52 protein-coding genes, 1 tRNA gene and 2 pseudogenes (1 of these 55 running past the window's edge) are annotated in these 56,069 nt (G+C 69.3%); 20 read left to right on the top strand and 35 right to left on the bottom strand.

Features of this window, described 5'->3' with window-relative positions:
- The 4 genes from AC5RV6_RS07510 to AC5RV6_RS07495 form a co-directional block, all read right to left on the bottom strand.
- A protein-coding gene (locus tag AC5RV6_RS07510) for a class I SAM-dependent methyltransferase (protein WP_494006692.1) crosses the window boundary here: on the bottom strand, positions 1-408 show its 5' portion. Its footprint begins 294 nt before the window's first position; the window shows 408 of its 702 coding nt (coding positions 1-408); the start codon lies at positions 406-408; its stop codon lies beyond the left edge, outside the window.
- A gap of 49 nt (positions 409-457) precedes the next feature.
- Positions 458-838 carry a VOC family protein gene (locus tag AC5RV6_RS07505; RefSeq protein ID WP_494006691.1) on the bottom strand — a complete coding sequence of 127 codons (381 nt, stop codon included), beginning with the start codon at positions 836-838 and terminating at the stop codon, positions 458-460.
- Positions 839-967: 129 nt separating this feature from the next.
- Positions 968-1,720 (bottom strand): MerR family transcriptional regulator, encoded by a 753-nt coding sequence (locus tag AC5RV6_RS07500; protein ID WP_494006690.1) that lies wholly within the window; start codon positions 1,718-1,720, stop codon positions 968-970.
- An 80-nt stretch (positions 1,721-1,800) separates the two neighbouring features.
- Complete coding sequence (locus AC5RV6_RS07495) at positions 1,801-2,562, bottom strand: hypothetical protein (protein ID WP_494006689.1); 762 nt, start codon at positions 2,560-2,562, stop codon at positions 1,801-1,803.
- A 151-nt stretch (positions 2,563-2,713) separates the two neighbouring features.
- Between AC5RV6_RS07495 and AC5RV6_RS07490 the strand changes: the two genes are divergently transcribed.
- Positions 2,714-3,235, top strand: a complete 522-nt coding sequence (locus tag AC5RV6_RS07490; RefSeq protein ID WP_494006688.1) for an alpha/beta fold hydrolase — start codon at positions 2,714-2,716, stop codon at positions 3,233-3,235.
- Between the two features lie 108 nt (positions 3,236-3,343).
- On the opposite strand, the gene AC5RV6_RS07485 is transcribed toward AC5RV6_RS07490, so the two are convergent.
- Genes AC5RV6_RS07485 through AC5RV6_RS07475 form a run of 3 tightly spaced genes read right to left on the bottom strand, consistent with a single transcriptional unit; the run spans position 3,344 to position 5,487 of the window.
- Positions 3,344-4,093, bottom strand: a complete 750-nt coding sequence (locus tag AC5RV6_RS07485) for a cation efflux transmembrane domain-containing protein (protein ID WP_494006687.1) — start codon at positions 4,091-4,093, stop codon at positions 3,344-3,346.
- The gene (locus AC5RV6_RS07480) at positions 4,093-4,437 is read right to left on the bottom strand and encodes an ArsR/SmtB family transcription factor (RefSeq protein ID WP_494006686.1); all 345 of its coding nucleotides are present in this window, start codon (positions 4,435-4,437) and stop codon (positions 4,093-4,095) included. The genes AC5RV6_RS07485 and AC5RV6_RS07480 overlap by 1 nt, the downstream gene beginning before the upstream one ends.
- Positions 4,438-4,485: 48 nt before the next feature.
- The gene (locus AC5RV6_RS07475; protein ID WP_494006685.1) at positions 4,486-5,487 is read right to left on the bottom strand and encodes an FAD-dependent oxidoreductase; all 1,002 of its coding nucleotides are present in this window, start codon (positions 5,485-5,487) and stop codon (positions 4,486-4,488) included.
- Between the two features lie 150 nt (positions 5,488-5,637).
- Here AC5RV6_RS07475 and AC5RV6_RS07470 point away from each other — a divergent pair, with 150 nt between their 5' ends.
- The 4 genes from AC5RV6_RS07470 (at position 5,638) to AC5RV6_RS07455 (ending at position 7,869) form a co-directional block, all read left to right on the top strand.
- Positions 5,638-6,261, top strand: coding sequence for a TetR/AcrR family transcriptional regulator (locus tag AC5RV6_RS07470; protein ID WP_494006684.1), 624 nt, complete (start codon positions 5,638-5,640; stop codon positions 6,259-6,261).
- Positions 6,261-7,055: an NAD(P)H-dependent oxidoreductase gene (locus AC5RV6_RS07465; RefSeq protein WP_494006683.1), complete on the top strand. Its 795-nt coding sequence runs from the start codon at positions 6,261-6,263 to the stop codon at positions 7,053-7,055. Before AC5RV6_RS07470 ends, AC5RV6_RS07465 begins: the two co-directional genes overlap by 1 nt.
- Before the next feature lie 75 nt (positions 7,056-7,130).
- The gene (locus tag AC5RV6_RS07460; RefSeq protein ID WP_494006682.1) at positions 7,131-7,346 is read left to right on the top strand and encodes a hypothetical protein; all 216 of its coding nucleotides are present in this window, start codon (positions 7,131-7,133) and stop codon (positions 7,344-7,346) included.
- Positions 7,339-7,869 (top strand): TetR/AcrR family transcriptional regulator, encoded by a 531-nt coding sequence (locus AC5RV6_RS07455; RefSeq protein WP_494006681.1) that lies wholly within the window; start codon positions 7,339-7,341, stop codon positions 7,867-7,869. The genes AC5RV6_RS07460 and AC5RV6_RS07455 overlap by 8 nt, the downstream gene beginning before the upstream one ends.
- 24 nt (positions 7,870-7,893) lie before the next feature.
- Here AC5RV6_RS07455 and AC5RV6_RS07450 read toward each other — a convergent pair whose 3' ends face one another.
- A complete protein-coding gene (locus tag AC5RV6_RS07450; protein ID WP_494006680.1) occupies positions 7,894-9,450 on the bottom strand; it encodes an FAD-dependent monooxygenase in 1,557 nt (518 codons plus the stop codon).
- Between the two features lie 502 nt (positions 9,451-9,952).
- Between AC5RV6_RS07450 and bsh the strand changes: the two genes are divergently transcribed.
- The 5 genes from bsh to AC5RV6_RS07425 all read left to right on the top strand — a co-directional run bounded on the left by bsh (position 9,953) and on the right by AC5RV6_RS07425 (position 12,974).
- Entirely contained in the window at positions 9,953-10,900 is a 948-nt protein-coding gene (bsh, locus tag AC5RV6_RS07445) for a choloylglycine hydrolase (protein WP_494006679.1), read from the top strand.
- A 434-nt stretch (positions 10,901-11,334) separates the two neighbouring features.
- Positions 11,335-11,697, top strand: coding sequence for a DUF1801 domain-containing protein (locus AC5RV6_RS07440; protein ID WP_494006678.1), 363 nt, complete (start codon positions 11,335-11,337; stop codon positions 11,695-11,697).
- A gap of 169 nt (positions 11,698-11,866) precedes the next feature.
- Complete coding sequence (locus AC5RV6_RS07435; RefSeq protein WP_494006677.1) at positions 11,867-12,145, top strand: ArsR/SmtB family transcription factor; 279 nt, start codon at positions 11,867-11,869, stop codon at positions 12,143-12,145.
- A gap of 2 nt (positions 12,146-12,147) precedes the next feature.
- The gene (locus AC5RV6_RS07430) at positions 12,148-12,540 is read left to right on the top strand and encodes a VOC family protein (protein ID WP_494006676.1); all 393 of its coding nucleotides are present in this window, start codon (positions 12,148-12,150) and stop codon (positions 12,538-12,540) included.
- Entirely contained in the window at positions 12,537-12,974 is a 438-nt protein-coding gene (locus AC5RV6_RS07425; protein ID WP_494006675.1) for a toxin-antitoxin system YwqK family antitoxin, read from the top strand. Before AC5RV6_RS07430 ends, AC5RV6_RS07425 begins: the two co-directional genes overlap by 4 nt.
- 78 nt (positions 12,975-13,052) lie before the next feature.
- On the opposite strand, the gene AC5RV6_RS07420 is transcribed toward AC5RV6_RS07425, so the two are convergent.
- Complete coding sequence (locus AC5RV6_RS07420) at positions 13,053-14,255, bottom strand: low temperature requirement protein A (RefSeq protein WP_494006674.1); 1,203 nt, start codon at positions 14,253-14,255, stop codon at positions 13,053-13,055.
- Positions 14,256-15,162: 907 nt separating this feature from the next.
- Between AC5RV6_RS07420 and AC5RV6_RS07415 the strand changes: the two are divergent.
- Positions 15,163-15,915, top strand: a pseudogene (locus tag AC5RV6_RS07415) (IS481 family transposase); the annotation flags it as partial.
- Positions 15,916-16,358: 443 nt separating this feature from the next.
- Here AC5RV6_RS07415 and AC5RV6_RS07410 read toward each other — a convergent pair.
- The 12 genes and pseudogenes from AC5RV6_RS07410 to AC5RV6_RS07355 all read right to left on the bottom strand — a co-directional run.
- A pseudogene (locus AC5RV6_RS07410) lies at positions 16,359-16,643 on the bottom strand (helix-turn-helix domain-containing protein); the annotation flags it as partial.
- A gap of 204 nt (positions 16,644-16,847) precedes the next feature.
- A complete protein-coding gene (locus AC5RV6_RS07405) occupies positions 16,848-17,546 on the bottom strand; it encodes an MT-A70 family methyltransferase (RefSeq protein ID WP_494006673.1) in 699 nt (232 codons plus the stop codon).
- Positions 17,547-17,558: 12 nt separating this feature from the next.
- Positions 17,559-18,392, bottom strand: coding sequence for a BglII/BstYI family type II restriction endonuclease (locus tag AC5RV6_RS07400; RefSeq protein ID WP_494006672.1), 834 nt, complete (start codon positions 18,390-18,392; stop codon positions 17,559-17,561).
- A 159-nt stretch (positions 18,393-18,551) separates the two neighbouring features.
- A tRNA-Pro gene (locus tag AC5RV6_RS07395) sits at positions 18,552-18,625 on the bottom strand.
- 213 nt (positions 18,626-18,838) lie between these two features.
- Positions 18,839-20,380, bottom strand: coding sequence for a ribosome biogenesis GTPase Der (gene der, locus AC5RV6_RS07390; RefSeq protein WP_494006671.1), 1,542 nt, complete (start codon positions 20,378-20,380; stop codon positions 18,839-18,841).
- A gap of 108 nt (positions 20,381-20,488) precedes the next feature.
- On the bottom strand, positions 20,489-21,190 hold the full coding sequence (cmk, locus tag AC5RV6_RS07385; RefSeq protein ID WP_494006670.1) for a (d)CMP kinase: 702 nt from the start codon (positions 21,188-21,190) through the stop codon (positions 20,489-20,491).
- Entirely contained in the window at positions 21,190-22,296 is a 1,107-nt protein-coding gene (locus AC5RV6_RS07380) for a prephenate dehydrogenase (RefSeq protein ID WP_494006669.1), read from the bottom strand. The genes cmk and AC5RV6_RS07380 overlap by 1 nt, the downstream gene beginning before the upstream one ends.
- A 4-nt stretch (positions 22,297-22,300) precedes the next feature.
- The gene (locus tag AC5RV6_RS07375; RefSeq protein WP_494006668.1) at positions 22,301-23,608 is read right to left on the bottom strand and encodes a pseudouridine synthase; all 1,308 of its coding nucleotides are present in this window, start codon (positions 23,606-23,608) and stop codon (positions 22,301-22,303) included.
- 26 nt (positions 23,609-23,634) lie between these two features.
- A complete protein-coding gene (scpB, locus tag AC5RV6_RS07370; protein WP_494006667.1) occupies positions 23,635-24,294 on the bottom strand; it encodes an SMC-Scp complex subunit ScpB in 660 nt (219 codons plus the stop codon).
- Positions 24,278-25,192, bottom strand: coding sequence for a segregation and condensation protein A (locus AC5RV6_RS07365; RefSeq protein ID WP_494006666.1), 915 nt, complete (start codon positions 25,190-25,192; stop codon positions 24,278-24,280). Before AC5RV6_RS07365 ends, scpB begins: the two co-directional genes overlap by 17 nt.
- A 31-nt stretch (positions 25,193-25,223) precedes the next feature.
- Positions 25,224-26,117: a ParA family protein gene (locus tag AC5RV6_RS07360; protein WP_494006665.1), complete on the bottom strand. Its 894-nt coding sequence runs from the start codon at positions 26,115-26,117 to the stop codon at positions 25,224-25,226.
- 503 nt (positions 26,118-26,620) lie between these two features.
- Positions 26,621-28,045, bottom strand: coding sequence for a cation:dicarboxylate symporter family transporter (locus AC5RV6_RS07355; RefSeq protein WP_494006664.1), 1,425 nt, complete (start codon positions 28,043-28,045; stop codon positions 26,621-26,623).
- A gap of 135 nt (positions 28,046-28,180) precedes the next feature.
- On the opposite strand from AC5RV6_RS07355, the gene AC5RV6_RS07350 reads away from it, so the two are divergent.
- From AC5RV6_RS07350 to AC5RV6_RS07340, 3 genes are all read left to right on the top strand, one after another.
- Positions 28,181-29,782: an ATP-binding protein gene (locus AC5RV6_RS07350; protein ID WP_494006663.1), complete on the top strand. Its 1,602-nt coding sequence runs from the start codon at positions 28,181-28,183 to the stop codon at positions 29,780-29,782.
- Positions 29,783-29,880: 98 nt separating this feature from the next.
- Positions 29,881-30,579 carry a response regulator gene (locus AC5RV6_RS07345; protein ID WP_494007372.1) on the top strand — a complete coding sequence of 233 codons (699 nt, stop codon included), beginning with the start codon at positions 29,881-29,883 and terminating at the stop codon, positions 30,577-30,579.
- Between the two features lie 148 nt (positions 30,580-30,727).
- Entirely contained in the window at positions 30,728-31,825 is a 1,098-nt protein-coding gene (locus AC5RV6_RS07340) for a nucleoside/nucleotide kinase family protein (RefSeq protein ID WP_494006662.1), read from the top strand.
- Positions 31,826-32,463: 638 nt separating this feature from the next.
- Here AC5RV6_RS07340 and AC5RV6_RS07335 read toward each other — a convergent pair.
- The 4 genes from AC5RV6_RS07335 to AC5RV6_RS07320 are packed head-to-tail and all read right to left on the bottom strand — an operon-like array spanning position 32,464 to position 36,771.
- Complete coding sequence (locus AC5RV6_RS07335) at positions 32,464-34,380, bottom strand: acetate--CoA ligase (protein WP_494006661.1); 1,917 nt, start codon at positions 34,378-34,380, stop codon at positions 32,464-32,466.
- Between the two features lie 37 nt (positions 34,381-34,417).
- On the bottom strand, positions 34,418-35,218 hold the full coding sequence (locus AC5RV6_RS07330; protein ID WP_494006660.1) for a MerR family transcriptional regulator: 801 nt from the start codon (positions 35,216-35,218) through the stop codon (positions 34,418-34,420).
- A 15-nt stretch (positions 35,219-35,233) separates the two neighbouring features.
- A complete protein-coding gene (locus tag AC5RV6_RS07325) occupies positions 35,234-35,989 on the bottom strand; it encodes an ABC transporter permease (RefSeq protein ID WP_494006659.1) in 756 nt (251 codons plus the stop codon).
- Positions 35,990-35,994: 5 nt separating this feature from the next.
- A complete protein-coding gene (locus AC5RV6_RS07320; RefSeq protein ID WP_494006658.1) occupies positions 35,995-36,771 on the bottom strand; it encodes an ABC transporter ATP-binding protein in 777 nt (258 codons plus the stop codon).
- A gap of 320 nt (positions 36,772-37,091) precedes the next feature.
- Between AC5RV6_RS07320 and AC5RV6_RS07315 the strand changes: the two genes are divergently transcribed.
- From AC5RV6_RS07315 to AC5RV6_RS07300, 4 genes are read left to right on the top strand one after another with little or no spacing between them, the layout of a single operon-like run.
- Positions 37,092-37,757 carry a GntR family transcriptional regulator gene (locus tag AC5RV6_RS07315; protein ID WP_494006657.1) on the top strand — a complete coding sequence of 222 codons (666 nt, stop codon included), beginning with the start codon at positions 37,092-37,094 and terminating at the stop codon, positions 37,755-37,757.
- Positions 37,754-39,271 (top strand): MmgE/PrpD family protein, encoded by a 1,518-nt coding sequence (locus AC5RV6_RS07310; protein WP_494006656.1) that lies wholly within the window; start codon positions 37,754-37,756, stop codon positions 39,269-39,271. The genes AC5RV6_RS07315 and AC5RV6_RS07310 overlap by 4 nt, the downstream gene beginning before the upstream one ends.
- A complete protein-coding gene (gene prpB / locus AC5RV6_RS07305; protein ID WP_494006655.1) occupies positions 39,272-40,177 on the top strand; it encodes a methylisocitrate lyase in 906 nt (301 codons plus the stop codon).
- A gap of 30 nt (positions 40,178-40,207) precedes the next feature.
- Positions 40,208-41,341: a bifunctional 2-methylcitrate synthase/citrate synthase gene (locus tag AC5RV6_RS07300; RefSeq protein ID WP_494006654.1), complete on the top strand. Its 1,134-nt coding sequence runs from the start codon at positions 40,208-40,210 to the stop codon at positions 41,339-41,341.
- 62 nt (positions 41,342-41,403) lie between these two features.
- Here AC5RV6_RS07300 and AC5RV6_RS07295 read toward each other — a convergent pair whose 3' ends face one another.
- On the bottom strand, positions 41,404-41,895 hold the full coding sequence (locus tag AC5RV6_RS07295; protein WP_494006653.1) for an 8-oxo-dGTP diphosphatase: 492 nt from the start codon (positions 41,893-41,895) through the stop codon (positions 41,404-41,406).
- A gap of 345 nt (positions 41,896-42,240) precedes the next feature.
- Between AC5RV6_RS07295 and AC5RV6_RS07290 the strand changes: the two genes are divergently transcribed.
- Complete coding sequence (locus AC5RV6_RS07290) at positions 42,241-42,525, top strand: hypothetical protein (RefSeq protein ID WP_494006652.1); 285 nt, start codon at positions 42,241-42,243, stop codon at positions 42,523-42,525.
- 282 nt (positions 42,526-42,807) lie between these two features.
- Here the strand turns inward: AC5RV6_RS07290 and xerD are convergent, their stop codons facing one another.
- From xerD to AC5RV6_RS07250, 8 genes are all read right to left on the bottom strand, one after another.
- A complete protein-coding gene (xerD, locus tag AC5RV6_RS07285) occupies positions 42,808-43,776 on the bottom strand; it encodes a site-specific tyrosine recombinase XerD (protein ID WP_494007371.1) in 969 nt (322 codons plus the stop codon).
- A 299-nt stretch (positions 43,777-44,075) separates the two neighbouring features.
- Positions 44,076-44,744: an NUDIX domain-containing protein gene (locus tag AC5RV6_RS07280; RefSeq protein WP_494006651.1), complete on the bottom strand. Its 669-nt coding sequence runs from the start codon at positions 44,742-44,744 to the stop codon at positions 44,076-44,078.
- A 3-nt stretch (positions 44,745-44,747) separates the two neighbouring features.
- Entirely contained in the window at positions 44,748-46,433 is a 1,686-nt protein-coding gene (pyrG, locus tag AC5RV6_RS07275; RefSeq protein WP_494006650.1) for a CTP synthase, read from the bottom strand.
- Positions 46,430-48,187, bottom strand: a complete 1,758-nt coding sequence (recN, locus tag AC5RV6_RS07270; RefSeq protein WP_494006649.1) for a DNA repair protein RecN — start codon at positions 48,185-48,187, stop codon at positions 46,430-46,432. The genes pyrG and recN overlap by 4 nt, the downstream gene beginning before the upstream one ends.
- A complete protein-coding gene (locus AC5RV6_RS07265) occupies positions 48,184-49,110 on the bottom strand; it encodes an NAD kinase (protein ID WP_494006648.1) in 927 nt (308 codons plus the stop codon). The genes recN and AC5RV6_RS07265 overlap by 4 nt, the downstream gene beginning before the upstream one ends.
- Entirely contained in the window at positions 49,107-50,003 is an 897-nt protein-coding gene (locus AC5RV6_RS07260; RefSeq protein ID WP_494006647.1) for a TlyA family RNA methyltransferase, read from the bottom strand. The genes AC5RV6_RS07265 and AC5RV6_RS07260 overlap by 4 nt, the downstream gene beginning before the upstream one ends.
- 300 nt (positions 50,004-50,303) lie before the next feature.
- Positions 50,304-51,302 carry an HAD-IIA family hydrolase gene (locus AC5RV6_RS07255; protein ID WP_494006646.1) on the bottom strand — a complete coding sequence of 333 codons (999 nt, stop codon included), beginning with the start codon at positions 51,300-51,302 and terminating at the stop codon, positions 50,304-50,306.
- Positions 51,295-52,098, bottom strand: coding sequence for a hypothetical protein (locus AC5RV6_RS07250; protein ID WP_494006645.1), 804 nt, complete (start codon positions 52,096-52,098; stop codon positions 51,295-51,297). Before AC5RV6_RS07250 ends, AC5RV6_RS07255 begins: the two co-directional genes overlap by 8 nt.
- Between AC5RV6_RS07250 and AC5RV6_RS07245 the strand changes: the two genes are divergently transcribed.
- Positions 52,051-53,622 carry a hypothetical protein gene (locus tag AC5RV6_RS07245; RefSeq protein ID WP_494006644.1) on the top strand — a complete coding sequence of 524 codons (1,572 nt, stop codon included), beginning with the start codon at positions 52,051-52,053 and terminating at the stop codon, positions 53,620-53,622. The genes AC5RV6_RS07250 and AC5RV6_RS07245 overlap by 48 nt on opposite strands.
- A 406-nt stretch (positions 53,623-54,028) precedes the next feature.
- Here the strand turns inward: AC5RV6_RS07245 and AC5RV6_RS07240 are convergent, their stop codons facing one another.
- Positions 54,029-55,711, bottom strand: coding sequence for a thioester domain-containing protein (locus tag AC5RV6_RS07240; protein ID WP_494006643.1), 1,683 nt, complete (start codon positions 55,709-55,711; stop codon positions 54,029-54,031).
- Between the last annotated feature and the right edge of the window lie 358 nt (positions 55,712-56,069).

The raw sequence follows: 56,069 nt of genomic DNA, 5'->3' as shown, positions 1-56,069 counted from the left end.
GATCCGCTCGTAGAAGGCCAGCTGCGGAATGGTCGGATGGGCGTAGAAGGTGGCCACCAGGTCGAACGTGTCCTCCGGCTCCCACGCGGTCAGGTCCGCTTCGATCCAGGTGATGCCGGCCCCGGGCGCGCGGGCGGCGGCGCGTGCCAACGCTTCGGCGGACAGGTCGACGGCGGTCACCGACCAGCCGTGCTCTGCCAGCCACGCCGCCTCGGCACCTTCGCCGCTGCCGGCGTCGAGCGCCGTTCCCGGCGTCAGGCCCGCGATCTCCTCGTCGAGCGCCGGATGGGCGGGCACGACGGCGGCGTCCCCGCCGGGTTCGGTCCAGTGTGCCTCCCAGTAGTCCTTGCCGAACTGCTCGTGGCCGGCATGCTCTTCGCCCTGATGCGAGTGGTGTTCATGTCTCATGGGGTGCCTTCCTGCGGCGGTGGATCTTCCCTCCCAGCCTAGACGCGGATCAGACCCATTCGACCAGCTGCACGATCAGCCCGTTCGGGTCCCGGTACTGGCAGTACCGTTCGCCCCAGGGTTCGGTTTCCGGTGCGGTGACGACGTCGACGCCGGCCGCCGCCAGCTGCTCATGCCAGCGGTCGATGCCCTCCACCACATGCACCAGCAGCAGCCCGTCGCGGGCGCGGCCGGCGGCCTCGGCGGGCTTGAAGGTCGGCAGCCCGGTGCGCAGGAAGATGAGGTTGGAGCCGCCGTCGGGATGTTTCAGCGAAACCATGCCGTCCTGCTCCATTTCCACGGCGTAGCCCAGATGTGTGGTGAGGAAGTCGGCGGAGGCCTGCGGATCGGGAACGTTCAGGGAGACGGCGAAACCGGTGGGCTGCGGCATGTCGGTTCCTCTCGGGGCTCGGGCGGGATGGCCGGGCGGAAGGCGCCCGGTCGATAGTGCCCCCCATGGTGCCGCTCCGGTCAAGGGAGGCGGCGTGTATCCGCAGCGGCCGGTTCAGCCGATCACCCGTCAGCCGGGTTCCTCGCCGTCTCCGGGCTGTGCGCGCACCTGCTCCGCGGCGGCCTGGACCATGCGCAACAGCACGTCGAGCTGGGCCGAGTTGTACATCGCCAGCACGGCTTCGGAGAACACCTGAATGTCACCACGGTTCCTGACGGACATGCGCGGGATCGGATCCAGCAGCCACGGATAGGCTTGAAAGTCGCGGACCATGCCCGGAACCATCCGATCCGCCAGGCTTTGCTTCGTCTCCTCGTCGGCGTCCTCCGGAAGCTGCTCCAGCTCTGCGCTCAGCGAATCGGTGTCCTCCTCAACCATCCTGCGCAGGTCCTTGAGCGACTCGTTGTCCAACATCTGTCCGGAAAGATGGAGCACCGAGCTGTCCATCTCCGTGAGCCGCGACGCGAGATGCTCGAAGCCGGGCGGGCCGTCGGCCGGAGCGCCTTCGGTCAGGATCGCCGCTATGTCGCCCCGCGCCTTCTGCAGGCGCAGGATGTTCGCTTCCAGCTCCGCATCGAGCTCCACCAAGGTTGCCGTCGTATCGGCGGACGACGCCGCCATCGCGCCGATCCGTCCCAGCGGAACGCCCAGCTCCACCAGGCGGCGGATGCGCAGCAGGCGCACCAGGTGGCGCACCCCGTACTGTTTGTATCCGTTGTATCTGCGTTCGGGTTCATCGAGCAGGCCGAGCCGGTGGTAATGCCGGATCGTGTTGACCGTTGTACCTGTCAGTTCGGCAAGCTCACGCGTGCTCCACGCCATCCCGGTCCCCTTCCGCGGCTGCAGCGCCTGTTGTCCAGTGGTGACTCGTGCCGAAGCCCACCGCGCGTGGCGCCCCCCGGCTATTCGGCACCGGACCAGAACGCGTCGAAATCGACCAGCCGATGGCTCCGAAGGGTGAGCGCCCGTTCGATGCCGGCGAGAATCGTGGCGACGGACAGGACCGAGTTCGCCCACAGGGGCAGCCGCACCGGCGCCGAGACGCTGCCGAAGAGGTCCGACACCAGGCCGACCCGGGTCAGCAGCTCCGCCGCCTGCGGCAGGGCCACCACTATACCCGCGAAGATCACCAGCACAGCGACGGTGCCGATCGTCCTGCTGGCCCGGGGAAACCGCCGGTCGAAGGCAGCCCGCAGTCCTTCGGCCGATGCCGGATGCGGCCGAAGGAGGCGCACCTTTCCGTCGTCACCGACGAAGTGCATCCGCCGCAGCCCGTACACGGACACCGCCACCTGGATGACACCGCCCGGAACCGGGAAGACGGCAGGCAGGTCCGAGCGCAGGACCTGCTCGCCGTCACGGTAAAGCGCCGCGGGAGAGTCGGCCCGGTCACCGCCGCCCTCGCCCGCCTCCGCTTCAATTTCGTCCAGTTCTCCCGCCAGATGATGCACGTCCACCGCGTAGACGTGGCCACCCCGCGTGTCTCCGGGCGGTTCAAGGAAGAACACCGACCGCGAGAACAGATCCCGCAGCCGGAACCTTCCCAGCGGGCTTCCGTCTCCCCTTCGAAGGTTCCCGGCGGGCAGGTGCTGCTGGTCCATGGCGAATACCCCTCTCGTTGCCACGCCGAGAGAGTCCTGGCCTCCGGCGTTTGGTGTGCTCATGCAACACCGTGTTCCGGGAACAGGGTCAAGACCGCCAACCCGCCGAAGCATGCACCCGCCGGACGAAAAGCTTTTCGCGCCCCGGGGCCGGTGAGGCGGGCCCGGGGTTACGGTGGCTGAGGCAGGCGAACCGGGCAGGCGGGAGCAGAGCATGCACCTTCTTTTCCTTCACGGCGCGGGCGGCTGGGAGGATGACCAGCCGCTGGCTCGGGACCTGGCCGTCAGGCTTGATGCGCCGGTGACCATGCCGCGCTTTCCGGACGAGGACATGTCCTCCGCCGGCTGGCTCCGGGGCATTACCGACGCCTGGGCCTGCCTCGGCTCCGACGCGGTGGTCGTCGGGCATTCCTTCGGTGCGTCCATGGCCCTGATGCAGTTCGCGGACGGCTGGCCGGAGCCGGCCCCGCGGGCCCTGGTCCTGCTCGCCACGCCATTCTGGGGCGAGGAGGGCTGGCAGGCGGACTACGCGCTGCCCGCGGACTTCGACCCGCCGGCCGGGCTGCCGATCGTGTTCCACCACTGCGCCGACGACGACACCGTTCCGGTTGACCATCTGGACCGGTTCGAGGCCCTGCTCCCCCACGCCGTCATCCGCCGGCACGCGACGGGCGGCCACCAGTTCCAGGGTCGGATGGCGGCGGTGGCCGACGACGTCGCGCGCCTGACCACGTAGGCGGGAAACCCGGGGAAGGCGCAGCACCAGGAGCGGGCAACGGAAGCGGCAATGGACCGGGCCCCCGCCACCGCTCACCGTCGGCCCGGACGCCCCCTGCTGAACCTGTCAGGCGGACCGGGACGGCGTGGTGTCGGTGCTGCAGCACGGCTCAGAAGTGCCGTCCCGTCCGCTCCCGCAGGCGTCTTCGCCGACGCCGGCGTCGACGCCTTTGAACGACGGCGCGCAGCAGGAGTCACCCTTCCACGCTTCCAGGCCTTCCTTGACGGCGACGACGGCGATGACCAGGGCAGCGAGCGGATCCGCCCAGGACCAGCCCAGTGTGCTGTTCAGCAGCAGACCGGCCAGCAGCACCCCGGACAGATATGTGCACAGCAGCGTCTGTTTGGAATCCGCCACCGCGCTGCGGGACCCCAGCTCGCGCCCCGCCCGACGCTGGGCCCAGGACAGGAAGGGCATGACCGCCAGGCTGACCGCTGCCAGGACGATTCCCACGGGTGAATGCTGGGCTTCCGCTGCGCCGAACAGGCTGCGAAGCGCCTCGAAGGTCACGAACGCGGCGAGGCCGAAGAAGGAGAAGGCGATCAGCCGCAGGGCGGTCTTCTCCCGCGTTTCCGGATCCCGGCCCGCGAACTGCCAGGCCACGGCCGCCGCCGAGAGGACTTCGACCATGGAGTCCAGTCCAAACCCGATCAGGGCGCTGGAAGATGCGGCCGTTCCGGCGCTGATCGCGACGACTGCTTCAATGACGTTGTAGGTTATGGTGGCGCCAACGAAGAACCGGATCCGACGGGACAGCACGGCCCGCCGCTGCGCGTCCGGTGTCGACGCCGGTGCCGGGCCACCGGAGGCGGCCATCAGCAGCAGCCCCCTTCGCTGCCAGGGTTCGGCCCTGTGGTGCAGCAGCACTCCGGCTGGGCGATCACGGCGGCGCCGAGCAGGGCATCCAGTGCCTCGCCCAGTTTGCTGTCAGCCAGTTCGTAGCGGACCTTGCGCCCCTGCGGGACGGTAACGACCAGCCCGCAGCTCCGGAGGCAACTGAGGTGGTTGGAAAGACGCTGCTTGCTCACCCCCGCGAGCTCGGCCAGGTCGCCGGGGTACGACGGCCCCCGGCGCAGGGCCAGCAGCACCTGCGCGCGGATCGGGTCGGACAGGGCATATCCAAATCTGGCCAGCACGGAGTGATCGGTCAGCGTTTCCATGGCCCTTATAGTACATAGATCGCTGTACCGTTCACGGGGCTGGGCCCGTCAGGCTCCCGGCAGCTCCTCCTCGATCAGGTCCGCGGCGTCGAAGGCGGCACCCCAGGACGTCGTCACGCCCACGCTGCCGTGCCCGTAGTGGTGCAGCAGCGGGGCCGGGGACGCGTCGTCCCATTCCAGCCGCGCCGTCTCCCGCATCGGCCGGGCGCCCACGCGGATCTCGAGCGGTTCGAGGCCCTGCAGCCGGGGTTCGACGGCGGCGCAGCGGGCGATGATTTCCGCCGCGGCGGCCTCCGGGTCGGCCGGCGGCTGGAGCAGCGCGTCCCCGCCGAGGCTTAGCCGGTCGCCGTGGCAGAACCAGGAGACCCATTCGGAGGCGGCGGCTTCATAGAAGAAGGTGTCCAGGCCGGGGTTCGGCACGATCACGCTCAGCCCGTAGACCGGGGTCAGCTGGTCGTCGGCGGCGAGTTTTCCCGCGGCGGCGCCGGCGCTGTTGACCACGACGGTCTCCGGCGGCCAGCCGTCGCGCAGGTCGGTCACGGTCCGTTCGGTGACAGTGCCGCCGGCCAGCCGCAGCCGCTGTTCGAGGTAATCGAGGTAGGGGGGCATGTCCACGATGGGCAGTTCAGCCCAGAAGGCCACCGGGAAACCCGCCCGCTCCTCGGGGCTGCAGGGGCCGTAGCCTGGAATCCGGTAGGCCCACTCCGGCGTCTCGTCGGTGGTGGCGGTGGCCAGCCGGCCGTCCTGAAGCCGCACGCCGCGTCCGCCGTCGCGGGCGAGCCGGGTGAACTCCCGGATCCCGGTCTCCGTCCAGGCCAGCATCTGTTCGCCGAACAGGGGCACCGCGGGCCCGATCAGGGCAGCGGCGGCATGCGAGGCGGTGGCCCGGCCGCGGCCCGCGGACACCAGTTCCACCGGGTAGCCGCGTTCGGCCAGTACGACCGCGGTCGTCAGACCGATCACCCCCGCCCCCACCACCGCGATCCCGGGTTTGCCGGGGGTCGCCGTTCCGGCGTCGGGCTGCGGAGAAGAGGAGGGAATCGGCTGCATGCGCAGCAGTGTACGCAGCAGCCAAATGGCCGGGAAGACGTCGGGGCCCGACCCGGCAAAGTCCCGCCCCGGGGGGTCTGTCCATCCGAACCTACCCGGAGTAACTTACTGCGAGTAAGTTAGCGATGGTTTCCAGCACCTGGAGGAACGATGACGGGTCTCTCCCACGCGGCAGCGCGCCGCCGGCTGTCCCGGCCGGAGCGGCGCGCCCAGCTGCTCGATGCGGCCCGGGAACTGATCCGCGACGCCGGAACCGACGGCTTCACCCTCGGCCGGCTCGCCGACCGGGCCGGGGTGACCAAACCCCTGGTGTATGACCACTTCGGCGACCGCGCCGGCGTCTTCGCCGAGCTGTACCGCGAGTTCGAGGCCCGCCAGCGCCGGGCGCTCGCGGCCGCTCTGGCCGAGGCCGAAACACGGCTGCCCGCCGTCGCCGGCCTGGTCGCCGGCGCGTACGTCGACTGCTGCCTCGCCGAGGGCCGGGAACTGGCCGACGTCGTCGCCGCCCTCTCCGGCTCCCCTGCCCTCGCCGCGGTGCGCCGGGAAGCCGAGGACGCGTATCTGGGCATGTGCCGGGACGCGTTGGAACCGTTCACCGGGCCGATCGATGCGGCCGGGCTGCAGGCGGTCATCGGTGCCGGTGACGCCCTGGCCCGGGCCGCGCTCGCCGGCCGGATCAGCGCCGGCCAGGCCCGCGGCACGCTCACCTGCGTTCTCCTCGCCGTCACCGGCGACGCCGACCCAATGTCCGTAGCAGCCACAGAGGAGTCCTGATGCCGATCCTCCATCCGCCCACGCCGGGCACCGCCCTCTGGGTTACCGCCCATCCCCGGGCCAGCTCCCTGAACGGCCGTCTGTTCCGGGAAGGCGTCGAGGCGCTGTCCGCGCGGTACGAGGTGGCGACGTCGGACCTGTATGCGCAGGGATTTGATCCCGTGTTCGGCAGCCGCGACCTCGGAGACCTGGCCGGCGCGCCCGGAAACCTCGCCGAACAGGCCGGAGACGCCTACGCGGCCGGCCGGCTGGCCGCCGACGTGCAGGCGGAACAGGCCAAGCTCGCCGCCGCCGAGCTGCTGGTCCTGCAGTTCCCGCTCTGGTGGTACGGCCCGCCGGCCATCCTGAAGGGCTGGTTCGACCGGGTCCTCACCGACCGGTTCGCCTACGGGGACATGGATCCCGAGCTCGGCGTGCCGCGCCGGTACGGCGACGGCGGCCTGGCCGGACGGCGGGCGCTCGTCGTCGTCACCGCTGGAGAGGACGAACGCTCCATCGGCCCGCGCGGCATCAGCGGCGATCTGGAGTCACTGCTGTTCCCCATCACCCACGGCGTGCTCTGGTACGTGGGCATCGAGCCGCTGGCCCTGCACGCGGTGTACGACGCCGACTCGCTGGAGCCGGCCGACGTGGACCGGGAGACCAAGCGGCTGCGGGAGCGCCTGGTGTCGCTGGACGCGGAGCCGGCACGCCGGTTCCGCACGCTGCGCGACGGCGACTACCGCGGCACCCGGGCGCTGCGGGCCGACATCCTGCCCGGCCGCACGGACCTCGGAATCCATCTGGCTTCCTGAGCGCGCTCTGGTCGAAGCGGCCATACGTATGTACAGTACGACCGTATAGCCAGCTTCCCAACGTCAGGAGTCGTCATGAGCAAGCATCGTAAGAGCATCGCTGCCGGAACCGGGATGCTCGTGGCGGGGGCAGCCATGTATGTGGTCTTCGGCTTCCTCATCGACATCGAGATCCCGTTCCTAGGGCTGCGGCAGATCGGCGCCGTCGTTGCGGTCCTGGGTGTGATTGAGTTGGTAGCGACGTGGTGGACTGCCCGCCGTGAGAAGGAGAAGACACCATCCGATGGCTGAAGAAAGCATCCTCGGCGCAGTCTTGGACGTACTGGCCGAGCAGGGCGTCGACAAACTCAGCATCCGAACCGTGGCACAGACGGCAGGGGTCTCCCCGGCGCAGGTCCAGTACTACTTCCGGACCAAGCGCGATCTGATCCGGGCGGGTTTCGCGTACTCCAGCAACCAGTTTCTCGCCGCTGTTGCGGCGGCGGAACCCCGGACGCTCAGCGAGCTGGTCCTGCACTGGCTGCCCCTCGACGAGGCCAGGGAACGCCGGGCCCGGGTGTGGCTGGCGTATACGGAAATGGCCGCCCGGGATGCCCAGCTGGCCGGCGAGGCGGCACGCACCGACGCGGAACTGAGGCAATGGTTTGCCGGAGCGGGAGTTCCTGAAATCCAGGCAGACCAGCTGCTGGCCCTCATCGATGGCACCGCCGCCCAGTGTCTCGTCCTCCCCCTTCCCCGGCGCCAGGAGCTCGTCGAGCGCACCGTCCTGGCGTTCCTGGACGTCCACAACCTCAATCTGCGTCTGCAGGCCTGACCAGCCGCTCAGCCTCATCGCCGGTCACGGCCGCGGTGCACCGAACCAGCGGAACAGCGCCGCCTGGAGGCCCTGCCGGCCTCGTCCTTCCGGCTCGTCCGCCTTGTCCTCTTCTCCATCGGTTTCCCCGCCAGCCCAGCCGCCGGCCCAGGCGACGTGTCCGTCCGGACGGAGCAGGACCGCCGTGACGGCGTCGTCCTCCGACGTGTCGGCCACGCCCGTGTCGGCGCCAACGCGGAAGCCGGGATCCGTGACGGTATCCACCCGGTCCGCCCAGCCGTCCGCAGTGTAGGTGCCGGTGGCATCGAGCAGCAGACCGCGGCCGGTGCGCAGCAGCTCGAACACGCTGGCCTCCTTCAGCGGGCGGTCCGGCAGCCGACGGCCCAGCAGCTCCAGGGCCGGCTCCGGGATGTCAATGGCAGCATCGTCGCCGTAGCCGACGTCGTACCGGACGCCGAGGGCGGTGACCTTCTCGATCAGGTGCCGGTGCACCTCAGGGAACTCCATCAGTTCGGCGAGCAGCCGGCGCACCGCCTGGGCACCGGGCTCCTGCGAGGCGAGCTCGGAGGAAGCGCGGGTGTTGTCCAGCACCGCCGCGGCCACCGGACGGCGTTCCGCCTCATAGCTGTCCAGCAGGCCCCGCGGCGCCCAGCCCTGCACGACGGCGGCGAGTTTCCAGCCGAGGTTGAACGCGTCCTGCAGGCCCAGGTTCAGGCCCTGCCCGCCGAACGGCGGATGCACATGCGCGGCGTCGCCGGCCAGCAGCACCCGGCCGCTTCGATACCGCTCGGCCAGCCGGGTCGCGTCACCGAAGCGGGAGAGCCAGCGCGGGGAATGCACGCCGAAGTCGGTGCCGGCATAGCGGCGCAGCTGCTCACGCAGCTCGGCCAGGATGGGCGGGCTGGTGCGGTCCTCGGCCACGCCGTCGGCGGGCACCACGATGCCGTATCCGCCGTCTGCCCCGGCCATCAGCCCGAAGTCGCGGTGGGTGTCGCGGACGCGGGCGACGACGGCGGCCACCTCCTCCGGGTCGGCGGTGACTTCCGCGTCGGCGCGGATCCATTCCCGTTTCGGCGGTTCGCCGGGGAACCCGATGCCGGCGGCGCGGCGCACGGTGCTGCGCCCGCCGTCGGCGCCGACCAGCCAGCGGGCCCGCAGCTCGGTGCCGTCGGCCAGGACGGCGGTGACGGCGTCGTCGTCCTGGGTAAACCCGGTGACCTCGGCGCCGCGGCGGATTTCGATGCCCCGAACGAGGGCGTGCTCGGTGAGCAGGCGTTCGGTGACGGTCTGCGGAATGCCCAGGACGTAGGGGTGGGTGCTGTCCAGCTGCACGCGGCGGGCCGGGGTGATGCCGGCGAAGAAGCCGTCCGCCGGGTACCGGGTGCCGGCGTCCAGGAGCGGGCCGGCGAGGCCGCGGCTGTCCAGGATTTCGATGCTGCGCGCGTGCAGGCCCTGGGCGCGGTCCACCGTGGTGGGTTCCGGGTCTTTGTCCAGGACCAGCGGGGCCAGGCCCTGCAGCCGCAGCTCGGCGGCGAGGAAGACTCCGGTGGGGCCGGCGCCGGCAATGAGGACGTCGAACATTTCGGGTGCCTCGATTCGTTCATCGCGGCCGGGCAGAGGACGGGTAGGGGTGCTGGGTGCGTTGCCGGGAATCCGGCGTCGTTTCGGGCCGCGGCTGATCATTTTCCACCCCTGCCCCGGCCTTGCCGCAAGCCCGGGGTCCGGGCCTAAACTGAAAAGGGCAGGCAGCGTGGACTGCTTTTCTCTGGCCTCTCCCCCCTCCCCGGCACGGCGTTGTCTCTCCGCGCCCGCCTCGGGACACCCGGTGGTGGTGACGCCCACCGCTCTCCTCCTTCCGGACCTTCGTCTGAGCGGCGTCCCGGGCCCTGACGGCTGGCTTCCGGCGTCGTGGTCTTGCCGTTGGCCGGGACGCGAACCAGACTGAAACCGGCGGAAAAGGCGACCGGGTCAGCACGGTGCGGCACCGCGTCTACAGCCCTCCGCCCTGGCCCACCGGACAAGCGAGCCAACGACGGATGCCAGCTGCTCCGTCGAAGCTTCGCCCACAGCAGGGAGCATCCTTATGTGCACAGGCATCCGATTCTCTGACGGCAGCGGCAACCTCTATCTGGCCCGCAACCTCGACTGGACCTCCGGCTACGGTGAGCGGGTGGTGCTCACTCCCACCAGGTTCGCGATCAAGTCGCCGTTCGGCGCGGTGCCGGAGATCCGGCACGCGGTGATGGGCATGGGCATCGTGGAGGAGGACACCCCGCTGTACTTCGACTGCGGGAACGACGCCGGCCTGGCCGTCGCCGGACTCAACTTCCCCGGCTACGCCCAGTACGCGTCCCAGCCGTCCGACGGCGCGACCAACGTCGCCGCCTACGAGTTCCCGCTCTGGGTGGCGTCCCAGTTCGCCACGGTGGACGAGGTGGAGGCGGCGCTCGCCGACGTCGTGATCGTGGACAAGCCGATCAACGAGAAGTATCCGAGCTCGCTGCTGCACTGGATCATCGGTGACGCGCAGCGGGCCATCATCGTGGAGTACACGGCCGACGGCATGCATGTGTTCGACGACGACGTGGATGTCCTGGCGAACCAGCCCGGCTTCATGTGGCACCACGAGAACCTGCGCAACTACCTCAACGCCTCCCCCGAGTATCCGGAAAAGGTGGTGCTGAACCGGGCGGACCTGGTGCCGTTCGGCTCCGGCTCCCTGATGCGCGGCATTCCGGGCGACTACTACTCGCCGTCGCGGTTCGTACGGGCGGCCTATGTGCACGCGCACTATCCGGACAAGACCACGGAGAAGGAGAACGTCAGCCGCGCGTTCCACACCCTGCAGCAGGTCGCCATGGTGGAGGGCAGCGCGGCGATGGAGTCCGGCGAGTTCGAGAAGACCATCTACACCGGGCTCTTCTCCTCCCGGACCAAGACCTACTACTGGAACACCTACGACGACCCGTCGGTGCAGAGCGCGGCGATGGACGATTATGCGGCCGACGGCGCGGAGCTGGTGGTCGTCTAAGTCTGCGGGTTTGCGGGAGGCGGCGGATGATTCCTGCTCCCACTCCGATCAGCATCTGACGCTGCCTGCGCTTCAGCTCGGGATGATTTCCGCTGCGGTTCTCCGTCATGCGTGCATTCCTACCGGAGCCGGCCCGCCACCGGCAACCACAGGACAAGGCACGACGGCGGCTTCCGCAGCGAACGCCGTCGCCCTCGTCGTGGGCAGGCGCGGCGGAGGAAACTGCTGACTGTGACATACCTCCCTTGCTATCGTGGGTGCCGGCACCATGCGTGCCCTCGCGCAGTCGATGACGAAGTGCTCGTCTGACACATTCGCGGAGAGGACTGGCCAAGGGCCGGGACATGTCCGCGGTGGAGATTGCCCAGCCGGCCCCGCCCGGGGCGGTTGAGTTCACCCAAGCCGCGGATGCGGCGCGAGAGAAGGTGGGAATCATGTCCCTGACAACCACGGACAAGGCGACGAAGGACCAGCAGGCGGTCCTGGACAAAATCGCCGGCTGGTCGGAGCCCTACGCGGCGATCGGCAGGCAGCTGCACGAGGCCATCATGGCCGCCGGGCCGAAGCTGAAGCCGCGCATCTGGTACGGAGCGCCCGGCTACGCCGTCGGGCGCAGCGCACCGGTGCTGGTGTTCTTCCGTCTCGATGACGGGGTGATGTCGCTCGGCCTGTCGGAGAAGGCAAGGGTCGAACGTGAACCCGGCACCACGCTGCTGCCCTCGGCCTGGTTCCTCGAGGAGATTGACGACGCCACCCTCACCAAGGTCGCCGGCCTGGTGCGGACCGCGTTCTCCTGACCCGCAGGAGCTCCATCGTGGGTTACTGACCGGTGCGGCGTCGCGTCGGCGTCCGAGTGGGCGCCGGCGCGGCGTCCGACGGCGTTTGCGGGCTTCCCGCCTGTGGTCGGTTCATTAGGGTTTGCGCTACCCGTAGACAGGCAAGTCCTCGCTTGCCTATCCTGCGGGCATGGCGGATGTTTACCGGGCCCTCGCTGACGCGACCCGCCGGCAGATCCTGGATCTGCTGGTTGAGCGGCAGCGGATGAGCCTGTTTGAGATCTGCACGCGGCTGGCCGTGCTGGGCATCGGGTCGTCGCGGCAGGCCATCTCACAGCATCTGGCCGTGCTGGAGGAGTGTGGCCTGGTCCGTGCGGAGCGGGTGGGGCGGACCAAGTTCCACACCTTGGACACCGAGCCGCTGCGCGAGATCGTTCAGCGGTGGCCGCTTGCAGGAGAGGACAGATGAAAATGAAAGCGCGACTGCATGTGATGAGCGTGTTTGTGGATGACCAGGCGAAGGCGCTGGCGTTCTACACGGAGAACCTGGGCTTTGTGCCGAAGAACGATGTGCCGCTGGGTGAGTATCGCTGGCTGACGGTGACCGGGGCGGATGATCCGGACGGAATGGAACTGCTTCTCGAGCCGGACGAGAATCCTGCGGCCCAGGAGTACACCCGGGCACTGGCGGAGCAGGGCATTCCGGCGGCGTCGTTCGCGGTGGACGACGTGGATGCTGCCCACCGCGAACTCAGCGCGAAAGGCGTTGTCTTTGTGCAGCCGCCCGTGGACGGCGGTCCGGTGCGCACCGCGGTGCTGGACGACACGTGCGGCAACCTGATCCAGCTGGTCAGCCCGGCGTGAGCGGCGGGGATTTGAAGCCGGGGGCTCTTCCGCAGACACCGGATGACGTCGACGGCCGGGGGCTGAAGCAGGGGCCGTGGACCGACCCGGATCCCCACGGCGGGGTGATGGTCGGCGAGTACGTGGACGGCAAGCGGCAGGGCGTGTGGTGCCACTATGCCTCCGATGGTCGGCTTCGCTCCGAGGGCTCCTTTCGCGATGATGAGCTCGACGGCGACTGGACCTGGTACCGCGCGAACGGCGGCCTCATGCAGCGCGGCAGTTTCCGCAGCGGCGCCAAGCACGGGGTCTGGGAGCGCTGGAACGCCGCCGGACAGCGGCTGGACTCCGGAGCCTATGAAGAGGACCGCAAGGCCGGCGAATGGCGCACCTTCAACGCGGATGGCAGCGTCAAGCAGGTCAAGCGGCACAAAGGCCCGCTGATCCCTGACTGACGGAACTGGCCTTGCGGCTCTGCGGTTTTGCCGCCACGGCCCCTTTATCGCCTCGACGGTCAGGTATCACCCCGACGGTCAGGGCCGGCGGTGCTTCGGCGGGGACGGCACGGCCGGGCGGAGCCGTTCCCGTTCATCGGCCAGAACCACGGCGATGAGGACGGCGACCAGCAGCGAGGAGACCGCCAGAGCCGGCAGGTGCCCGCCCACCAGCCAGACGATGCCGCAGGCGCCGGCGCCGATGACCCGCCGGTAGCTGAGGGCGCGGGCCACGCGCAGCCGCAGCACCGCCTGGGCCAGGAGATAAATCATCGGCCCGCCGACGACGGCGGTCAGCTCGGCGGGGTGGAGGTGATCGGTGGCGTGGGCGAGCACGAGTTCGTCGCCGACGGCGCTGAGGATGATGCCGGCGACGAGCAGCACGTGTCCGTAGGTGTAGGCGTCGCGGGCCAGCTGGGTTCGGGCGCCGGGCTGGGCTGCGGTGCGTTCGGCCAGGGCGTGCTCGGCCAGCTCACGGGTCGAGGTGAAGTAAAGCCACCACAGGGCCGCGGTGCCGAGGAAGGCGATGCAGAAGGCGGTGACGGTGACGGTGTCCAGGTCCAGGTCTGTGGTGGTGGTGCCGGTGATGATGATGGTCTCGCCCAGGGCCACGATGATGAACAGTCCGAAGCGCTCGGCGAAGTGGCCTGCCACGGGCTGCCAGGCCGCGGCGGAGATCCGGGGCAGCCCCGGCACCCGGAACAGCACCAGCGGCGCCCCGTAGTCCAGCGCGAGGGCGATCAGCCAGAGGCCGATGCGGGCGCCGTCGTCGGCGACGCCGCCGGCGATCCAGAAGCAGCCGGCGACGATGAACCAGATGAGGATGCGGCCGGCGCGCAGGCGCTCGTTGCTGCCGGCCTCGGCTGACATGAAGGTCAGGAACAGGTGCCGTCCGACCTGGATGGCGACGTAGGCGCCGGCGAACAGCAGTCCCTTGTCGTCGAAGGCGTCGGGGATGGCGACCGCCATCAGCAGCCCGGCGAGCATCAGCGCGATGAGCAGCAGGCGGACCGGGTTGGATTCCGGGTTCAGTTCGTTGGTAGCCCAGGTGGTGTAGTTCCAGGACCACCAGACGGCGAGCAGGATGATCAGCGCCTGCCCGGCGCCGGCCCAGTCGAGATGTTTGAGCAGCAGGTGCGAGACCTGGGTGATCGCGAAGACGAACACCAGGTCGTAGAAGAGTTCCAGGGTCGCCGCCCGGTCCCCTGCGGCGTCGCTGCGGCGCTGTAGCTGTCGGATCACGGTGGCCCCTGCCGGTGCGAAGGTCCGCTGGCGTTCTACCGTACCCAGCAGAACGGCGCGGCGCGATATAGGCAGTGGTGGCCAGCGGGACGCTAGGCGGTTGATACTCGCCATCGACGTTTGCGCAGCGATGCGTGGTGATTTGGACTACCGGGACAGCGAGAGGTACATTTCCGGGGCCTTGCGCGCCTGCAGGAGATGGGCGTGGTGGAGGACAGAGCGGCCGGGAACCAGGCAAATCATTCCAAGAAGACGTATACCGGACTTTGTCTCCTCGTGGATTATGCCTAACAGTGGACAAAGGACGACCCGTACGCGCCGAGCCCGGCGATACCAGGTTTGGGTTGATCGAAAGCAACCGTGATCGACTGACTCCTGCATCGCTCTTCCGGCAGCGGCTCGGGGAGCAGCTCGTCACGAAACCCGTTCGATGCTGCCATCGGAACCCGGTTTCAGATCACACGAACCCCCGCTACGACATTGACCAGCACCGCTACCTAGATGAGATTTGCAGAAGTTACCCGAGTCCCTGTCTCCCGCTGCGCGCCGTGCCTAGCCACCGCAAGGACAAGCTGACGCCAAACGGCCGCGACGCAAGAGGTAGTCAGGCCTAGACAAGGCACTCCCGCCCACTAAGTGGCACGCAATCGACTTGTTGGCGCACAAGTGCCCATGCTCCGCCCAGTCCACCAGCGTTGCAAATGTCGGAGAACAAGCAGCAAAGACCACCGACAGTGCTTCGCTCTTGCTGCTAGGTGTACTCAGTCAGTACGTTGTTGACACCGGGTGTGTGCTTTGCCTCCGAGGCTGCCGTGTGGGCGTTGATAGTTGTAGAAGTCTAGCTGTAGCTCTTACGGAGGTTGTGAACGGCGTGGCAAGACACTCGTATCGGCCAACGGAGACCCTCGTGACCGACGCTAACGCACCCCTGACCGAAACCGGACGACTGCGACTGGCAAAACTCAGGGTCGAGTCGGGATGGCCGCTTCGCCGGGCTGCTGAGCGGTTCAGCTGCTCACCGGCAACAGCGAAGAAATGGGCCGACAGATACCGCACCCGAGGACCATCGGGGATGCACGACCTTTCCTCGTGGCCGTTGTCCTGCCCGCATCAAACGCCTGCGCGTACCGAGCGGCGGATCATCGCGCTCCGGTTCAACCAGCTCTGGGGACCGCACCGGATCGCCCACCACCTGCATCTGCCCCGGTCCACCGTTGAGAAGGTCCTGCGCCGGTACCGCATGCCTGTGCTTTCGCATCTGGATCAGGCCACCGGCCTGCCGGTCCGCCGGCCCAAACCTGTCCGCTACGAACACCAGCACCCCGGGGATTTGGTGCACGTGGATATCAAGAAGCTCGGGCGGATCCCGGATGGAGGCGGACATAGGATGCTCGGCCGGGCCACCGGGAAACGCAACAAGACCCGGACCGAGGCCAATCGCAGGCCCGGCTACGCCTACCTACACCACGCCGTGGATGACCATTCCCGGCTGGCCTGTTCCGAGATCCTCACCGATAAGAAGAAAGAGACCGCCGCCGAGTTCTGGCAGCGCGCCCACGAGTTCTTCGCATCCCACAACATCACCGTGCTCCGGGTCCTCACCGACAACGGTTCCTGCTACCGTTCCCACACTTTCGCCCAGGCGTTGGGGCCGGGCATCAAACGGCTTTGCCGTTCTGCCAGAGATGCCTGGGCTTGATGAGCACGTGTTTGGTGTTCAGGGCGGTGAGCGCGGCCTGAAAGTCCTTGGAAAGCCGGTACGCGAAGGCGTTGTCGGTCATGACTCGTTTCACCGGTGCCCCGTGGGAGGCCATGAACGCTGCGGCGCGGGTGAGGAACCCCGCGCAGGTAGGTCCTTTGTCATCGGGCTGGATTTCGACGAACGCCGTCGTGAGTGGTCATCGACCGCGACATGGACGTAGTCGAAACCGACTTTCGTGTGGCCGGTGTTGTGGTTGCGGGCGGACTGGTTCGGGTCCGCCCGCCACCCGCCCCCGTCCGGGATCCGGCCGAGTTTCTTCACATCGATGTGGCTCATGTCCCCGGGCGCCTCGCGTTCATAGCGGCGGTCCGTGGCCGGTGCGGCCCGGATCCGGACCCCGGTCAGTGGGTCCAGTTCCCACAGATGCGCCATCCCGGCCCCGGGCAAGGTTCCGGGACACTGTCCTGGCCTTGACTCCGGTCCGGGCAGCCAGGTCCGCAGGTCCGGTACGGTGCTTGGGCCTGGCCCGGATAACTTCCGCAGCCTTCTCCGCGCTGGTCGCGTACGGAGCTCTCCGGACGTGAGCACCTATCCAGCAAGCCCGCCGGCCCTTCGGCCCGAAACCGGTTCACCCACTTATAGGCCGTGGTGCGGGAGATGCCCATCTCCTTAGCAACATGAGCTGCCGGCCGGCGAGAACGCGCTGGATCAGGATCATTCTTCCGGCCGGAACCAAACGGGCATTACGGCGGGACATGAAGACCTCTTAGGCTCGGCTTGTTTTCGCAGCCACCAACCTAAGAGGTCTTCACCTATCCACGTGTAAACAACCTACTGACTCAGTAGAGCTAGAGGCCGCCCTTTGGAGCGGCGACCTCTAGCAGTACCTCCTACAATTCGGCTGCTTCCAGCCCACTGACAGGGCGCTCGATGGCTCCACCCTCGTATCCTTTGTGCACTTTCCCCCGAGGGGCTGTCTCTTCATGGTCGGCCTCATTGCCCCACACATGCCACCCAGCCCGGGGGTAGCGAGCAAACATCTCCAGATACGGACCCGGAGAGCAAAGCTCAATGAACTCATATTGCTCGTCGGGCTTACGCGAATGCTCACGCTTTCTTGTTTCGATCATGTTGACTTGACTACGGGCAGGGGGAAGGGTCCTCATTGATCCTCGCACGCCAAAGAGAATAATCTCGGTGACATTGCGGAAATAGAACCCCACTCCGCGGCCGTCCGGACCGCCGTCCTTCCGCCGCTTAGCCCATACCACGTTACTCACGTATCTAAAGCCCCACGCTTTCATCACTTCGAGTCCCTCAGGCAATAGGGCGTTGGGAACCCAGAGGTAGAGGTGGGCGTTTTTCGCGAGATGCGCTTCAACGGGAAGGGCTTTGATGTCCTCAAGCGTCATCGTGTCATAGCGGTCGAGCCTGCGATGCTCAGGAGCAACCTTGCCAGTTCGATTCTGGAAGCGCCACGGTGGGTCCGCCAGGACGGTCTGGAAGCCGCCCTCGACAACAGGGAGGGGTGTGAACGGCGTGGGCGCTACATCGGCACGCAGAGGAGCAGGGCGAGGAAGACTAGTCATGATTGCAACATTCTATGTCCCCGCACTGTCAGCAGCTGACCCGATGACCTCGTCCAGCTCATCGTCAGTCAGAGCTGCGTCGTGCCCTTTCAGTCGCTTCTTCGCTGCCTGTGCCGCAAGGTACGCATCAAGTAGATCCTCCACCGTCGAATGCTCTTCACCGGGACGCGGAACGCCCCGCCCAGCCCACGTTGACTCGCTGATACCCACAGCAAGCAGCGGGCAACCGCCAGAATCACCACGTGTCATGCGCGGTTTCAGCTTCTCCATGTTGGTCGTAGTAGTCGTTCCGAGGCGGCGGGCCGCATCGGAACTCCTCAGTTTGTCGGACGACAGGCGGCGGATGCCCTCGTGGTCCCGGGTAAGGAGAGCAGCGGCGTCGATGAGGCCAAGCTCATACAGGGAGCGGTATGCTGCCAGGTCTCGGTCAAGGTTGCCGTCTTTGGCGTTCCACTCTACGTCGATGGCCACTCGGCCCTTCATGTTATCCACCTCAAAGCCGTCGTTGTAGACAGTGGACTCGACGAACTCGTCGGTGTACTCACGTGCACTAGTGGTTGGCTTCATCTTGCCGACCAGCCTGAACTCGGTGTTGATTCGTACAGCCCGCCACCCCAGGTCTTCGAAGTGTCCGTCAAGGCGCGTGGCAATCTGGCCCCGATTTCCGCCGGGGATGAGTAGGTCGGCGTCATAAAGCCTGAAGTTCTCCAGAACGTCCACCAGCTCATCAAAGCAATCGGAATTAGCCGCTTTCATAACAGCGGCAGCATTTCGAGTCTCCAGGAAGCTATACCGATCAAGGATAGAAGTTGGGAGGACGGAACGGTAAGAAGTAGTGAGGTCCATGATGAATGACTTTAGCTCAATACCGTTCGGAGCAGTTTGCCCACCAGCCGTGTGACAGAAGATCTTGGTGCGTCAGAGAGGTGCAATGATCCGACAAGCCGCAACGAAGAAGGCATCAAAAAAGCCCCGGCAGGATAATCCCGCCGGGGCTTTTAGCTGTCGGGTTGACAGGATTTGAACCTGCGACCCCTTGACCCCCAGTCAAGTGCGCTACCAAGCTGCGCCACAACCCGCGATCCATCCGGAACTTCTTCCGGCCGAACCACCTCAAATACCTTACACCACACCAGGCCGTTTCGTCGCATCCGCAGCCGTGAGCTGGGCAACATCTCCCCCGATCCCTCCCCTGTCACAGCGCGGATCGCATCCGGAACGACGGAAGCCCCGGCCGCCGCCCCGCAGGGAACGGCAGCCGGGGCTTCCCCGGACGGCTCAGAGCCGAAGAACTACTTCTTCCGGCTGCGCTTCTCGCGCACGCGCATGGAGACCTCGATGGGCGTGCCCTCGAAGTCGAAGGTCTCACGCAGCCGGCGGGTGATGAAGCGGCGGTACCCCGGGTCCAGAAACCCGGTGGTGAACAGCACGAACTTCGGCGGCCGGCTGGAGGCCTGCGTGGCGAACAGGATGCGGGGCTGCTTGCCGCCGCGCACCGGGTGCGGATGTGCGGCCACCAGCTCGCCCAGGAAGGCGTTGAGCTTGCCGGTGGGGATGCGGCGGTCCCAGTTCTCCAGCGAGGTCTCCAGCGCCGGCACCAGGCGGTCCTTGTGCCAGCCGGTCCGGGCGGAGATGTTCACGCGCGGCGCCCAGGCCACGTGCGCCAGGTCCCGCTCGATCTCCAGCTCCAGGTAACGGCGCCGCTCGTCGTCGAGCAGGTCCCACTTGTTGAACGCGAGCACCAGCGCCCGGCCGGAGTCGACGGCCAGCTGCAGGATGCGCACATCCTGCTCGCTGAGCACCTCGTCCACGGCCAGCAGCACGACGGCGACCTCCGCCTTCTCCAGCGCGGCCTGCGTGCGCAGCGACGCGTAGAAGTCCGCGCCCTGGGCCATGTGCTGGCGGCGGCGGATACCGGCGGTGTCCACGAAGCGCCAGGTCTTGCCGCCGAGCTCAATCAGCTCATCCACCGGGTCACGGGTGGTGCCGGCCAGGTCGTCCACGACCACCCGGTCGGTGCCGGCCAGCTTGTTCAGCAGCGAGGACTTGCCCACGTTCGGCCGGCCGATCAGCGCCACCCGGCGGGGCCCGCCGCCGGCGTCCAGCGCGGCGTAGGCGGAATGCTCGGGCAGTACCTCCATGACGGCGTCGAGCATGTCGCCGGTTCCGCGCCCATGCAGCGCGGAGACCGGATGCGGCTCGCCCAGGCCCAGGTTCCACAGCACCGAGGCGTCAGCCTCGTTCTGGATGTCGTCCACCTTGTTGGCGACGACGATCACCGGCTTCTTCTTGCGGCGCAGCATCTTCACCACGGCCTCGTCGGTGGCGGTGATGCCCACGGTGGCATCCACCACGAGCATGACGGCGTCGGCGACGTCGACGGCGATCTCCGCCTGGTCCGCCACCCGGGAGTGGATGCCGCGGGCATCGTGCTCCCAGCCGCCGGTGTCCACCAGGGTGAAGCGGCGGCCGTTCCACTCCGCCTTGTACGCCACCCGGTCACGGGTCACGCCGGGGGTGTCCTCGACGACGGCCTCGCGGCGGCCCAGGATGCGGTTGACCAGGGAGGACTTGCCCACGTTGGGCCGGCCCACGATGGCGACCACCGGGTCCGGGGCGGGGGCGACGTACTCGCCGTCCTCCTCGAGCTCGCCGGCGAGCAGCGCGGCGTCCTCGTCGTCCAGGTCGTAGTCGGCCAGGCCGGCGCGCAGCGATTCGGCGCGCAGGTTGGCCTCGTCCTCGTCCATGGCGGCCAGGCGCTCGACGACCTGGTCCTCGCCGGCCGGGACGTACTCCTCGGCGGAGGAGTCGTCGTGGAGGGGGTTGGCATTCATGAGAATTGCTTTCTTTCCGTTGAGGTCTGCCCAGCAGGCCGATCGACGGGCTGCACCGTTCCATTCAAACACGGGCAAATGGTGCCCGGCGGGCCGCCGGGCGAAGCGTCAGTGGGTGGCGGTGAAGACCGTGTCCAGCACGGCCTGCACGGTCTGTTCGAAGTCCAGGTCCGAGGAGTCGATGGTGACCACCCCGTCCGCGGCCTGCTGGAAGTTCACCACGGTGGAGTCCTTCGCATCCCGGGCCAGCACCTGCTCCTTGAGCTGGACGGCGGTCTGGGTGCCGCCGAGCTGGATCCCGCGGCGGCGCATCCGCGCCTCCTCGGAGGCGGTGAGCAGGATCCGCACCTCGGCATGGGGCGCGACGACGGTGGTGATGTCCCGGCCCTCGGCCACGATCCGCAGCCCGGACTCGGCGATCATCTGCTGCTGCCGGCGGACCAGCTCGGCGCGGGCGCCCAGGGTGGTGGCGACGGCGGAGACGGCGGCGGAGACCTTCGGTTCGCGGATCTCCTCGGTCACGTCCTCTCCCCCGACGCGCACCCACTCGGCGTCGGGCGAGGTGGACAGCTCGATCACGGCGGCCTTGGCGGCGGCCTCGACGGCGATCGCGTCGGTCAGGTCGATGCCGGCGCGCATGCAGGACAGCGTCACCGCCCGGTACATGGCACCGGTGTCCAGGTACGCGGCGTGCAGCCGGCGGGCGGCCTCACGGCTGATGCTGGACTTGCCGGAGCCGGACGGCCCGTCGATGGCGACCACCAGGGGCTTGCCCTGGCGGAATGTGGCGGGGTCACGTTCGGGGTTCACTACTGCACTACCTTCCAGCCGCGGTTCATCAGTTCCTGCACCAGCCCGTTGAGCCGGCTGGGCAGCACCGACAGTTCGGCGCGGCCCACCTGCAGCCCGGCGGAGTGCTCCAGTCGCAGGTCTTCAAGGTTCACGCCGATCTCGCCCACCTCGGTCAGCAGCCTGGCGATCTGCCCGGGGGTGTCATCGACCAGCACGGTGCAGGTGGCGAAGGACTGCGGCGGAGCGCCGTGCTTGCCCGGAATCCGGGCCTGCCCGGCGTTGCCCTCGGAGATCAGCTGCGCCAGGTCCAGCCGCGCGCCGTCGGCCGCCGGGTTCTCCAGCGTGTTGATCAGCCGGTTCAGGTCCTCACGCACCCCGTACAGGTGCTCGACCAGCCGGGAGGCGTTGCCGCTGAGGATCTGCACCCACAGTCCGGGCTCGCTGGCGGCGATCCGGGTGGTGTCCCGCAGCCCGTTGCCGGCAAGCGCCAGCGCGCTGCCGGGGGTGTCCTGCAGCCGGGAGGCAAGCAGCGAGGCCATCACCTGCGGCAGATGCGAAATCAGCGCCACGGACCGGTCGTGCTCCTCCGCGGACAGGCGCACGACGACGGCGCCCAGGTCCACGGCGAGGGCCTCGGCGCAGCGCACCGCACCGGGCAGGGCGTCGGGCCCGGCGCAGATCACCCAGGGCGCGCCGGCGAACAGCTGGGCGCGGGCGGCCACCGGCCCGGACTTCTCCCGGCCGGCCATCGGATGCGTGCCCACGAAGCGGGTCAGGTCCGCGCCCAGGGCGCGCAGCTCCTCGGCCACCGCGGACTTCACGCTGGCGATGTCGACGACGACGGCGTCCGGGAAGTCCGCCAGCGCCTGCGCCGCGAGGCGGGCGGTGACGTCCGGCGGGGCGGCGACCACGACCAGCTGCGGGGCGGCGTCGGGCGCCTCCTCGAGCAGCCGGCCGGCGCCGATGTCGCGGGCGACCGCGGCGGCCGACGGCGACACATCGGTCAGCAGCACGTCCACGCCGCGGCTGCGCAGCCCCAGCCCGATGCTGGTGCCGAGCAGCCCGGTGCCCACCACCAGCACGGGCCCGGACAGGTGGGTGCCCGGTTCGTCCTGCACCGACATGCGGTTAGAGCCCGACGGCGGCCAGCAGGTGGCCGATCTCGGTGCTGCTCAGCGCGCGGACGGTGCCCTGCTTCTGGTCCCCGACGCGGATGGGGCCCATCTGGGTGCGCACCAGGCGCTCCACCGGGTGCCCGACTGCGGAGAACAGGCGGCGGACAATGCGGTTCTTGCCCGAGTGCAGCACCACCTCGACCAGCACGTGGCCGGGAGTGGAGTCCACCAGCTTGAACGAGTCGACGCTCTGGAAGCCGTCCTCCAGCTCGATGCCGCCGCGCAGCTGCGCGCCGATGCCGTGCGGCAGCGGGGCGCGGACCTGCACCAGGTAGGTCTTGGGCACCTCGTAGGAGGGGTGGGTGAGGCGGTTGGCCAGCTCGCCGTCGTTGGTCAGCAGCAGCAGGCCCTCGGTGTTGGTGTCCAGCCGGCCGACGTGGAAGAGCCGCTCGTTGCGCTGGCTGTTCTTCACGTAGTCGCTGATGCAGGGCCGGCCCTCGGGGTCGTCCATGGTGGAGACCACGCCGCGGGGCTTGTTGAACACGTAGTAGCGCATGTTCTCGTTCAGCTGCACGCGCAGGCCGTCCACGTGGATGACGGCGGTCTTCGGATCGACGCGGACGCCGAGCTCGGTGACGACTTGACCGTTGACCTCCACGCGGCCCTCTTCGATCATGTCCTCGCAGACCCGCCGGGAGGCGACGCCGGCGGAGGCCATGACCTTCTGCAGCCGCACGCCGTCCTCGGTGTGCTGGTCGGAGATCACCTGCGGGCGGGGACGGCGCTTGTGCGGAGCCTTCACCGGACCCAGGTTGGCGCCGAAGCGGTCCTTGCCGAACGGGCGGTCCCCCTGCTTGACCGGACGGCCGGGCTTGCCGGCGCGGCTTTGGCCGGCACGGGCCCCGGCGCCGGACTTGCCGGCGGGACGGCCGGCACCTGCCGAACGGCCCGAGCGGGCGCCGTCGAAGCCGCCCTCGCGGCGGTCCCGGCCACCCTCGTAGCCGCCCTCGCGGCGGTCGCGGCCGTAGCCGGACCCGGCGTTGTCACGGGCCGGGCGGGCGGCGCCGCGGCTGGAACCGGCGTCGCGGCCTCCGCTGTAGGAGCCGCCCTCACGGGCGGGGCGGCCGGAACCGTAGGAGCCGCCGTCGCGGCCCGAACCGGAGCCGAAGGAGGAGCCGGAGCGGCCGGCACCGCGGCCGTAGGAGCTGCCGCTGCCGCCGCCGGGGCGGCCCGGACGGCCGGAACCGGAGCGGCCGGAGCCGCCGGAGCCTCCGCCGCGGGGGTTGCCGCGGCCTGAACCGGAGCGGGGTGCCTGTGCCATATAAGTGTGTCCTTAGGGTGTAGCTGTCAGTAAGCGGTCTCTTCGAAGTCGGCCAGGTTTTCCAGCCCCGGAAGGTGGGGCGAAATGCGCGGGAGTTCCTCCAGGGTGCGCAGTCCCAGCCGTTCGAGGAAGTATGAGGTGGTGCCGTACAGCAGCGCCCCGGACTCCGGGTCGGTGCCTAGCTCCTCGACCAGTCCGCGCTGGACGAGGGTCCGGACCACGGAGTCGACGTTGACTCCACGGATCGCCGAGACCCGTGCCCGGGATACCGGCTGCCGGTAGGCGATGACCGCCAGGGTCTCCAGCGCCGCCTGGGTCAGCCGGGCCGTCTGCCCTTCGAGGACGAAGCGCGAAACGGCGTCGGAGTATTCCGGGCGGGAAAAAATCCGCCACCCTCCTGCCACGTTCCGCAGTTCGAACCCGCGGGACACGGCCTGCGATCCGCTCTCAGTATAACCGTCATAGTCCGCCCGAAGGTCCTCCAGCAAGCGCAGCACCTGCTCCTCGGGGGCATCCACCGCCGCGGCGAGCTCCTCGGCGGTCACCGCCTCGTCCACCACCATCAGCACCGCCTCCAGCGCGGCGCGGATCCGCCGGTCGTCGAGGACGTCATCCGCGCCGGCGTCCGCTGCGGTTCCGGCAGCGCCGTCGGCCACCCGGTCGTCGGGCTCAGCTGTCGGGTGCATGGGTGTCCTCCTGGACGGGCTCGTCTCCGTATTCCTCGCTGAGCGACGCCGCGCTCCAGCCTGCGCCGTCGGCCGCGGTCCAGCTGATCCGCAGCTCCCCCAGCGGCGCCTCCTGGTCGAAGCGGACCGCGCCGTCGCGGAACATCTCCAGCAGCGCCAGGAACCGGGCCACGGTTTCCAGGCCGGTCGCGTCGGCCACCAGCTCGGTGAAGCTGAGCGTGCCGTCCGCGGCGAGCCGGGCGGCGAGGATCTCCGCCTGCTCGCGGACGGTGACCGGCGGGGCGTGCAGGTGCCCCAGGCCCACCTCGGTGGGCGCCGGCTGGCGCGGGGTGAGCGCCTTCTCGGCCAGGGCGGCCAGCTGCTCGGGGCTGGTCTTCCAGACCAGTTCAGGCAGCAGCGCGGCGAAGCGGGGCTCCAGGGTGACCAGGCGGGGAAAGCGCCGGCCCTCCTCGGCCAGCCGGTCTCCGATCAGCCCGGCGACCTCCTTGAACGCCTTGTACTGCAGCAGCCGGGCGAAGAGCAGGTCCCGGGCCTCCAGCAGCTCGACGTCGCCCTCGTCCTCCACCTGACCGGCGGGCAGCAGCCGGGCGGCCTTGAGGTCCAGCAGGGTGGCGGCCACCACCAGGAACTCGGTGGTCTCGTCCAGGGCCGCGGCGGAGCCGGAGTCCCCGAGCCGGCGGATGTAGGCGATGAACTCATCGGTTACCGCGGCCAGGGCCACCTCGGTGATGTCCAGCTCGTGCTTGGAGATCAGGTTCAGCAGCACCTCGAACGGGCCGCTGAAGTTCTCCAGGGTGAGGCTGAAACCGGTTGCGGCGGTCCCGCCGTCGGACTGCACTGCTCCCCCGGCGGCCGCTGTCTCCTGCGCTGCGGCATCGGGCGCTGCGGCATCGGCCACGGCGTCCTCCGGCGGCGCCGGCGCGGGCCGGCTAGGGAGCGCCGCCGCGGGCAATCAGTTCCTTCGCGAGCCGGCGATAGGCGTCGGCGCCGGCGTGGTTGCCGGCGTAGGAGGTGATCGGCTCGGCCGCCACCGTCGCGTCGGCGAACTTGATGGTGCGCTTGATGACGGTCTCGAAGACCTTTTCGCCGAACGCCTCGACCAGCCGGGAGATGACCTCGCGGCTGTGCAGGGTGCGCGCGTCGTACATGGTGGCCAGCACGCCGTCGACCTGCAGTCCCGGGTTGAGCCGGTCCTGGACCTTCTCGATGGTCTCCACCAGCAGCGCGACGGCGCGCAGGGCGAAGAACTCGCAGATCAGCGGGATGATCACGCCGTGCGCGGCGGTCAGCGCGTTGACCGTGAGCAGGCCCAGGGAGGGCTGGCAGTCGATCAGGATGACGTCGTAGTCGTCGGTGACCTTGCGCAGCGCGCGCTCGAGGACCTGCTCGCGGGCCACCTCGTTGACCAGCTGCACCTCGGCGGCGGAGAGGTCGATGTTGGCCGGCAGCACGTCGACGTTCTCGACGTCGGTGCTGCGGATCGCGTCGCGGATGTCCACCTTGCGGTCCATCAGCACGTTGTAGACGGTCACGTCCAGCTCATGCGGGTTGGTGCCCAGGCCCGCGGAGAGCGCGCCCTGCGGGTCGAAGTCCACCAGCAGCACCCGGCGTCCGGCCTCGGCCAGCGCCGCGCCCAGGTTGATGGTGGAGGTGGTCTTGCCCACCCCGCCCTTCTGGTTGACCATTGCGATGATCCGGGCCGGCCCGTGCGAGGTGAGGACGGGCGGCTCCGGGAACTCGGTCAGCGGCCGGCCGGTGGGGCCGAGTTCGGCGCCGGCGTCGGCCGTATCCTGCAGAGTCGATGAACCCTGGTCGCTGCTCACGTATAAATCCACGCTTCCGTCTGATAGCTGTCCTGCTCGGCTGTCCTCCACCAAGGTTACAACCGTGCAACTTAGTTGCCGTGTATCGAGTAGTCCGCCCCGGCGAGCCTTGACGCTCAAGTAGAACTCGAATGTTTGGCGGCGGTGCTGCAATCTGTCGTACAGCAAATGTCCCTTCAGACGCGTCTTGGCAGCATCAGCTGTACAACAGATGACGGCCCCGCCCGTAAGCAGCATCAGCTGTACAACACACGTCCCCTGCCATCCCCGCCCAATCCGTTGTACAGCGGATGTCCCTTCAGAGGCGTCTTGGCAGCATCAGCTGTACAACAGATGACGGCCCCGTCCGGTAAGCAGCATCAGCTGTACAACAGATGGCGGCCCCGTCCGGTCGGCGGCGTCAGCTGCACGGGGGGAGGTGCCGGCCGGCAGCGGCGGGGCGGTTAAACGGCCGCACGCCCCGTCCGGAGACGGAGCGCGCGGCCGGTGGAACCGGGTCCGGCCTAGCGGCGCGGAGCCGTACCGGCGGGCTCGACGGCGGTAGCCGCGGCGGCGCCGTCGGGCTCCTGCGCGGCGGCCCGGGCGGCGTCGTCGGCGCGGGCCGGCTCGGCGATGCCCTCGGTCATGGTCGTCTCATCGAAGGGACGCTCGCCGTTGAGCACGGCGTTGACCTGGTCGCGGTCGATTTCCTTGGTCCAGGTGCCGATCAGCACGGTGGCCACGGCGTTGCCGGTGAAGTTGGTCAGCGCGCGGGCCTCGGACATGAACCGGTCGATGCCCACGATCAGGCCCACGCCCTCGATCAGGTCCGGGCGGTGCGACTGCAGGCCGCCGGCCAGGGTGGCCAGGCCGGCGCCGGTGACCCCGGCGGCGCCCTTGGAGGCGATGATCATGAACACCAGCAGGGAGATCTGCTCGCCCAGGTCCAGCGGCACGCCCATCGCCGAGGAGACGAACAGCGCGGCCATGGTCAGGTAGATCGCGGTGCCGTCCAGGTTGAAGGAGTAGCCCGTGGGCACGGTCACGCCGACCACGGGCTTGGAGACGCCCAGGTGCTCCATCTTGGCGATCAGGCGCGGCAGGGCCACCTCGGAGGAGGAGGTGGAGAAGATCAGCAGGTACTCGCGGCCCAGGTACTTCATCAGCTTGAAGATGTTGAACCCGGTGACCATCTTCATCAGTCCGCCCAGGATCACGGCGATGAACAGGGCGCAGGTGATGTAGAAGGCGATCATCAGAGTGGCCATGGACACGATGGCCTGGACGCCGGTCTCCCCGACGACGGCGGCAATGGCGCCGAACGCGCCGACCGGAGCCAGCCACATGATCATCATCAGGATGCGGAACACCAGCACCTGGATGTGCTTGATGCCCTGCAGCACCGGGGCACCGGCGGAGCCCATCTTCTGCAGCGCGAAGCCGACCAGCAGGGCCACGAACAGGGTCTGCAGGATGGACTCGCCGGTCAGCGAGGCCAGCAGCGTGGTGGGGATGATGCCCAGCAGGAAGCCGACGGTGCCGCCGTCCTCCTCCGGGGCGGCCGGGGCGGCGTCGCCCGCGGCCTGGATGTCCAGCCCCTCGCCCGGGTGGATGAAGTTGCCCACGACCAGGCCGATGGCCAGGGCGAAGGTGGACATGATGATGAAGTAGCCCAGCGCGAGCCCGCCCACCTTGCCGACGGTGGCGGCTTTGGCGATCGACCCGATGCCTAGGACAATGGTGCAGAAGATGACCGGGGCGATCATCATCTTGATCAGCCCGATAAAGGCCGTGCCGAGCGGCTTCATTGCCTGCCCCGCCTCGGGGGCCACCAGGCCAAGCACCGCTCCGAGGACGACGGCCGCGATGACGGCGATGTAGAGGAAATGGGTCTTGTCCGGCCGCCGGCTCTTCTTCGTGCCGGCGGGCTGGCTTGCGGCAGCTGCCATGGGTGTACTCCTTGTAAGCGAGGTCAGCCTCCACCCTCCGCCCGCCGTGTGACTGGTGTCACTGTTGTGTTCATACTGTTCGCAGCCGCGCATTCAGCGGTCGTGGACCCGGAGCCGATAGGAAGGAGCAGTGCGGTGCGTCGATGGAGCCTGGCCAGCCGGCTGTTCCTGGGCCAGCTGGCCTTTATCCTGCTGGTCTCCGCCGGCATGGGCCTGGAGCTGTACGCCGAGGCCGAGGACAGCGCCTACAACGCCACCGCCGACCGGATGCTCGCCGTGGCCGGCACCGCGGCGGCCAGCAGCCTGGTTCGCGAGGCGGTGGAGCCGCCGGTCTCCGGCGCCGGGCTGCAGGAGTACGCGGAGGGCGTGATGGACCGCGTGGGCGTGGACTTCCTGACCATCATGGACACCGACCGGACCCGCTTCTCCCATCCCGAGCCGGAGCAGATCGGCCGCCCCTACATCGGCACCGTGGACCCGGCGCTGGCCGGCGGCACCCTCACCGAGACCTACACCGGCACGCTGGGACCCTCGGTGCGCGCCGTCGTGCCGGTCACGGGCGACGACGGCGCCGTCCTGGGCCTGGTCGCCGCCGGCACCACGGTGGACCGGGTGGACCTGGTGCGGGACGCGCAGCTGCCCGAACTGCTGCTGCACACCGGCATCGCCCTGGTCCTCGGCACAATCGGCTCGCTGCTGCTCAGCCGCTACCTGAACCGCGCCACGCACGGGCTCGGGCCGCAGGAGCTGCTGCACATGTTCACCTTCTACGACTCCGCCCTGCACTCGGTCCAGGACGGACTGGTGCTGCTGGACCCGCGCGGCGACGTCGTGCTCTACAACGACCAGGCCGCGGCGCTGCTGGGCCTGCCCGAAGGCGGCCGGGGCCCGCACCGGCCGGAGCAGCTGGACCTGCCGGAGCCGCTGCGGCAGCTGCTGCGCAGCGGCCGCGACGCCCGCGAGGAGATCCACCTGACCGGACGGCACGTGCTGGTGGTCAACCAGGCCGCCGCGCTGTCCGCCGGGCCCAGGCCGCGGCGCTTCGGCACGGTCACCACGCTGCGCGACCACACCGACATCGAGTCCCTCACCGGCGAGGTGGCGAACCTGCGCACCCTCGCCGATGCGCTCAACGCCCAGACCCACGAGCACGCGAACCGGATCCACACGCTGGTGTCCCTGATCGAGCTGGACCGGCGCGAGGACGCGCTGCGCTTTGCCACCGCGGACCTGGAGCAGTCCCAGCAGCTCAACGACGAGGTCCTCGCCGCCGTCGCCGAGCCTGCCGTCACCGCCCTGCTCATGGGCAAGGCCGCCCAGGCCCGCGAACGGGGCCTGGACCTGGAGATCCGGACCGACGACGGGCGCGGCGGCCCCTGGGCCGGTGACGGCATTGACCCGGTGGAGCTGGTCACCATCATCGGCAACCTGCTGGACAACGCCTTCGACGCCGCGGCCGCCCGGGTGGAGCTGTGCCTGTCCTCGGACGGGCGCGGGCCGGTGATCGAAGCGCGCGACGACGGGCCCGGCGTCGCCCCGGACGTGCTCACCCGGATCTTCGACCGCGGCTTCAGCACCAAGACCCCGCGCCCGGGCACCGGCGCCGAACGCGGCGTCGGCCTGGCGCTGGTGCAGCAGTCGGTCACCCGGCTGGGCGGCAGCATCGAGGTGCTGCCCGGCACCGGCGCCCGCTTCCGGGTGCTGCTGCCCGCCGCCGTACCGGAGGGGGCGCAGTGATCCCGCAGCTGCCCGCCGACAGTGCCAGCCCGGGGCCGTCGGTGCAGGATGCTCCGACGCCGGACGACGCCGCGCCGGCATCGGACACCCTTCCCCCGATCCGCGTGCTGGTGGTGGAGGACGAGGAGATCCCGGCCGAGGCCCACGCCGAGTACGTGCGCCGGGTGCCCGGGTTCGCCGTCGCCGGCATCGCCCGCACCGGTGCCGAGGCGATCAAGGCCCTGCGCGCCGCGGAGAAGGAGCCGGCGGACGGGCCGGACCGGATCGATCTGGTGCTGCTGGACATGAACCTGCCGGACCTGCACGGGCTGGATGTGCTGCGCCGGGCCCGCGGCGCCGGACTGGCGGTGGACGTCATCGCGATCACCGCGGTGCGGGACGTTGCAGTGGTGCGCAGCGCCCTGTCCGGCGGCATCACGCATTACCTGATCAAGCCGTTTACGTTCTCGGCCTTCAGCACCAAGCTCACGGCCTACGCCGAGTACCGGCGCCGGCTGACCGAGCAGGCGGCCACCACCACGCAGACCGCCGTGGACAAGATGTTCGCGGCGCTGCGGCCGGCCGACGTCGGACCGCTGCCCAAGGGCCTGTCCGCCGACACGCTGGGCGCCGTCGCGGATCTGCTCAAGCGCTCCCCCGTGGCGGTGTCCGCCACCGAAGCGGCCGAGGAACTGGCGATGTCGCGGATCACCGCCCGCCGGTACCTGGAGTATCTGGCGGACCAGCGGTCGGCGGAGCGGTCCCCGCGCTACGGCACCCGGGGCCGGCCGGAGCTCGAATACCGTTGGAAGGGCTGAACCGCCGCGCCGCGTTGGGCCCTGGCGGCTACCCGTCCACGCAGCTGCACGACCGAAAGGACCTCCCGTGAGCGCCATCCGGATAGTTCCCTACTCTGCTGCCTACCGCGCGGCGGTGCTGGAGCTATCCCTTCGAGCCTGGGGGCCCGTGTTCCCCCAACTGGAAACCGCAGTTCCGCCCTTCGTCTATGAGGCGTTCTATCCTCAGGGGTGGCGCAGGCGGCAGCACGACGATCTGGCGTCAGTTCTCGATGGCGAGCCCGATTGCTGCGACGTCGCACTCATCGGGCGGCAGCCGGTCGGATGGGCCTGCACCCGTGTCCACCCCGCAGACAGCATGGGCGAGATTTACGTCCTGGCCGTCGATCCCGAGCGGCAGCGCCAGGGCATCGGCCGCTCGCTCATCGATCACGCGGCGAATCGGATCCGGTCGGCCGGGATGCGGATGATGATGGTGGAAACCGGCGGGGACCCCGGCCATGCGGCAGCCCGTCACCTTTACGAAAGCCAGGGCTTCGAACGGTGGCCGGTGGCCCGGTACTTCAAGGACCTGACGGCGCCGAAGCAGGCGGTCAGCGGCTGGGGCGAATCCCTGCCGGGCACCCCGGTCCCGGAGGCCGTGCCACTGGCGGATCTGGTGGCCCGGGCGGAGGCCCTGGCGGCCGACGGCGGGCGGCGGATCCTCGGCATCACCGGGGCTCCGGGCGCGGGCAAGTCCACCGTGGCGGAGCAAGTGGTTCGGGCGCTGGGCCCGGAGCGGGCCGTGCTGGTCCCGATGGACGGCTTCCATCTGGCGAACGACGTATTGGACGCTCTGGGGCGCAGGGACCGGAAGGGCGCGGTCGACACGTTCGACGACGCCGGATACGCCGCGCTGCTGGAGCGCATCCGGGCGCAGCGGCCGGAGTCTGCAGAGACGATCTACGCTCCGCTGTTTCGGCGGGAGCTGGAGGAGCCCATCGGTTCGGCCCTGCCGGTGCGGCCCGACGTGCCGCTGGTCATCACGGAGGGTAACTACCTGCTGCACGACGCCGGCGCGTGGCCGCGGGCGCGGGCCTGCCTGGACGAGGTGTGGTTCATTGCGGCGGACGAGGAGCTGCGCCGGAAGTGGCTGATTGCCCGGCACGAGCGGTTCGGCAAGTCCCCGGAAGCCGCACGGGCCTGGGCGCTGGGCACCGATGAACGTAACGCCGAGCTGATCCGGGCTTCGGCCGGCCGGGCAGACCAGATCTTCCGACTGGTCTAACGCCGAAGCGCTACCAATCAATAAACAGGAGCATCGGCATAGCTCCAAGGACAAGGAGGGCGGCTGCAGCCGCATAATAATAGCGGCGCCTCTTCGCGTCCATGCTTTTCCGAGTAACTCGGAAAAGCAACACATAACAGGCGGCTGCCATGAGCAGCGTCAGGATTGGCAGCAGCATCATCAGCAGATCGCCCCACTGGCTTCAACCGGCGGCGTTACAGGGGCGTGCTCAGACGCAACAGGGATGACTCTCGAAAGAGTCTGCCTGGGATGAAGGCGGGCAGCCCGTTTACTCGCCACCGGATCGGCCCCCTTTCTGCCCATTCTTGAAATAGGGGGCGAAAAAGGCACTCAAAGAGAGTGTGACTCCGACCAGGAATACGATCAGTGCGGCGCTCAAGCTCCACGCGCCTGATATCGCCCGAAGAACTCCAAGAGTCAGCAGGATGCCTCCTACGGAGGCCAGCAGGGCCCTGAAGCCTTCACGCATATCGGTCCTCTCTATGCGGGTGCGTCGGTGAATGCAGGTTCGACCGAGAGAGTACGGGCTGCCTGCTCCGGCTGTCTGAGTAGCGTCGCGCCTGCCTTTTCGGCACGCCGCCGGGTAGCGGGAAGAGCACTCCGCAGTCGGCGGCTGCCTACCGTCCCGCGCCTACCCCCGAAATCCGCAGCGCCTCGGCGATTGCCTCCAGCACCGCCGGATCCTCGATGGTCGACGGCACCGTGTACTCGACGCCGTCGGCCATCTGCCGCATGGTGCGCCGCAGGATCTTCCCGGAACGGGTCTTGGGGAGCGCCTCCACCACGTGCACTTCGCGCAGGTCCGCGACTGCACCGACCCGGCGGCGCACCAGCTCCACCACCTCGGCGGGCACGGCGGCCGGGTCGCCGTCGAAACCCGCCTTGAGCACCACCCAGGCGGTGGGCCGCTGGCCCTTCAGCTCGTCCGCCAGCCCGATGACGGCGCACTCGGCGACGGCGGGATGCGCGCCGACCGCCTGCTCCAGCCCGCCGGTGGAGAGCCGGTGCCCGGCGACGTTGATGATGTCGTCGGTGCGGCCCATCACGAACACATACCCGTCTTCGTCCATGTAGCCGGAGTCCCCGGTGGCGTAGAACCCTTCGAACGCGCTCAGGTACGAGGACCGGTACCGTTCATCGCTGCCCCAGAGCGTGGTGAGCGTGCCGGGCGGCAGCGGCAGCTTCAGGGCAATGTTGCCCTCCGTGCCAGCGGTCACCTCGTGCCCCGCGCCGTCGAGCACGTGCACCTGGAACCCGGGCACGGGCACGCTGGGCGAACCGGACTTCAGCGGCAGCGCGTCCAGGCCGCGGGGGTTGGCGCAGATCGGCCACCCGGTTTCGGTCTGCCACCAGTGGTCCACCACCGGCACGCCGAGGGCTTCCCCGGCCCATTCCCAGGTCTGCGGATCCAGCCGCTCCCCCGCCGCGAACAGGGTGCGCAGCTTCGACAGGTCGTAGTCCGCGGACAGCGCCGCCTCCGGGTCGGCCCGCCGAATGGCCCGCAGCGCCGTCGGAGCCGTGAACAGCACCTCGACGCCGTGCTGAGCGGCCACGCGCCAGAACGCGCCGGCGTCGGGGGTGCCTACCGGCTTGCCCTCGTAGAGCACGGTGGTCGCACCGGCCAGCAACGGCCCGTAGACGATGTACGAGTGGCCCACCACCCAGCCGACGTCGGAGGCGGTCCACATCACCTGCCCGCCGGCGACGTCGTAGATGTTGGCCATGGACCAGGCCAGGGCGACGGCGTGGCTGCCGTTGTCCCGCACCACGCCCTTGGGCGTGCCGGTGGTACCGGAGGTGTAGAGGATGTACAGCGGGTCGGTGGCGGCCACCGACGCCGGGCCGGCCGGCTCCGCGGTTTCGGTCAGGCCAACCCAGTCGTGCCAGGCGGCGGCGCCGCTGCCGGCGAACTCCGCCGGCTCGTGCGCGAACCCGTCGCGGTGCACGACGACGACGTCGCCCACCCGATGCGCGGCGGTCGCCAGCGCCTCGGCGACGGCGGGCAGGTACTCCACCGTGCGCTTGGGCTCGAACCCGCCGGACGCGGTGACGACGACGGCAGGCTGCGCGTCGTCGATCCGGGCGGCCAGCTCCCGGGCGGCGAACCCGCCGAAGACCACCGAATGCACCGCGCCGAGCCGGGCGCAGGCCAGCATGGCGATCACTGCCTCGGGAATCATCGGCAGGTACAGCACCACCCGGTCCCCCGCCCCGACGCCCAGACCCCGCAGCGCACCGGCGAAGGTCTCCACTTCGGCGAGCAGCTCTGCGTAGGTGTAGGTGCGGGTGGTGCCCAGCATCGCGGAGTCGTAGATCAGGGCGGCCTGGTCTCCGCGTCCGGCCTGCACGTGACGGTCCAGGGCGTTGAAGCTGGTGTTCAGCCGCCCGTCCGGAAACCAGCGGTACAACGGGGCGTTGGCGTCGTCCAGGGCCCGCGACGGCGGGGCGTCCCAGTCCACGAGTTTGGCCGCCTCCAGCCAGAACCCCTCCGGGTCATTGATGCTGCGTTCATAAGCCTGCCGGTACACCTGCATTGCATCCTCCGCGAATCGCCGTTGATTGGGCCCCAGCCTAGTCCCCCGGCGGCTCTTGCCCCGGCGGGCGGACTGCTCGACTCCCGGTAATCCGCTCGATCCTGGTCCAGCCTTTCCAGCCGCGCTGCTCCATTACCGCGAGCAGGCGCCGGGCGGCCGGCGCCGAGTCGCGCATGGCGGCGTCCATCAGTTCCACGAAGGGGTCGTCGCCCTCCGGACCGGTGCTGCCCGCCGCTGCTGCCCGGGACCACAGCCGATCCAGGATGTCCGCAACCTCTTCAATCCGCGGATCATCGACCGACCAGTCCAGCGCCCCGCCGATCAGGCCGTAGAGCTTGACCATGTCCGGGTCCTCCAGCTCGCGCTGCTTCCGCGCCATGAACGCGTCGATCCTCTGCGGCAGCCGCGCCGCGACCAGGATCCAGGCGTCCCGCTCCAGTTCGATGTACTGCTCCTCCACACCCAACACTCGCAGCCGGTCCAGGTAATCCGTGACGCTTGGCGGCAGGGCCAGGTGGTCTCCCTCGGCCAGCCTCGCAAGCCCTCGGCGGGTCCGCTGCAGCCGCAGGATCTCCGCGCGCAGGTCCCGGTCGATCGACTCAACGCCGGCGGCAAACTCCGCCTGCCCGGCGTCGAGCAGTTCCTGCACGCGGGCCAGCGGGACGCCCGCCCCGGCCAGGGCGGCGATCCGGATCAACCGCACGACCGCGGCTGCATCGTAGGTTCGGTACCCGGAGGAATCCCGGGCAGGCTCGGGAAGCAGGCCGACCTTGTGGTAATGCCGCACGGCACGGACCGTGACCCCCGCATACGCTGCGAGCTGGCTGATCGTGACCATGGTCTTGAGTCTGCCTCAGCGTATACGCCGGCGGTAGGCCACCATCGCGAGCACGTAGGCCGGCCCCAGCAGACCAAGGCACCAGGCCAGCGACACCGCCAGGTCCCCGCCCGCCGACTGCCCGGACAGCAGGTCCCGGAGGGTGTTGACGATCGAGGTGACCGGCTGGTGGTCGGCAAACCAGCGCACCGGCCCGGGCATGGTGTCCGTGGGTACAAAGGCCGAGCTGATGAACGGCAGGAAGATCAGCGGGTAGGAAAACGCGCTGGCTCCTTCGACTGTGCCTGCGGAGAGGCCGGCGGCGACGGCGATCCAGGTCAAAACCAGAGTGAAGAGCACCAGAATCCCGGTCACGGCAAGCCAGGCCCCGACGCCTGCTGCCGGGCGGAAGCCCAACAGCAGGGCCACGCCCACGACGAGTGCCACTGACACCAGGTTCGCTGCCAGGGAGGTAAGCACATGGGCCCACAGCAGCCCGGAGCGGGCGATCGGCATGGACGAGAACCGCTCGAACAACCCGTCCCTCACATCGGTGAAGAGTCGGAAGGCGGTGTAGGAGATACCTGAGGCAATGGTGATCAGCAGGATTCCGGGAAGCATGTAGTCCACGTAGCGGACCGCCCCGGTATCGATGGCGCCGCCGAATACGTAGACGACCAGCAGCATCATGGCGACGGGAATGACCGCGGTGGTCAGGACCGTGTCGAGGCTGCGGGCGACGTGGCGCAGGGTGCGCCCCGTGAGCACATACGTGTCGTGCAGGAAGTTCATCGGTATCACCGCTCCTTGTCACTGACCACGGCCAGGAAGATGTCCTCGAGGCTGGGTTGCTTCTCGATGTGCTCGACCGTGGCCGGGGGCAGCAGCCCCTTGAGGTCGGCGAGGGTGCCCCCGGCAACAATCCGGCCCTCATGGAGGATGCCGATCCGGTCGGCAAGGTGTTCGGCCTCCTCCAGGTACTGGGTGGTGAGCAGGATCGTGGTGCCCAGGGCGGCCAGTTCCTTTACGGCGCGCCAGACCTCCCGCCGTGCTTCCGGGTCGAGGCCGGTGGTCGGCTCGTCCAGGAAGATGACCGGCGGGTCACCGATCAGGCTCATGGCGATGTCCAGGCGCCTGCGCATGCCGCCCGAGTAGTCCGCTGCCCTGCGGGAACCGGCCTCAGCCAGCCCGAACCGGTCAAGCAGCTCACCGGCGGTTCGGCGAGGATCGGCGACGCGGCGGAGCCGCGCAATGAGCAGCAGGTTCTCCCGGCCGCTGAGCACGTCGTCGACGGCGGCGAACTGGCCGGTCAGACTGATCGCGGCACGCACTTCGGCCGGGCTGGCAGGGACGTCGAAGCCCGCCACGGCGGCCGTGCCCGCCTCGGCGCGCAGCAGGGTCGATAGGATCCGCACCACCGTCGTCTTACCCGCCCCGTTCCGGCCAAGCAGGGCGAAGATCGCTCCTCGGGGAACCTCGAAGTCGACACCCCGCAGCACCTGCACGCCTGAATATGCCTTCTCCAGGCCCTCCACCCGGATGGCCGGGCCATCGGTATGCTCTTCGGTTTTCATTCCCGTCCTCCTGGATCGCTGTCCTGCCGGTGCGGCGGAACATGGCAACAGGATCGGGGGTTGACCCTGCGTCAGGGTCAAGGGGTTTTTCGCCCCATTATCCGAAACGGCGGCGGGGAGGGGTCCGCCGGCGTCGACGCGCTGCCGGGGAGGCAGGTCGGGCGAGGACGGGAGCGCTTTTCCGGTGCCGCATCCACCGACCCCTCCCGCGAGTTTGTATACAGACTTCGCAGCATCTGAGGAAATATCGAGCAATATCACCCCACTTTCCGTCGTTCATGTATACACTGGGGTGCATTGCTTATCGACAAGGAGGTGCCGTGAGAGCCAGTGACCGCGCCTACGCCGCCCTGCGCGAGGACATCATCTCCGGCGCCCTGCCCCCGGGCACGGTGCTTGCCGAGGTGGAGCAGGCCGAGCGGCTGGGCGTCTCGCGCACCCCGCTCCGCGAAGCCCTGAGCCGGCTCACCGCGGACGGACTGACCGCGGCGCACGGCGGCCGCGGCGTCGTCGTCACCGCCATCTCCCCCGCCACCGTCACCGCCCTGTTCGAACTTCGCGAAGCCCTTGAATGCCGGGCCGCGGAACTGGCAGCGGAGCGGCGCACCGGCAGCGAGTTCGCCGAACTGCGGGCGGCCTTCGAGGACGCGGGACGGCAGCTGCCCGAAGACCCGGACCCGGGACACGTGCGCTACTACGAGCTGGTCGCCCGGCTGGACGCGGCCATCGACGCCGCCGCCGGCAACGCCTACCTCGCACAGGCGCTGGGCAACGTCCGCCTGCACCTGGCACGGGTCCGCCGCCTGGCCCGGGACAACCCGGAGCGGCTGCGCCAGACCGCGGCCGAACACGCCGTCATCGCGGCGGCCATCGACGCCGGCAAACCCGCCGTCGCAGCGGCCGCCACCGCAGTCCACCTGCACAAAAGCCTGGAACATTTCACCGCAGCCGCCACGGCTGGCACCCAACAAGGAGAAACAGCATGATCAACCACAAGGTGCGGGTCTACCGCAGCGACGAGCAGCTGCCCCGCGAGGAACAGCTCGCCCACAAGATCGCCACGGTCGCCGCCGACCAGGTGGCCGTCGACGCCGAGGTCACCGACATGGTGATCAACCGGATCATCGACAACGCCTCGGTGGCCATCGCGTCCCTGAACCGCGCCCCGATCGTCTCGGCCCGCGCCCAGGCCCTCGCCTTCGCCCCGACCTCCGGCGGCAAGGGTGCCGCCGTGTTCGGCGTGGAGGATCGGACCTCCCCCGAGTGGGCCGCCTGGGCCAACGGCGTGGCCGTGCGCGAGCTGGACTACCACGACACGTTCCTGGCCGCGGACTACTCGCACCCGGGCGACAACATCCCGCCGATCCTGGCCGTCGCCCAGCACACCGGCGCCTCCGGCGCGGACCTGATCCGCGGCATCGCCACCGGCTACGAAATCCAGGTCAACCTGGTCAAGGCCATCTGCCTGCACAAGCACAAGATCGACCACGTCGCGCACCTGGGCCCCTCCGCCGCCGCCGGCCTGGGCACCCTGCTGGGCCTCGACGTCGAAACCATCTTCCAGGCCGTGGGCCAGGCGCTGCACACCACCACCGCCACCCGGCAGTCCCGCAAGGGCGAGATCTCCACCTGGAAGGCCCACGCTCCGGCCTTCGCCGGCAAGATGGCCGTGGAGGCCGTGGACCGCGCGATGCGCGGCCAGACCTCCCCCACCCCCATCTACGAGGGTGAGGACGGCGTCATCGCGTGGATGCTGGACGGGCCCGACGCCGCGTACGAAGTGCCGCTGCCCGAGGCCGGCGAGGCCAAGCGCGCCATCCTGGACACCTACACCAAGGAACACTCCGCCGAGTACCAGGCCCAGGCCTGGATCGACCTAGCCCGCAAGATCCACCGCGAGCACCCCGAGGCCACCGATCCGGCGAACGTGCGCAGCGTGAAGATCTCCACCTCGCACCACACGCACTACGTGATCGGCTCCGGCGCCAACGATCCGCAGAAGTACGATCCGACCGCGTCCCGGGAAACCCTCGATCACTCGATCCCGTACATCTTCACCGTCGCCCTGCAGGACGGCGCGTGGCACCACGTGGACTCCTACGCCCCCGAGCGGGCCGCCCGCCCGGACACCGTCCAGCTGTGGCACAAGGTCACCACGGTCGAGGACCCGGAGTGGACCCGCCGCTACCACTCGCTGGACATCAGCGAGAAGGCGTTCGGCGGCCACGTCGAGACCGAGCTGGCCGACGGCCGAGTGATCCGGGACGAGATCGCCGTCGCCGACGCCCACCCGCTCGGTGCCCGGCCGTTCGCCCGCGCCGACTACATCAACAAGTTCCGCACCCTCGCCGCCGGCCTGGTCACCGAGGAGGAGATGGACCGCTTCATCGCCGCCGCCGAGCGCCTGCCCGAGCTGGGCGCCGGGGAACTGGACCAGCTCAACATCATGGCCGCACCCGGCGTCGTCGACCCCGCGGCCGCACCGAAGGGACTGTTCTAAATGCTGTACTCCTCCATCACTCCCGAGCAGAAGCGCCGCGCCTTCCGCGACGGCCTGGCCTCCGGCCGGCTGCAGCAGTTCCCGGGCGCGTTCAACCCGCTCTCGGCCCGCCTCATTGAGGAAAAGGGCTTCGACGGCGTCTACATCTCCGGCGCCGTGCTGGCCAATGACCTGGGCCTGCCGGACATCGGGTTGACCACCCTCACCGAGGTGGCCACCCGGGCCGGGCAGATCGCCCGGATGACGGACCTGCCGGCCATCGTCGACGCCGACACCGGCTTCGGCGAGCCGATGAACGTGGCCCGCACCATCCAGGAGCTGGAGAACGCCGGGCTGTCCGGCTGCCACATCGAGGACCAGTTCAACCCCAAGCGCTGCGGGCACCTGGACGGCAAGAACGTGGTGGACCTGGACACGGCCACCAAGCGGATCCGCGCCGCCGCCGACGCCCGCCGGGACCCGAACTTCCTGATCATGGCACGCACCGACATCCGCGCCGTCGACGGCCTGAAAGCCGCCCAGGACCGCGCCCGCGCCCTGGTGGACGCCGGCGCCGACGCGATCTTCCCCGAGGCCATGAAGGACCTCTCGGAGTTCGCCGCCATCCGCGAGGCCGTGGACGTGCCGATCCTGGCCAACATGACCGAGTTCGGCAAGTCCGAGCTGTTCACCGCCAAGGAGCTGGCCGACGTCGGCGTGAACATGGTGATTTACCCGGTCACCCTGCTGCGCTCGGCGATGGGCGCGGCGGAGCGTACGCTGGAGGCCATCCGCGCCGACGGCACCCAGGCAGCCGACGTCCCCAACATGCTGACGCGGGCGCGTCTGTATGATCTGGTGGACTACGAGGCGTACAACCGGTTCGACACCTCGGTGTTCAACTTCCAGGTTCCCGGCGTCCAGTAGGGCCGGTCCGTCCGACAAAGGAGTCCTGTCATGACCGATTCACAGATCCACAAGGGGCTTGCCGGCGTGCTGGTGGACACCACCAGCATTTCCAAGGTCAACCCCGAGACCAACTCGCTGCTCTACCGCGGCTATCCCGTGCAGCAGCTGGCAGCGCACTGCAGCTTCGAGGAGGTCGCCTACCTGCTCTGGAACGGCGAGCTGCCCACGCCCGCCGAACTGGAGACCTTCGCCGCGGCCGAACGCGCCCAGCGGGCGCTGACGCCGGAGCTCAAGGCCGTCATCGACGCGCTGCCGACCACCTGCCACCCGATGGACGTGTGCCGGACGGCGGCGTCGGTGCTCGGGGCGATGCATCCGCAGTCGGAGGACTCCTCGGTGGAGGCCAACATGGCCAAGTCGCTGAGCCTGTTCGCGGCGATGCCCGCCGTCGTCGCGTACGACCAGCGGCGGCGCCGCGGCCAGGACCTGGTCGAGCCGCGCGAGGACCTGGACTACTCCTCGAACTTCCTCTGGATGACGTTCGGTGAAGAGGCGTCCCCCGAGGTGGTGGAGGCGTTCAACGTCTCGATGATCCTGTACGCGGAGCACTCGTTCAACGCGTCCACCTTCACCGGCCGGGTCATCACCTCCACCCTGTCGGACCTGCACTCGGCGGTGACCGGGGCGATCGGCGCGCTGAAGGGCCCGCTGCACGGCGGCGCCAACGAAGCGGTCATGCACACCTTCGAGGAGATCACCGCGGCGGCGGGCGACGGCGACGTCGCTGCTTTCGCCGCCGAGTGGCTGGATGACGCGCTGTCCTCCAAGAAGAAGATCATGGGCTTCGGCCACCGGGTCTACAAGAACGGCGACTCCCGGGTGCCGACCATGAAGGCCTCGCTGGACGCGATGATCAAGCACTACGACCGTCCCGACCTCGGCGAGCTGTACACCGCCCTGGAACTGGCCATGGCCGAGCGCAAGAACATCCTGCCCAACCTGGACTACCCGGCCGGCCCGGCCTATCACCTGATGGGCTTCGACACCGCCACGTTCACCCCGCTGTTCGTGGCGGCCCGGATCACCGGCTGGACCGCGCACATCATGGAGCAGCTGGAGGCCAACTCCCTGATCCGCCCGCTGAGTGAGTACGTGGGCCCCGAGGAGCGGCACCTGGGCTAGTTCCGCCCGGACTGACGACGGCGCCCGCTGCGGAGCAATCCGCGGCGGGCGCTTCTGTCTGCTTAGCCGAGGGCAGCGAAGACGATGTCCGCCACGCTGCTGTTGTCCTCGTCGAGGGTGACGGTGGCGGCGAAGTCCTCCCCCGCCAGCACCCGCGGCATCCAGAGCGCGGAGTCCGGCCACATCTGGGCGTACGGAACGGCGTCGACCGGGTACCAGGCGGGGATGATCTCCTCGCTCGGGCTGGGCTTCCCCTCCCAGGTGCGGGCGGTGAAGACGACGGTGGACATGTCCCATTCCGGCCGGAACGGGAAGACGAACTCGATGCTGCCGGCCCGGACGAGGTCCTGTTCACGGACCGTCACGGCCGCTTCCTCCTCGACCTCGCGGACCGCCGCCTGTTCCGGCGTCTCGCCGGGCTCCACATGGCCGCCCAGGGTCACGATCCGGCCGGTGCCGAACCCGGTCTGTTTCAGGCCCATCAGGACTTCGGCAGTCTCGCCGGCGCCTCGCATCAGGAAGCACAGGACCACGGGAGCAGGTTCATTTGGCACCCGACCAATCTACCGCTGACTCACCGGGACCGGACAGGGGTCGCGCGCGGCCGCGCGCCTCGAGGTGACTTAGGCGCCTTCGGGCGGGGCCGGCGTCGGCTCCCCCCCTCTCCGCCCATCTGGTGTTGGGATAACGCTGTTCCGCGGCTCATGCCTGCCCAACTCCTGTGGGGATACCGCGGTTATGGCGCTTCCGGAAGCGCGCCATCCCGCCGATAGTGGCCGGCGGAGGCTTACGGCGGGCAGCTCCGTGTCCCTAGTTGGCGCTTCGACGGATATCGCGCATACTCAGACGACGCAAGACAAGTCTTTAGGCCATATCCGAGACGGAACCCGGGGAGTGAGATGTCTGCAGCAGCACTGGCGAAGGCCACGATGAGGTTTGGCGCGTGGTTCGGGATCGCGGCCGTCGTCCTCCTTGTGGTGGGGCCCTTCCTCAACAGGAACTTCGGGGTGGCGGACAGCCTGAGCACCATGCCGCTGTCGGCGGTCTGGGAGGTGGCGCCCGTCGCCGTCCTGGTGTCCCTGACCTACCTGCTCCTGCTGGTTCCGTCCGTGCTGCTCTCGGCCATGCTCATCACGACCTCCCTGGTGATTCGGCGGAGCGTGAGGCCCGCAGCAGCCGCCTGAGGCCGTACGCGATGGGGAAAGTGGCGAACCCAGACGGAATCAACATAAGGCTGCGGTCTGCCTTTATCGTGCCTGCGCTGGTCATCATGGTGCTGCTGGGAATCGCGGGGGCGCTCTTTCCGAACCTCCTACCTCTCGCCACCGGTCTTATGCCTGCGGTGCTTGCGGTTGCGCTGATCAGCTTGATGCTCACGGAGCGGAGACGGGCCCGCAGCAAGATGGACCGTTGAACCTCGGGAACGCTGCGCACGCCTCAGCTGCCGGACTGCCCCGGAGCGGGCGTCAGAGAGCGCGGGGGTGCGCTGCCGCGTAGACCTCGCGGAGGGTTTCAGCGGTGACCAGGGTGTAGACCTGCGTGGTGGTCACGGACGCATGGCCCAGCAGCTCCTGGACCACGCGGACGTCGGCGCCGCCCTCCAGCAGGTGCGTCGCGAAGGAGTGCCGCAGGGTATGCGGAGACACGTCCCGGCCGATCTGCGCCTTCTCGGCAGCGTTCTTGAGGATGGTCCAGGCGCTCTGCCGGCTCAGCCTTCCGCCGCGGGCATTCAGGAACAGGGCCGGCGTGCCCTTGCCCTTGAGCGCCAGCCCCGGGCGGGCGCGCACGAGGTAGTCATCCAGCGCGCGGGCCGCATAGGAACCGAGCGGCACCAGCCGCTCCTTGGATCCCTTGCCGAACAGGCGCACGACGTCGGGCCCGCGGGCGGGGATGCGCTCCAGCGACAGATCATCCACGTCCAGGCCCACGGCCTCGCTGATGCGGGCGCCGGTGGAGTAGAGGAACTCCAGCAGCGCCCGGTCCCGCAGCCCGATCGGGGTGTCCAGCGGCACCGCCTCGAGGATGCGCGTGACCTCCTCCACCGTGATGGCCTTGGGCAGGCGCTTGCCGGGCATGGGCGGGTGCACGTCGGCGGCCGGGTCGGTGGCCATGGTGCCTTCCAGCGCCCAGAACTTGTGCAGGCCCCGCACGGCCACAATGGTCCGGGCGGCGGAGCGCAGGCTGAGGGCGGCGGCGCCGTCGGTGCCCTCGGACAGAGCGCGGGCAAAGGCGGTCACATCGTGGCGGGTAATCCGGCCGACGTCGTGCACGCCGTGCGCGGCCAGGAACCGGGCATAGCGGAGCAGGTCGCGGCGGTAGGCCTCGAGGGTGTTGGCGGCCAGGCCGCGCTCCACGGCCATGTGCTGCAGATAGACACTGATCTCCCGGCCCACGGCGGTGCTGCGCAGCTCCTCGGCCGCACCCGCGGCGCTGATCCGTGCAGACGTACGCTTCTTCTCGGCCTTGGCGGCCGGTGCCGCGGCCGTTTTGTCTGTGGTCGCTCCGGGAAGCGCGTCCGCTGCCGGCGTGGCCGCACCCGGCGCCGCCGTATCTGAAGCGGCGCCGGCGGTCGCCGTCCCGGTCCCGGCCGCAGCGCCGGCACCGGCACCGGCACTGGAGGGAAGATCCAGGCGGATGGTGGGGTTCAGCTGGGCGTTGAGGTCCAGCTCGATGGTGTCGTTGGGGTCCGCGGCGCCGGTGGACCGGTCCCGCGCGTCGGGTGCCGCAGTCACGGCTAGAGGTCCGGGCCGACGGGCCAGGAACCGTGCCGGGAGTGGTGCTCGGGCCACGGTGCGTCGCCGGGGCGCAGGTCGGCGAAATCGTTGGCACGCGCGGCATGGGCGGCGAGCACCCCTGCGATGGCGGAGGGGCTGTGCAGCCGGCCGTCGAGCACGGCCTGCACGGCGTCGTCGAGCTCCACCCAGGCGGTTTCGATCTCGGCTTCCTCGTGCTCGCGCACGTGCCGCTCGTCCTCGGGAACGGGGGTCAGCCCGCGCGCCAGATAGATGCGCAGCTCCTCCCGGGAGGATCCCGGGGAGAGGAACAGATCCGTGAGCACGTGCCAGGACGCGGCCTGCAGGTCGGCCTCCTCGGCCAGCTCGCGAGCGGCGGCGGCGACGAAGTCCTCGCCGTCCACGTCCAGCAGCCCGGCGGGAATCTCCCACAGCTTCATGCGCACCGGACGCCGGTACTGGTTGATCAGCAGCACCCGGCCGTCGTCGTCCATCGCGAGGATGGCGACGGCGCCGGGGTGCGTGATGTAGTCGCGGACCAGGGGGTCCTCACCGTCGGACAGCTGGAAGCGGTCCTGGACCACGTCCCAGATGCGCCCGGAATAGACGGTTTCGGTGTGCAGCAGCCGCCTCGGGCTCTGTTCGTCGGCGATCCCCCGGTCCGCGACCATTGGTTACTTCCGTTCCTTCTGGTGCGCCAGGGCAGCCTTCACCAGGCCGGCGAAGAGCGGGTGCGGGCGGGTGGGCCGCGAGCTCAGCTCCGGGTGCGCCTGAGTGGAGACGTAGTACGGGTGCACGTCCTCGGGCAGCTCGACGAATTCGACGAGCCCGCCGTCGGTGGTGGTACCGGAGAAGACCAGGCCGGCTTCGGCGATCTTGTCGCGGTACTGGTTGTTCACCTCGTAGCGGTGCCGGTGACGCTCGGCGACCATGGTCTTGCCGTAGGTCTTGGCGACCACGGACTCCGGCTCCAGCTTGGCGTCCCACAGGCCCAGGCGCATGGTGCCGCCCATGTCGCCCTGGCCGGCGACGATGTCCTTCTGCTCGGCCATGGTGGCGATGACCGGGTACTGGGTATCCGGCTCGAACTCGGTGGAGGAAGCACCCTCCAGGCCGACCACGTTGCGGGCGTACTCGATCACCATCGACTGCAGGCCCAGGCACAGGCCCAGGGTCGGCAGCTTGTTCTCACGGGCGAAGCGCAGCGCGCCGAGCTTGCCCTCGAGGCCGCGGATGCCGAAGCCGCCGGGCACGCAGATCGCGTCGACGCCGGCCAGCGCCTTGGCGGCGCCTTCCTGGGTGGCGCACTCATCGGAAGGCACCCAGCGGATCTTGACCTTGGCCTTGTTCGCGAAGCCGCCGGCGCGCAGCGCCTCGGTGACGGACAGGTAGGCGTCGGGCAGGTCGATGTACTTACCGACCAGCGCCACCTCGACGTGGTGCTTGGGGTTGTGGACGGCGTCGAGCAGCCGGTCCCACTTGGTCCAGTTGACGTCCTTGAACTTCAGTCCCAGGGCCTGGACGATGTACGCGTCGAGGTTCTGCGAGTGCAGGGTCTTGGGAATGTCATAGATGCTCGGCGCGTCGGGGCAGCCGATGACGGCGTCCACGTCCACGTCGCACATGCGGCCGATCTTGTCCCGCATGGCGTCCGGCACGGGCCGGTCGGAGCGGATGACGATCGCGTCGGGCTGGATGCCGATGGAGCGCAGGGCCGCCACCGAATGCTGGGTCGGCTTGGTCTTCAGCTCCTGGGAGGGGCCGATGTAGGGCACCAGGGACACGTGCAGGAAGAACACGTTGTTCCGTCCCACGTCCTGGCGCACCTGCCGGGCCGCTTCGAGGAACGGCTGCGACTCGATGTCGCCGACCGTGCCGCCGATCTCGGTGATGATGACGTCGGGGGCCTTCTTCGCCTCGGAGGGCAGGCGCATCCGGCGCTTGATCTCGTCGGTGATGTGCGGAATGACCTGGACGGTGTCACCGAGGTATTCGCCGCGGCGTTCCTTGGCGATGACGGTGGAGTACACCTGGCCGGTGGTCACGTTGGCGGACCCGTCGAGGCTCTCATCGAGGAAGCGCTCGTAATGGCCGATGTCGAGGTCGGTTTCCGCGCCGTCGTCGGTCACGAAGACCTCGCCGTGCTGGAAGGGGTTCATTGTGCCCGGATCCACGTTGAGATAGGGATCGAGCTTCTGCATGGTCACCGACAGGCCGCGGGCCCGCAGGAGATGGCCCAGGCTGGATGCCGTCAGGCCCTTGCCGAGGGAAGAGGCCACACCGCCGGTGACGAAAATGTGTTTGACCGTAGAAGAGGACTTGGAATTTGATCGCTGCACCACGGAATTCGAGCCTATCACCTTTTGGCCTTCCTGCTCCCCGACTTCGCTGACAAGTGAAGCTCGGCGGCCGCGTCCAGCAGTTCCCGGGCGTGCGCCTGCGCCGAGTCGGAGTCCTCCTGGCCGGCCAGCATCCGCGCCAGTTCGCGGATCTTCGCGTCTTCGTCCAGCACGATGACGTCGCTGGCGGTCACGCCCTGGCCGTCTTCGGCGGCGGAGGATTTTTTGATCACGCGGATGTGCTGGTTGGCGTACGCGGCGACCTGCGGCAGGTGGGTGACCACAATCACCTGCACGTGCCGGGCGAGCATGGCCAGCCGCCGGCCGATCTCGACCGCGGCCTTGCCGCCGACGCCGGAGTCCACTTCATCGAAGACGAACGTGGGGACGGGGTCCACTTCGGCCAGGACCACCTCAATGGCCAGCATGACGCGGGAGAGCTCACCGCCGGAGGCGCCCTTGCCCAGCGGGCGCGGCGGCGCCCCCGGGTGCGGGGCGAGCAGGAAGGAGATGTCGTCGGCGCCGTAGGGCCCCAGGTCCGCGGCCTCGGTGAGCTCGATGACCAGCGCGGCGTCGGGCATGGCCAGGGCGGCCAGTTCCGCGCTGACCCGGCTGCTGAGGTCGTCGGCCGCTTCCCGGCGCAGCTTGGTCAGCTCCGCCGCCTGTTCGGTCAGGGCCGCGGAGAGGTCCTGAAGCTCCGCTTCCAGCGCCTCGATCCGGCTGTCGTCATTGCCCAGCTCCAGCAGCCGGGCCCGGCTCTCATCGCGCCAGGCGATGACGCCGTTGACGTCGGGAGCGAACTTGCGCACCAGCCCGGCGAGTTCCCCGCGCCGGTTTTCGACCTCGGCCAGCCGTTCCGGGCCCTCCGCATCCAGGGAGGAGCCGTAGCTGGCCAGCTCGGTGGCGACGTCGGCCAGGATGTAGCCGACTTCGGCCAGCCGCTCGGCGGAGGCGGCGAGGGCGGGATCGTTCTCGCCGGCGCTTTCCAGCTGCCGGCGGGCGGACTCGATGAGGCTGGTGGCGTCGGCCCCCTCGGCGAAGTCGCCGCCGACCAGCGCCTGATGCGCGGCCACGGACGCGGTGCGCAGCTCCTCCACGTTGCCCAGGCGCAGCGCCTCGGCCTTCAGGGCGTCGTCTTCGCCCGGCTGCGGATCGACGGCGTCGATCTCCTCCAGCGAGGCGGACAGGTACTCGGCTTCACGCAGCCGTTCGCGGGCCTGGCTGCGCAGCTCGGCCAGCTCCTCCCCCGCCGCCTTCCAGCGCCGGAAGTCGCGTCGGTAGGCCTCGAGCACGGCGGCGAGCCGGCTGCCGGCGTACTTGTCCAGGGCTTCCCGCTGGGCGGCGGTGCTGCGCAGGCGCAGCTGGTCGGACTGCCCGTGCACGGCGACCAGGTGTTCCCCGACCTCGGCGAGCACTCCCACCGGGGCGGTGCGTCCGCCCACGTGGGCGCGGCTGCGGCCGTCGGCGTTGACGGTGCGGGCGAGCATCAGCTCGGCGGCGCCGTCGTACTCCTCGAGTTCGGCTCCGGCCTCTTCGGCGCGGACGACGGCGGCGCTGCTGCGCGGCAGCCGCACCACGGCTTCGGCGAGGGCGGACTTGGCGCCGATGCGCACCGCACCGGCGTCGGAGCGGGCGCCCAGCAGCAGGCCGAGGGCGGTGATGACCATGGTCTTGCCGGCGCCGGTTTCACCGGTAACCACAGTGAAACCGGGGGCCAGGCTCAGCGTGGCGTCGGTGATGACGCCCAGGTCGCGGATCCGGATTTCCTCAATCAATCGTGCAGACCTCCGGTGTGGCTGACGGGTCCCCGCCAGCCCTGGGTGGGCAGCTGGAACTTGCGGACGAGGCGTTCGGAGAACGGGGTGCTGTGGGTGCGGGCCAGGCGCACCGGCGTCGGCGACCTGGTGACCTCCACCCGGGCACCCGGGGGCAGCTCCACCCCGCGCCGGCCGTCGCACCAGAGCACACCGGCCGCGTCGGTCCGGGTGAGGATCTCGACGGCGAGCACCGAGCTGGGGGCGACCACCAGGGGGCGGGCAAAGAGGGCATGGGCGCTGATCGGGGTGATCAGCAGCGCCTCCACCTCGGGCCAGACAACGGGCCCGCCGGCGGAGAAGGCGTAGGCGGTGGAGCCGGTGGGGGTGGCCAGCACCACGCCGTCGCAGCCGAAAGAGCTGATCGGGCGGGCGTCGACCTCGACGACGACCTCGAGCATGCGCTGCCGGTCCGCCTTCTCCACAGCCGCCTCGTTGAGGGCCCAGGTGTGGGCGATGAGCTTCTTGTCCAGCCACACCTGGATGTCGATGGCCATGCGCTCCTCGACGGTGTAGGCGCGTTCGGCCACCCAGCGCACGGTCTGCGCGAGGTCGGCCCGCTCGCTTTCGGCGAGGAAGCCGACGTGGCCGAGATTCACGCCAAGCAGCGGGACGTTGGTGCCGCGCACCAGTTCCGCGGCGCGCAGGATGGTGCCGTCGCCGCCCAGGACCATGCCCAGGTCGACGCCGTCCAGGGTCACGTCTTCGTCGAGGATTTCGGTGGGGTTGGTCAGCCGGCCGTAGACGGACTGGATGTCCACCAGGTCGCTGCGGCGCATCACCGGCACCAGGCCGGAGTCGTGCAGCACCGTGCAGGCCTCCTGCGCGGCAGCCATGGCGGCGCGGCGGCCGGTATGGGCCAGCACCAGGATCCGTCGGCTCATTCGCTCCTCTTCCCGTTGCGGGGGCCCGCTGTGTTGCCGGGCGCGTCCCCGGGCCAGTCTTCTACGGCGGCCGGGGCCGCGGCAAACCCGTCGAACGCCGCATCGACCAGGGCCGCGGCGTCGTCGGGCCGCTGCGGTGCCGGGCCGGACGCGTCCGCAGGCGGCACCTGGAGCCACATGAAGAACTCCACGTTGCCGTTCTGGCCGGGCAGCGGGCTGGGCGCCAGCCCGGCCAGGCGCAGGCCGGCGGTGAGCGCGGCGCGGGTGACGCCGGCGACGGCGACGCGGTGCCGGGCGGGGTCGGTGACCACGCCCGTGCGGTCCAGCCCGCTGCGGCCGACTTCGAACTGCGGCTTGACCATCAGCACCAGCGAGCCGCCGGGCCGGGTGGCTCCGGCCAGGGCCGGCAGCACCAGGGTGAGCGAGATGAAGGACAGATCCGCCACGGTCAGGTCCACCGGTCCCCCGATGTCCGCCGGGTCCAGGTAGCGCACGTTCAGACCTTCATGGACGTCCACCCGCGGATCCGTGCGCAGCGATTCCACCAGCTGCCCGTGCCCGACGTCGACGGCGACCACGCGGTGGGCGCCGGCGCGCAGCAGCACGTCGGTGAATCCGCCGGTGGAGGCACCGGCATCAAGGCAGCGGGCACCTGCAGGGTTCACGGCGCTGAAGGCCGCCAGTGCCCCGGCAAGCTTGTGTCCGGCCCGGCTGACGTAATCGGGTGCCTCGGCTTCGAGCACCTCCAGCGGGTCCGCCCCGCCCACCTGCGCGGAGGCCTTGCCGAGCACGGCACCGGCACGCCGGACGCGTCCGGCGGCGATCAGCGTGGCGGCGTGGGTACGGGAACGGGCCAGGCCGCGGGCGACCAGCTCCTGGTCCAGGCGCGCCATCAGGCTGTCCCCTGACGAGGACCGGGGAACGGCCCTGGCCGGGCCCCTTCCGCCGGTCCGGGAGGCACGGGATCGGAACCGTCCGGCGCTTCGCCTTCCAATGCCCCTGTCAGGGCCTCATGGATCTGCTGGTAGGCGGCGGCCTGCTCGGTCACCGGCAACGCTGTCAGCCCGGCAAGTTCAGCCAGGACGGCGTCGACCGCGCCGTCGCCGGAAGGCGCGGGCATAGGCGGCCACGCCGGCGGGACGCCGGGCTCTTGTTCAGGTGCTTTTGGTTCCATCGGTTCCTCCGGGGCCAGACTATGCTCCGGCACCGACAAACAGCACCTCGGGATTGGTGGCCGTCTCCGTGTCCGGGTGCGCAGCCCACCAGGCGGCACAGGCAGCACGCCAGCCGTCCAGGTCTGATGTGCCGGCACCGTCGACCACTACTGAGCTGCCGTCCACGCGCGCCTCGGCGGCGCCGCAGCGATATCCGGTCTCCGTGGGTTCAGGCAGCGGATATGGCTCAAACAGCGCGGCAAGGTTCGGAATCAGATACGTGGGGCGCTCCGCTCCGCGGGCAGCGAGGGCACTGTGCGGGCTGTCCACGCCGGTCAGCACCAGCGCGGTGTCGTAGCCGGCATTGGTGCCGCCGAGAATGTCCGTATCCAGGCGGTCGCCCACCACCAGGGGTCGGTCCACCCCAAGGTGCCGGGCTGCCGTGTGGAACAGCGGGGCCTCGGGCTTGCCCGCCACCAGCGGACGGCGGCCGGTGGCAGCGGCGACCGCCGCCACCAGCGTGCCGTTGCCGGGGGCGATGCCCCGGGCCTGCGGGATGGACATGTCGGTGTTCGTCGCCACCCAGACGGCTCCAGCCGAGACGGCGAACGCCGCCTCGGCCAGGTCCTTCCAGCCCAGGTTCGGGTCGAATCCCTGGATGACGGCCTGCGGGGCCTCCTCCGCGGAGGAGACCGGGTGCAGCCCCTGGTCCTGGACCGCCTCCCTCAGCGTGGGGCTGCCCACCACCAGCACGGAGGCACCGGCCGGGACCTGCCCGGCCAGCAGCTCCGCGCCGGCCTGGGCCGAGCCGAACACATGGTCCGCCCTGGCCGGGGCGCCGAGCTCGCGGATGTGCGCCGCCACGGTCTCCGAGGAGCGTGAGGCGTTGTTGGTGATGTAGGCAAGGGCGACGCCGGCCGGTTCAAGGCGGGCCAGGGCCTCGACGGCGCCGGGTATCGCGTTCGGCCCTGCATACACGACGCCGTCCAGGTCGGCGAAGACCGCCTCGTATCCCTGAAGGAGCCAGGCCTCAGGCATCGCGGCCCGAAACCTGCTCGTCCGGCCCGTTGCCCTCGTCGGCCGGATCCGCGGACTCAGCGTCGGCGTCGTCCTCAGAGACCTGGCCCGGGCCGTCCGTGACGGTCATGCCCGTCTCGTCGACGACGGCTGCATCCTCGACGGTGTCGGCGTCGTCGGCGCGGGCGGAGTCAGTTACTCCCACGGTGCCGGGAGCATCCTCGGAGGCGCCGGTGTGGCGCGGACGCCGGGGCTGCTCGTCCTCCTCGTCAAAGTCGTAAATCTCCGGTTCGGCGAAATCGCCCACGCCCAGTGCCCGCTCTGCGACGAGGGCCTGGCGGCGCCAGCCTTCGGCCTCCTCGGCGCGGTCTACGAGATCGAGGGCGTCCGCGTAGGCGCGGAAGAGCTGCGGGCTGTAGGAGAAGGCCCGGTTGCGGTCCAGCTGCGGGATCTCCAACGCGGTCACGGCCTCTTCGTACTGCTCCAGGTCCATGTGCGCACCGGAGACGACGATCGCCATGTCCACCTTCCCGGCGGGGCTCAGCTCAGCTGCCTCCTCCGAAGCGGCCAGTTCCAGTGCCTTGTCGGGGCGGCCGAGGCCACGCTCACAGTCGGCCATGATCGGCAGGTACTCCGTCGAGCCGCTGATCCGGCGATGCGTCCGGAACTCGCGCAGCGCCTCACCGAAGTGCTCGGCGGCGTAGGCGGTCAGGCCGACTGCTTCACGCACCGAGGCGAGGCGCCCTGCGCGGCTGCTCGCGGCGACTGCGTGCTGGAAGGCCAGTTCGGGGTCGATGTCGATCAGACGGCCGGCCATCACCAGGTGGCGGCCGACGCGCTCCGCGTTGCCTGCTTCGAGGTTCCGCAGCTCGCGCTTCGTCGCCTTGTCCAGTTCCTCGCCCGTGACGTCGGGGTCGACCTCGGGGGCACGCTCGCGGGGCCGGGTGCTGCGGGGGTCGGCCGGGCGGGATCCGCCGTGTTCGCGGGTGCGCTCGGGATAGCGGTCGGCGCCGCGCTCATGGCGGCGCTCCTCCCGGAAGCCGCGCTCCCCGCCTCCCCGGTTGTCCCGGTTGTCCCGGTTGTAGCCGCGATCGTTCCGGTCTCCGCCTGCGGACGGCCGGTCCCTGAAGGAGCGCTCGGGGCGTCCGCCGCCCTCGCGGGGGCCCCGGTCCCGGTCACCGAAGGAACGGGGACGGTCGTTGCCGCCACGCTCGTCGCGGCCCTGGTAACCACGGTTCTCCCGCGGCCCACGATCATCGTTGAACCGGGGACGGTCATTGCCGCGATCACGATCGCCAAACGAACGCGGGCGGTCGTTGCCGCGGAAACCGCGGTCCGAACGCTCGGGGCGCTCGGAGCGGTCACCGAAGGAACGGGGGCGGTCGTTGCCGCGGTCGCTGTTGAAGGGGCGACGGTCATTGCCCCGGTCCCGGTCGCCGAAGCTGCGGGGACGGTCGTTGCCGCCACGCTCGTCGCGGCCCTGGTAACCACGGTTCTCCCGCGGCCCACGATCATCGTTGAACCGGGGACGGTCATTGCCGCGCGGTCCGTTGAAGGAACGGCGGTCGCTGCCGCCACGCTCGTCACGGCCCTGGTAACCACGGTTCTCCCGCGGCCCACGATCGTCATTGAACCGTGGACGGTCATTGCCGCGATCACGATCGCCAAACGAACGCGGGCGGTCGTTGCCGCGGAAACCGCGGTCCGAACGCTCGGGGCGCTCGGAGCGGTCACCGAAGGAACGAGGGCGGTCGTTGCCGCGGTCGCTGTTGAAGGGGCGACGGTCATTGCCCCGGTCCCGGTCGCCGAAGCTGCGGGGACGGTCATTGCCGCCACGCTCGTCACGGCCCTGGTAACCACGGTTCTCCCGCGGCCCACGATCATCGTTGAACCGGGGACGGTCATTGCCGCGATCACGATCGCCAAACGAACGCGGGCGGTCGTTGCCGCGGAAACCGCGGTCCGAACGCTCGGGGCGCTCGGAGCGGTCACCGAAGGAACGAGGGCGGTCGTTGCCGCGGTCGCTGTTGAAGGGGCGACGGTCATTGCCCCGGTCCCGGTCGCCGAAGCTGCGGGGACGGTCATTGCCGCCACGCTCATCGCGGCCCTGGTAACCACGGTTCTCCCGCGGCCCACGATCATCGTTGAACCGGGGACGGTCATTGCCGCGATCACGATCACCATAGGAGCGGGACTGCCCACGGCCCTCGCCGGACTGGAAACCTCGGTCACTGCGCCCGCCGGGGCGGTCGCCCGAGCTGCGCGGGTAGCCGCCGCGTCCGGAGGAGCTGTTCCGGGGCGACCCCTGGTCGCCGTTTCGGTCCCGGTTGTTCTGCTCTGACATGTATCTGGTTCCTCTCGTCGTGAGCCGACCAACGGGCTAATGCAGTCGCTCGTCACTATGGATGTGTAGGTTGGTGCGCGGGATGGGCGCGAAATCTGCGGTGGCCCGGACCGGATCAGCCGGATATCAACAGGCCGCTGTTCCATTCTAGTCCGTAGGCCGACCGGGGCTTACCACCGCCGGTAGCGGGCACGTGATGTTCGGAGGCCGGCCGGAACCTGGCACGGACCCCCCGGGGCTTTCTTCCGAGGCGGGGGCGGTCATCCCGCAGGGACTTCCGGGGAAGCCACTCCGTTTTCAGCATCCAAAGAGGTCGGCGGTCAGGGTCAGATCGGATCCGGTACCCAGGCGCTGACCTGGGTACCGGATCGGGAGAGGCTTACCGACCGGCCCTGCAGACGCCCTAGCTGCGCCGACGACGTGACGACCCCAGGACCAGCATCGATCCGGCGAGTACAGCAGCACTACCGGCGGCAGCACCGAGTGCCAGGTGCCCGTTGTTGGCACCGGTGCGCGGAAGCCGTTCGGTTACCGGCACCGGTGCGTACTCGTTGATCACTACGACCGTCTGCACCTGTCCCGGCAGAACAGTCACCTCCGCAGCGCCGGAGGACGATACCGTGACATCCTCATTGGCTCCGGAGGCCGGTTCCGAGACCCGGCACGCCGTTCCTGCCGGGATGCCTTCGTACACCTGTGTGAAGGTGTCCGCCGCTACCCCCTCGGGGATCACGAAGATCTCGTCGACCAGTCCATCACCGCACTGAATGTGAAGCACGACTTCTTCCTGCAGACCGGCACCGGGGCCGCTGATGGTCTTAGCCACCACAAGGCTGCCCGGGTTGAATTCCACCGTGTTCGTGACCGCTAGGATGTTTTCGCCTTCGGTGATCGTCACCGGTTCCGGGAGTGCGGGCGTTACGGTTACCTCCGCCGTCGTTCCCGTGCCGTCTTCGGTGACGGAGCAGACCGTTCCTACCGGCAGGTCAGTCACTGTCTGGCTGAACTGCGCTGTGGTCCCCGCCGGAACCTCGAAAACAAAACTGCCGGCCGCGCCGCAGTCCACTACGAGTGTGGTGGCACCCTGGCTCCCGACCGCTCCGCCGGCGAACACCTTAGTGACTATGAGGTCACCCGGCACGAAGAACCCCGCCGTCGCCTGGGCCGTGGCTTCCAGCACCGTGCTTGCGGCGAGGATCAGGGGCTGCGCGTCGTCCCTCCCCGGGTCCCCGCCGTCGTAGAGGTAGACGTTGCCGGTCTGGACGGTGACGGAAGCCCGGGCGCTCAGGATAGCCGGATCGGTCGATGCCGCAGGTCCGCCCACCCAGACCTGGGTCCCCGAAGTGACTGTGCCACCGCTGGGGATGGGGATGGTGCCCGCAGCATCCGCGTAGATGGTGTATCCAGTGGGCACAGAGACCGTGACTTCCGCGGATCCTTCCGCGGTTACCGTAAAGGGGCCGGCCACGCCACCCGCCGGCCCCGCAGCAACCGGTGGCGTAACGGTGACATTCGGTGGGGGCGGTTCCAAAAGGGGCCCGTTGGCCTGCGCGTCGGCGACGATCGCCTCAACCGCGTCTCTGATGACCGTTTCCGAGGTGTTGACCACGTATCCGTCGGTGAAGTACCAGATCGCGCCCTGCACGGCCGCCGCCTGCTGATTTGCCGTTAGGCCCGCAGGTACTGCGGGATTCGCGGGATAGTAGTTGTTCAGGACGTAGTTCACGTATCCGATGTTGGCGACGTTGGATTCGTCCCAGGCCCCCTGAACATAGCCGATACCGACCTGGGTTTCGACCGCCGTGTCGATGCAGTACATCTGCCCGATCCCGCCCTCGGCATCCTCGGTGATAATGATGCCTGCGAACCGGCCGGTCACGGGCACACCCACCGGATTCTCCTCTGGATACGGTGCCAATGGATCCGGAGGGGTTGGATCGGTGGCGACGAAGGCCTGCACCCTTTGGGCGGGCCCGAGGGCGGTAGTCACGACTTCCGCATCCGCGCCGGCAACAGGCGCCGGCTCATTTGGGTCCGGTTCCACAAACGAGGCCGTCGCCGGGGCTGTCAGGGGCAGCAGGATCATCGCTGCGGTGGCCAGGAGTGCCCACCAGGCTGTGTGTCTGCTCCTGCGGTGTGTTCCTGGTCGGGTTGCGTGTGCGCGTGACCGGACGTGATGCGACCTCATGGGCACCTTCTTCAGCAGTGAGAGTGATATCTGCACATGCCGCAGCTGGCTGCTGCCGGCACGCGCCGTCACGCTAACGGGCGCCGCCGGGATGCACCACGGGGTCCCCTGCTTTTGGGGCCGGCAGACGGCCGAAAGAGCCTCGCTCTGTCACCTGGCTTGTTAAATGGGTGAGGGCCCCGCGTCGGTGCGGGGCCCTCACTGTTAATGGTTGTCCGGCGGTGACCTACTCTCCCACACCCTCCCGGGTGCAGTA

Source organism: Arthrobacter saudimassiliensis (assembly GCF_059090665.1).
The sequence above is the reverse complement of the archived record's forward strand: the minus strand, read 5'-3'. Positions and strand labels throughout refer to the sequence as shown.

Bases quoted from the DNA above. Each gene is read 5' to 3' on its own strand.
- AC5RV6_RS07505 (WP_494006691.1), bottom strand. From the start codon at position 838: ATGCCGCAGCCCACCGGTTTCGCCGTCTCCCTGAACGTTCCCGATCCG.
- AC5RV6_RS07500 (WP_494006690.1), bottom strand. From the start codon at position 1,720: ATGGCGTGGAGCACGCGTGAGCTTGCCGAACTGACAGGTACAACGGTC.
- AC5RV6_RS07495 (WP_494006689.1), bottom strand. From the start codon at position 2,562: ATGAGCACACCAAACGCCGGAGGCCAGGACTCTCTCGGCGTGGCAACG.
- AC5RV6_RS07490 (WP_494006688.1), top strand. From the start codon at position 2,714: ATGCACCTTCTTTTCCTTCACGGCGCGGGCGGCTGGGAGGATGACCAG.
- AC5RV6_RS07485 (WP_494006687.1), bottom strand. From the start codon at position 4,093: ATGGCCGCCTCCGGTGGCCCGGCACCGGCGTCGACACCGGACGCGCAG.
- AC5RV6_RS07480 (WP_494006686.1), bottom strand. From the start codon at position 4,437: ATGGAAACGCTGACCGATCACTCCGTGCTGGCCAGATTTGGATATGCC.
- AC5RV6_RS07475 (WP_494006685.1), bottom strand. From the start codon at position 5,487: ATGCAGCCGATTCCCTCCTCTTCTCCGCAGCCCGACGCCGGAACGGCG.
- AC5RV6_RS07470 (WP_494006684.1), top strand. From the start codon at position 5,638: ATGACGGGTCTCTCCCACGCGGCAGCGCGCCGCCGGCTGTCCCGGCCG.
- AC5RV6_RS07465 (WP_494006683.1), top strand. From the start codon at position 6,261: ATGCCGATCCTCCATCCGCCCACGCCGGGCACCGCCCTCTGGGTTACC.
- AC5RV6_RS07460 (WP_494006682.1), top strand. From the start codon at position 7,131: ATGAGCAAGCATCGTAAGAGCATCGCTGCCGGAACCGGGATGCTCGTG.
- AC5RV6_RS07455 (WP_494006681.1), top strand. From the start codon at position 7,339: ATGGCTGAAGAAAGCATCCTCGGCGCAGTCTTGGACGTACTGGCCGAG.
- AC5RV6_RS07450 (WP_494006680.1), bottom strand. From the start codon at position 9,450: ATGTTCGACGTCCTCATTGCCGGCGCCGGCCCCACCGGAGTCTTCCTC.
- bsh (WP_494006679.1), top strand. From the start codon at position 9,953: ATGTGCACAGGCATCCGATTCTCTGACGGCAGCGGCAACCTCTATCTG.
- AC5RV6_RS07440 (WP_494006678.1), top strand. From the start codon at position 11,335: ATGTCCCTGACAACCACGGACAAGGCGACGAAGGACCAGCAGGCGGTC.
- AC5RV6_RS07435 (WP_494006677.1), top strand. From the start codon at position 11,867: ATGGCGGATGTTTACCGGGCCCTCGCTGACGCGACCCGCCGGCAGATC.
- AC5RV6_RS07430 (WP_494006676.1), top strand. From the start codon at position 12,148: ATGAAAGCGCGACTGCATGTGATGAGCGTGTTTGTGGATGACCAGGCG.
- AC5RV6_RS07405 (WP_494006673.1), bottom strand. From the start codon at position 17,546: ATGACTAGTCTTCCTCGCCCTGCTCCTCTGCGTGCCGATGTAGCGCCC.
- AC5RV6_RS07400 (WP_494006672.1), bottom strand. From the start codon at position 18,392: ATGGACCTCACTACTTCTTACCGTTCCGTCCTCCCAACTTCTATCCTT.
- der (WP_494006671.1), bottom strand. From the start codon at position 20,380: ATGAATGCCAACCCCCTCCACGACGACTCCTCCGCCGAGGAGTACGTC.
- AC5RV6_RS07380 (WP_494006669.1), bottom strand. From the start codon at position 22,296: ATGTCGGTGCAGGACGAACCGGGCACCCACCTGTCCGGGCCCGTGCTG.
- AC5RV6_RS07375 (WP_494006668.1), bottom strand. From the start codon at position 23,608: ATGGCACAGGCACCCCGCTCCGGTTCAGGCCGCGGCAACCCCCGCGGC.
- scpB (WP_494006667.1), bottom strand. From the start codon at position 24,294: ATGCACCCGACAGCTGAGCCCGACGACCGGGTGGCCGACGGCGCTGCC.
- AC5RV6_RS07355 (WP_494006664.1), bottom strand. From the start codon at position 28,045: ATGGCAGCTGCCGCAAGCCAGCCCGCCGGCACGAAGAAGAGCCGGCGG.
- AC5RV6_RS07335 (WP_494006661.1), bottom strand. From the start codon at position 34,380: ATGCAGGTGTACCGGCAGGCTTATGAACGCAGCATCAATGACCCGGAG.
- AC5RV6_RS07330 (WP_494006660.1), bottom strand. From the start codon at position 35,218: ATGGTCACGATCAGCCAGCTCGCAGCGTATGCGGGGGTCACGGTCCGT.
- AC5RV6_RS07325 (WP_494006659.1), bottom strand. From the start codon at position 35,989: ATGAACTTCCTGCACGACACGTATGTGCTCACGGGGCGCACCCTGCGC.
- AC5RV6_RS07320 (WP_494006658.1), bottom strand. From the start codon at position 36,771: ATGAAAACCGAAGAGCATACCGATGGCCCGGCCATCCGGGTGGAGGGC.
- AC5RV6_RS07310 (WP_494006656.1), top strand. From the start codon at position 37,754: ATGATCAACCACAAGGTGCGGGTCTACCGCAGCGACGAGCAGCTGCCC.
- prpB (WP_494006655.1), top strand. From the start codon at position 39,272: ATGCTGTACTCCTCCATCACTCCCGAGCAGAAGCGCCGCGCCTTCCGC.
- AC5RV6_RS07300 (WP_494006654.1), top strand. From the start codon at position 40,208: ATGACCGATTCACAGATCCACAAGGGGCTTGCCGGCGTGCTGGTGGAC.
- AC5RV6_RS07290 (WP_494006652.1), top strand. From the start codon at position 42,241: ATGTCTGCAGCAGCACTGGCGAAGGCCACGATGAGGTTTGGCGCGTGG.
- AC5RV6_RS07280 (WP_494006651.1), bottom strand. From the start codon at position 44,744: ATGGTCGCGGACCGGGGGATCGCCGACGAACAGAGCCCGAGGCGGCTG.
- AC5RV6_RS07265 (WP_494006648.1), bottom strand. From the start codon at position 49,110: ATGAGCCGACGGATCCTGGTGCTGGCCCATACCGGCCGCCGCGCCGCC.
- AC5RV6_RS07260 (WP_494006647.1), bottom strand. From the start codon at position 50,003: ATGGCGCGCCTGGACCAGGAGCTGGTCGCCCGCGGCCTGGCCCGTTCC.
- AC5RV6_RS07255 (WP_494006646.1), bottom strand. From the start codon at position 51,302: ATGCCTGAGGCCTGGCTCCTTCAGGGATACGAGGCGGTCTTCGCCGAC.
- AC5RV6_RS07250 (WP_494006645.1), bottom strand. From the start codon at position 52,098: ATGGCCGGCCGTCTGATCGACATCGACCCCGAACTGGCCTTCCAGCAC.
- AC5RV6_RS07240 (WP_494006643.1), bottom strand. From the start codon at position 55,711: ATGATCCTGCTGCCCCTGACAGCCCCGGCGACGGCCTCGTTTGTGGAA.